The organism is Bacillus sp. FJAT-27001 (assembly GCF_019039175.1).
In the GTDB taxonomy this organism is placed as follows: domain Bacteria; phylum Bacillota; class Bacilli; order Bacillales; family Bacillaceae; genus Bacillus; species Bacillus velezensis.
On sequence record NZ_JAHOAA010000005.1, the window covers coordinates 92,585 to 148,898 of the forward strand.

The following is a 56,314-nucleotide window of genomic DNA, read 5'->3' on the forward strand; positions in this document are numbered from 1 at the left end:
TAATCAGACTTTCTTCATTATAAATGATGCGACATATTGTGTCAAGAAGCAACATTTATTTTTTTAAGAAAGTGTCGTTGTCTCTCAACGACTTTTATAATTTAACATAGAACATTAAAATGAGTCAAGCCTTTTTAAAAAATTCTTTTGATTTTTCCTCTGCACTTTCCGCAGGCATATCTTTCCGGATTCATTGCCCGCTTCTTTATATACTGTTGGCCGCAGGCCGCGCATCTATACATATATGTTTTCTTTTGTGTCTTTTTGGTTTGCAGCGGCGTGCAGAATCTCGGCGCTCCGACTTTCTGAAGCAGGTCTCTGAAATCTTTGTCTCTGTGCTTGTACCCTTTTCCTTCAAGGTGAAGATGGTAATGACACAGCTCGTGTTTAATGATTCCTTCCAGCTCGCTCTGCCCGTGTTCGAGAAGATATTTTCGGTTTAATTCGATGTTATGGGAAGACAGCATGTACCGGCCGCCTGTCGTTTTCAGCCGGTCATTGAAAAAGGCCCGGTGACGGAACGGCTTTCCGAAATCTTGTGCAGAGATGTCTTCCGTCAGCTTTTGAAGTTGTTCGTTATCCATAAGTGCACCCCGCTTTAAAAACATTGAACGGGACAATTCACCGTTCGCATACAATGAGTTAAAACCGACCTCTAACTAAAAGCTGAGGAGGAATGAGCCATGCCGAATTGGCTGATGAAACAAATGCAAAAAGCGTTTTTAGAAAAGGACAATTACCAAATCAAACTGCTGAATCAGTGCTGGTATTTCTACAGAAAAAAACACTGCTCGTAAGCAGTGCTTTTATTTTACCATAGACAGCGACACTCTGCCTTTTTGCACGTCCACCCCTTCGACCCATACGGTGACGATGTCTCCGACCGATACGACGTCGAGAGGATGTTTGACGAATTGATTGCTCAGTTTTGAAATGTGCACAAGCCCGTCCTGCTTGACGCCGATATCGACGAAAGCGCCGAAGTCTACAACGTTGCGGACGGTGCCCTGCAATTCCATTCCTTCCTTTAAATCCTCAAGCTGCAGAACGTCTTTTTTCAGCAAAGGCTTCGGCACTTCGTCACGAGGATCGCGCTCCGGCCTTGTCAGCTGCCCGCAAATATCCGCAAGCGTAATTTCCCCTATACCGAGCTCTTCAGCCGTTTCAGACAGCGGCAATACGCTTATTTTCTCTTTTACGTCCGCGCTTCCGATCTGATCCGCAGTGAGCTGCAGTTTTTTGAGCAGCGCCTTTGTCTCTTTATAGCTTTCCGGGTGTATCCCGGTGCGGTCGAGCGGTTCCTGTCCTCCGGGCACTCTCAAAAAGCCGATGCATTGTTCATATGTTTTTGCGCCGAGACGCGGGATTTCTTTCAGTTCTTTGCGATTTGTAAATTTTCCGAGCTCTTCCCTTTTTTTGACGATATTGCCGGCAACGGTTTTGGATAATCCGGCTACATATTGAAGCAGCGCAGCTGATGCTGTATTGACATTCACCCCGACTTGGTTGACGACGGTCTCTACGACAAAACGGAGAGATTCGTTTAATTGCTTTTGGCTGACATCGTGCTGGTATTGCCCGACGCCGACGGATTTAGGATCAATTTTTACAAGCTCGGCCAGCGGGTCCTGCAACCTCCGCGCGATGGAGACGGCGCTGCGCTCTTCGACCTGAAAATCCGGAAATTCTTCACGGGCGATTTCTGACGCGGAATACACGCTTGCTCCGGCCTCATTGACGATGACATAATAAATGTCACGCTCTGTTTCTTTCAGCACATCAACGACGAATTGCTCTGTCTCCCGTGATGCCGTGCCGTTTCCGATCGCCACAACCTCGACTTCGTACCGATCCAGCAATTCTTTGATTTTTTTCCGGGCTTCCGCTGTCTTTTTTACGGGAGCGTGCGGGTAAATGACGTCGATTTTCAGCACTTTTCCCGTCTCATCAACAACTGCCAGTTTGCACCCCGTACGGAAGGCCGGATCGACGCCGAGCACAACTTTCCCCTTCATCGGCGGCTGCAGCAGGAGCTTACGCAGGTTTTCAGCGAAAATATGAATCGCCTGCGCGTCTGCTTTTTCTGACAGCTCTTTGCGGATGTCGCGCTCAATAGCCGGCTGGATCAGACGTTTGTAACTGTCCTCAATGGCCTCTTTCAGCGTTTCTTTCACAGGCGTTTCACGGTGTTTGATAATTTGCTTTTCTAAATAAGCTTTTATCTGATCGGCGGGCGGTTCGATCGCAATCTTTAAAATGCCTTCTTTTTCACCGCGATTCATCGCAAGCACTCTGTGAGGAACGACCTTTTGGATCGGCTCTTCGTACTCGTAGTACATTTCATAGACGTTTTTCTCGTCATCTGCGGCTGACTTGCCTGCCGCGGAAGTGAGAATTCCTTTTTTATACGTTTCCTGGCGAATCCACTTTCTGAAATGAGGATCATCCGAGATTTGCTCGGCTATGATGTGCTTCGCGCCTTCAATGGCTTCCTCTCTTGAAGCGACTTCTTTTTCTGCACTGATATATTGATCAGCGATGTCGTGAAGGCGGTTTTCTTTCGGGAGAGAAAGAATATAGTCCGCAAGCGGTTCAAGACCTTTGCTTTTGGCGACGGTGGCTTTTGTTTTCCGTTTTTGTTTGAAGGGACGGTATAAATCCTCGACTTCCTGAAGCTTAACCGCTTGTTCGATTTTTTGCTTCAGCCCTTCCGTCAGCTTGTCCTGCTCAGAGATCAATCTGATGACTTCTTCTTTCCGCTGCGTCAGGTTTTGTATGTATTGCCACCGCTCGGAGATTGCCTGAATCTGCACCTCGTCCATTGAGCCGGTCTGCTCTTTTCGGTACCGCGCAATAAACGGGACGGTATTGCCGTCTTCCAGCAGGCGGATGACACTTTCGACATGTTTTTGGGATAACGCTGTTTCTTCAGCAATTTGTTTTTTCAAAAGGGCTAACGTTTCCATATCACAAAAGCCTCCATCTCTTCATTCTTTCTCTAGTGTATCAAAAAACGGCGGAACATAAAAAAAGCAGCCTTACGATAAAAGCTGCCCTAGAATATAGGTCAAATCATCACGTCTGGATGTTGTGTACGGATGAAGTGATTTTGATATATCTTCTATTGAGTGTCCCTGCTTTAAGCAGGTGCGGATATGCGGAACCTCAAGCCCATCCGTGTAGATGATGAACCTCGCCCCTTTTTCGTATGATGACGTATACGTTTTGTATCTTTGCGGTTTGCCTGAGAGGTAACCCGAAATCGGCAGCGGATGAAAGACTTCGCCTGATGGGGAGTGCAAGAAGAAACGGACGTTGCCGATCGAGCAGTATGTCAATTCCCTTTTGATGAAATTGATTTTTAAGATGGAGGCAGTCGCCCCTCTTTTGTTTTTCATCGCTTGATTGCAGCGCTCAATGATGCTTTCCACATCCTCATCCGCATACGTTTCCACGATGTCTTTAATGGCTGACGAGGATTCGTTGGCAAGAGATCCGCTGCCGAGACCGTCCGCTACCGCGCAAACTAATTCTTCTTCATTCGCCTTCATAAAAAAGCTGTCGCCGCATATGGACTTGCCTTCTTTATTTAATTGGTATACAAGAGTTTGAACATGTTCATTTTCTTCAACCTGAATCATTACATTAGCTCCATGGAGGGATCTCCAATCAAGGCCTCTCTCAGTTTTTTCACCGCTTTCCGCTGCAGGCGCGAGACGTGCATTTGAGATATTCCGAGAATGTCCCCTGTTTCTTTTTGGCTTTTATTTTGCACAAATGTTAGATCGATAATCTGTTTTTCGCGGTCGGACAGCACATGAAGCACGCTTTTGATCATCATCTGCTGGTTGACGCGTTCGTATCCTTCCTCCTGCGACCCGACGATATCTAAAATCGTGACGGTGCTTCCGTCCGCATCCGCTTCGATGCTGTGATCGACAGAAAGCGCCTGATAGCTTTTTCCCATCTCCATCGTTTCAAGCACTTCCTCTTCTGACACATCGAGAAAGGCTGCGATTTCTTCGACTTTCGGCGACCGCTGCGTCTCTGTCGTCAGCTGATCCACCGCCATTTTAATGCGCGGCCCGAGTTCTTTAATCCGTCTCGGGACGTGTACGCTCCATGTTTTATCTCTGAGGAAGCGTTTGATCTCGCCGATGATGGTCGGAATCGCAAATGCTTCAAAGGATTTGCCGACCTCGGGATCATACCGTTTAATGGCTCCGAGAAGTCCGATCATCCCGACCTGGCGGAGATCTTCGTGAAAGCTTTTTCCTTTCGAATATTTCTTTGCCAGCATTTCGACGAGATTGGTATACACCTCGACGAGTGTTTCCTGGGCTTCTTTATTATCATGTGTTTGAAAGTCGCGTATGAGCCGATCAACTTCATCTTTAGTTAGTTTCGTAGTTTTTGATGGTTGTGCCATGATCAACTCGCTCCCCATTTAAATACTTTGTCATCGCCACGGTTACGCCAGAGTTGCTTTGAACTTTGACTTCATCCATGAGCGTTTCCATTAAATACAGACCGAGCCCTCCTTCTGACAATTGATCGACTGTGTGTGAAGGTGTGTACGGCCCGAGATCCTGCTGCTTCTGATCAAAATCAAAGCTGTCTCCCTGATCGGCGACAATGACCTCCAGCCGATCCTCAAACACACCGAACCGCACGGATACTTCTCCCTTATTTTCATCTTTGTATGCATGCTGGACAGCGTTTGTACAAGCTTCGCTGACAGCGATTTTTAAATCTTCAATGTCATCATAGGTATAGCCCATTCTGCTTGCGACCCCTGATAACGTAAGCCTGACGATTCCTACATATTCCGGTTCGGCCGGAATTTTCATCTCTATATAATCAACTGATGTACTCATTGCACGCCACCTTCTGACTTTGCCGAAATGTCAATGATGTCCTTAAGCCCCGTAATTTCAAACAGACGGACGAGCCGGTCGGAAAGATTCTCAAGCTTGAGAGAGCCGCCTTCCTTGCTCACCGTTTTAAACACGCCTACAAAAACGCCTAAACCCGTACTGTCCATATAATTTACATCTTTTAAGCAGATTCTCATGTCCTTCCCCTCGTTTGCCAGGGGCATCAGCTTTTCACGAACCACCGGAGCTGAGTATACATCGATTTCTCCAGCGATATTGATTTGTATATCTGAAAGATTCTCCTTCATATCTACCGTTAAATTCATCGTATCACCTCTGAAAGTTATCCTTACTCGTGCTAATGGCTTTTTACCCGTGCTGCTGTTTTTTTAAACCTTTCTTTTCAAAACAATTAACGTAAAATCGTCATGAAGCTGAAAGTCCTGGAGTCTCAGCAGGCTGTCGTAAATGTTTTTGACCATATCCTGCGCGGAGCAGTCCATATGTTCTTCCAGCATGCGCTGAATGTCGCTGCGTTCTAAGAAACCGTTTTCGGTACGGCATTCGGTGACGCCGTCAGAAAAAAGAACGATCATGTCTCCTTCGTCCATGTGCTGTTCATATTGGCTGTAATCAAAATCCTGAGAAATTCCCAGCACCAATCCTTTTGCCTCCAGATCATAAAACTTTTTTTCTTTTTCAGAGTAGTAGAAGCCCGGTTCATGCCCCGCAGAGGCATATGTAAATTGGTGATTTTTCGTATTGTAGTTTGCGTAAAACATGGTGATAAACATGCTTGAGTCCACGTTCTGTTCTACAACGCGGTTAAGATTTTTCAGCACTTGGGAGGGGTGAATGCCGATCTCCGGAAGAGAGTCCATGGCATACTTGATCATCGACATGCACAATGCGGCGGGTATTCCTTTTCCGATGACATCGGCTATCGCGATGTTAATCGATTCCTTGTCTTTGACAAAGTGATAATAATCCCCGCTCATCTGTTTGGCGGGGACGCTGATCGCCCCGATATCCAGATCTTCTTCTTCAGGAATTTTTGTGCCAAGCAGCGTCTGCTGAACATTTGCGGCAATTTCAATTTCTGAACGAAGCTCCTGCTGGATATCTCTCAGACTTTGATGTTCCTGATAAGCCATCCCGTAGCCAATCATGACTTCTATTAAAAAATCCAGCGAATGAAAAACATCTTCCGGCAGATCCGGATACAGTTCCTTTACTACTTTTCGGTGGATACTGATAATCTCCTCCGGAGGAACCTGATGTTCAATCGTTTTTCGGCTGAATTTTTGGGCTTGATATAAAGATGTTTCTGTTAATTCGGCTATATATCGGCTAAGCAGCTGATGATACCGCTGCTCTATAACCTCCCTGAAATCCACGTTCTAACCTCCTACCGAAGCCATTTCACGGCTTGAATCTCTGTTCCTTCCTCTGCAACAGATTGCAGGCTGAATTCGTCCATCAGCCTTTTGACGCCCGGAAGTCCCGCTCCCAGTCCGCCTGACGTTGAAAAGCCGTCTTCCATCACTTTACGGATGTCGGGGATTCCGGGTCCTTTGTCTTCTGCTATAATTTTAAGGCCTTTTTTCCCTCTGTCGTTTACTTGTTCTATGCTGACCTGGCCTTTGCCTGCATATAAGTAAATGTTTCTGGCCAATTCTGAGATAGCCGTCGTGATTCTGGCCTGGTCCACCGTGCCGAAGCCTAATTCCTTCGCAACGTTGCGGCCAAGCTGTCTGGCGGCTACGATATCCCATTCTGTCATGATTTTCACACAGGATTGGTCGTTCATCGCTATTCCCCCAATTCCCGCTTCAATGTCTCAAGCCCTTGCTCTAAATCGAGCGCCGTTTCAATTTCCTCAAGTGAGATTCCGAGTTCAATCAATGTGACCGCCACAGCCGGCTGAATTCCCGTCAATACGACCTTTGCGCCCATCAATTTAGACATGGTGATGACATCGCCGAGCACTTTCGCGATAAATGAATCGATCATGTCAACGGATGTCAGGTCAATGACGACCCCGTTTGCGCCGGTTTCATAGATTTTGTTCAGCAGATCTTCTTGAAAATGCAAAGCTGTCTGGTCGTCAAGTTCCCATTGGATGGATACCAATAAGCAGTTATACAGTTTCAGGATCGGGATTTTTGGATGTCTCACAATGTTATTCCCCCAATGAAACGATTTTTCGATTTGTCATTTCAAGCGCTGTTTGAATTCCTTTTTGAAGGGTATTCTTCGTAATAACCTGCGACAAATCAATTCCCAGATTAACGATCGTCTGCGCGATTTCCGGACGGATTCCGACGAGCAGGCATTTCGCGCCGACAAGCCGCACCGCTTCTGATGCCTGAATAATATGGTGCGCCACCATCGTATCAACGACCGGCACGCCCGTGATATCAATTAATACAACCTGTGAACGGTGCTTCACGACGCCGTTTAACAGATTTTCCATAATGTGCTTTGCACGCTCCGTATCAATCGTCCCGACAAGCGGCATGACCGTTACATGCTCAAATACCGGGATCAGCGGAGCCGACAATTCCTGAAGCGCGATTTTTTGCAAAGTAACCGTCTTTTCCCAGGAGATAGAATACTGATTTAAAATTTCCGTATTGATCGGATTGAAAAAGCTGTCTATTTCCAAAATCAAATCTGCTCTGTCCTGATCGACCATATTAAGGTCGACCATCGTTTCGTAAAGCAGTTTCCAAAACTCTGACAGGGTGGCTGAAAGAAGTTTCAGTGACAGGCCGAGCTGAACGGCGCGCAGTGCGAGTTCACTGATCTGCTCTTCCGTAGCCTCGTCATTTTTAGTCGATAATAAAAGAATGTCTATATAGTCTTTACAAATATTTTCACATATGTGATTCGTAAGCTGATAGTCTTCCTGATTGCCTACTTCTTTTAGTTTGGCTGTCCAAGTATCAAGCAGTTCATCATGCTGATCAATGATGAACTGATACACTTTCTGATTCGACATGGGTTTCACTGACCTCCCGACACAAAACAACAAATTTTGTTTGATTATTATCTCTTTATTATAGCGCTTATGTTTTTCGAAAACAAAAAAAGTTGCTCTATATGAGCAACCAAAATATGACTAAAAATCAATGAGTGCCAAACTGATTTGCAGGGCTTCATCAACCTTATCCATCATTTCATCATCCAGATGAGTTATTTTATCCGTTAATCTTTGCTTGTCAATCGTCCGAATTTGCTCCAGCAAAATAACGGAATCTCTTTCAAAACCGTAGCGTTTTGCATCAATTTCGACGTGGGTTGGTAATTTCGCTTTCTGTATTTGGGCTGTTATGGCTGCAACAATAGCAGTCGGGCTAAAGCGATTTCCGATATCATTTTGGATCACTAAAACCGGGCGTACGCCGCCTTGCTCTGAGCCAACAACAGGAGATAAATCAGCAAAATAAACATCGCCGCGCTTTACAATCAAAATGATTATCCTCCGCTGACTAAGCGCTCAACGGTCGTTTCTGCTTCGCACTCAGCATAGTGAGCCTCAGAAGAGATATTCAAGTTGATTTTCGCCATTTCCATATACCCGCGTCTCATCAAATCACGGTTATGGCGAGTTGTCCGTTCGCTGACATACGCTCTCACTGCTTGTGATATCAGTTCGTTTCTGCTTCGTTTCTCCCGCATCGCTACACCATCCAATTCAGCTACTAAGTTTTCAGGCAAGCTGATTTTCATTTCGGTTCTTGCGCTGGATTCAGACAAAAAACATACACCTCCACCAAACTTACGGATACGACCAATACATCCATCCAGACATAATGATACCATTATTCAAACGTCAAGCAAAGCTGTTTTATAAATTCTCTTTTTCCGGATGACGGCTACTTGTTTGTATTATCTTGCAGTAAAGGATTTCTTACTTCCATTATACTCTCATTTTCCAAAAACATACGGGGAACGCGGGAACTAATGGTACAAGGGACCTCGTAATTAATCGTCTCAAGCCGCCCGGCGATTTCATCCATCGTGATCGTTTCTTCCTTCTGGCTGCCGATCAGGGTGACTTTGGTGCCCGGCGGATAAGATTGATCTAATTCGACCATCAATTGATCCATGCAGATTCTTCCCGCGATATTCATCCGTTTGCCGCCGATCAGCACAGACGTGCCGCTCAGCTTGCGGAGCCACCCGTCCGCATAGCCGATGGGAACCGTTCCGATCCATTGATCCTTCTCTGCCGTATATGTTGCGCCGTAGCTGACGCTTTCCCCTTTGCGGATCTTTTTCACATGGGATAAAACAGAGTGCAGCGCAAAAGCCGGCTTTAATTGAAACGGAATTTCGCTTTGGATGTCAGCAGAAGGACGAAGCCCGTACATACTGATGCCGAAACGAACCGCGTTAAAGAAGCCTTTTTTAAGACGAAGTCCGGCAGCGCTGTTCGCGCAGTGCACCATCAATTCTTTTAAAGGGAGCGGAGCGATCAATGTTTTAAAGCGGTCAAACTGGAAGAGGAAATAATCTCTGTTTTTCTCATCCGCGGTAGCAAAATGGGTGAATACGCCTTTACAGACTAAACCGGGATTTTGGCTGAGGATTTTTAACACGCTTTGGATTTCTTCCTCCGTTTTGACTCCGAGTCTGTTCATGCCGGTGTCGACTTTCAGATGAAACGGCACTGTCGCACTTCCGAGGTGGCGCGCAGCTTCCTGAAGCCATTCAACAGAATACCCCGTGAGTGTTACGTCATACTCGGCAGCTGCTTGTACATATTCGGGCGGCACGGCGCCAAGCACGAGAATCGGCGCTGTAATGCCCCGCTTTCTCAATGAAATCGCTTCATCCAGTATGGCTACGGCAAGACAAGAGGCACCCGCTTCAAGCGCGGCTTTCCCAACTTCCAAATCTCCGTGTCCGTAAGCGTTCGCCTTTACAACCGCCATGAGATGGACGTTTTGCCCGATGTGTTTTTTCATATGCGTGACATTTTCTTTAATCGCGGACAGATTGATTTCCGCCCACGTTTCTCTGTAAAAGGATGCTGTGGTCATTCGATACACTTCCTAGCATTATTTTCAATTCATATTGTTATTATCATACTAAAATTATTCTGCAAAGTGAAATGGAATCAAAAAAGAGACCGACAGCGGCGGCCTCTTTTTTGACGTTATTTTGACGACTGTCCCTGCATGCTTTTGGCGGCGGCCACCATTTCATCTTTTGTTAGATCCTGTGATGACAGAAGATAATCCACTCCGTCATATGTCCACGTTAAAGACGTATCAGATAATGCCGCAACCGTGAAGCCGAGATTAACCGGTTCGCCTTTCAGCGTGACGGCAGAGGCGGCTTTTGCGATATGAGCTTTTTCTTGAATAAGGGTGAATGATTTTTCTCCGCCGTAAGTCATGACGATCCGTTTGCCGTCCGCCGTTGAAATATCTTTCTCTTCAAGCTTTTTGACGCCGGCCGGCACTTGAAGCGGTGTTTTGACCGCAAATGAATCAGACGGCTTGGCGCTTGTGGCGACGTCCATCTGGGAAAGCGTCATATTTTTCTTCTCGTCAAAAGAGTCTTTATCAAACGGCTTGTTGAATTCAAAGCTTTTGAATTCGACTTTTACCATCACTTTCCGGTCTGTATCCATGACTTTGACGAGCGACGGGCTCATGTCCTTTTTGTTGAAAGTGATTTCCTGAGTCGGCAGCATTTTGTTGTGCTGATAGTTTGTTTTTGTTTCAAACGTGTACTTTTTATCTTTGGCGGAATAGACGGCGTCTTTGTCATGCTGCACGTCCTTTACAAGTGACTCAAACAAATATACTTGGCTGCTGTTATTCGGCCAGTCGCTTTGGAATCTGAAGCTCTTATTTAACGACGGCGTGAGGACAAAGACTCCGTTGGCGTTCCGTAAAATGACTTGGTTTTGGTCTTTTTTCGGATTTTCCAGATAGACCCGGTACAGGGAAGGTTTTTTATGCCAGATTTCCACATTGTATACTTGCGGATCACTCCCCGTTTCGATGGTCATTTTGGCTTTCGCTTTGTACGAGGTGTATTCTTTCGCCTTCTTATCTAAACCGTTCACGATATCTTCCTGTGATTTTTGGCCGCAGGCCGAAAGAATAAGGACGGCAAGCAGTCCCGTTAAAAGCAAAACAAAGCTTTTTCTCACCTTTTTTCAACCCCTTCTTCTCAATTGATGTAAAGGGAAGAAATCGCTTGTTTGACTTTAACGGTACGCCCTGAACGGACGGACGCGTACCATAAAAGCCTCAAACAACTTGTCTCCCTTAATGCACTATCAAATATATGAAGGGGTTCCGGCTAATATGCAGACTAGCGTGACAACCTTTCAATCACGACCTGTGCCGCGGCGTATTCTTTTGTATGGGTAATGGAGACGTGAACCGCCGCGCCGTCAAGCTTGGCGCAGGCCAGCACAGGCTTTCCCGCTTTGTCGTTTCCGGTTTCAATATCCTGAAAGCTGAGCTCTTTGCCGATACCTGTGCCGTATGCTTTCGAAAAGGCTTCTTTTGCCGCAAATCTTCCCGCGAGAAATTCAATTTTCCTTTTGTCCGACAGCAATGTAAAACGGGCGTATTCAGCCTCCGTCAATATTCTTTGCGGAAATCTTGCCTGCCGGCTGAGCATGTTTTCAATTCTGTGCAGTTCAACGATGTCGATTCCGATTCCGAAAATCATGTGAATTCCTCCTAAAAGTCCGTACTAAAAAACGGTTTATGTCATAAACGTGTTACTATATATGTAACAAATCAGATGCAAAGGGGCTTGCGATGTTTATACGAACGGAAAATTTCCAGACTTTTATCAGACGTTATCCGGCCGTCAGCTGTATCTTGGCACTGCAGGCGTTCTTGTGGCTGTTTTTCAGTATGCCGCTTCATTCCGTCATGATGTGGTCAGATGCTGTGACCGGCTATAATTACGGCGTTTCCTCGGGAGAATGGTGGCGGCTGGTGACACCGATGTTTTTACACGCGAATTTCACTCACCTTTTGTTTAACTCCATGTCTCTCTTTTTATTCGCGCCCCCGCTTGAGCAGATGCTCGGAAAAGTCCGTTTTCTGGTTGTGTACATCGCATCGGGCATCATCGGCAATATCGGCACGTATCTTGCCGAACCGCTTGATTATGTGCATGTCGGCGCATCCGGCGCGATCTTCGGACTTTTCGGCGTGTATGTGTTTTTGACTGTTTTCCGCAAGGAGCTGATCGGCCGGGATCAGTCGAAAATGATTATGACCCTGCTTATCATCGCGGTGCTGTCGACGTTTATCAACTCTAATATTAACATTATGGCGCATTTGTTCGGACTGGCAGGCGGATTTTTGCTTTCCTTTTTATGCGTGCAGCAAAAAAAGCGGCGGTATTAACCGTCCGCTTTTTCATATGAATACCAGCGCCCGATGCGTTCGGCATCTTCCTCGCTGACATCCTTCAGCATGACATGCTCCATGTGGTGAGCTGATTTCACTGCGGTAGCCACAGATGCGAGCCGCCTTCTTTTTTGCAGAAAGGAGCGGCTGACTTCAAACATCTGCATTCTTCTTCTCAGCATAATCGTGGTCGTCTTCCCGACCAGCCTCGTGGTGATCTGAAGCCTGCCGCCGTTTATGCACCATGACGCTGTCCTAAACGAGGCATATCCAAGCACCAGTTCGACGGGAAGCACAAGGAGCGATGCATATCCCCACGGTTTAAACAGAATACAAAGCGGGATGATCACGAAAACCGAGAAGATTATGGATCGGAATAAATACCGGCGCAGCGCCCTTTTCGGCAAATGATTTCGGTTTTCTTCCAGCACGTAATCCGGTGTGAAACCGTTCAGCATCACTCCGAGCTTTGATTTGCGGATGATCGGAAACAGAATCGTCTGAGCTCCTTCTTTCTCATTCCCCGCACTGCCGGCGCTGACAATCGCCACCGTCGCGTATCCGAATAATTGCCTGATCACATTTTCTTTCATTTTAATGGCTTGGATTTTACGGAGCGGGATTGTCACTTGATGTTTTTCAATAATTCCTCTGGTAATGACCAATTCGTGTTCATTTTTTTCTATCTTAAAGTTGGCATGCTTGATCATCATACCGGCGATGCTTAACAGCCAGGCGATGAACAATCCTATGAAAATGATCACGGCGTATATACCGATGCTCGCATGCTTGAGAAAAGAAAACCTGTCATAGAGCCAGTCCATCGGAAGTACTTCATCAATCTGAGAAAAGAGGGCGAATACCGCTGAGATGATGACACCGATTCCCCCGGATGTTGAGGCGGCCATAAGCAGCTCACCTACAGACAATCGGTAAACGGATTGCACATCTTCCCCGCGCATCGGCTCCTGCTCCGCTGCGGTCTCCCCTCGTTCTTCTTGCTCCGCTTTTTGCTGAAAAACAGCCGCTCTGATCCGTTCCGCCTCTTCCACAGTAATGGCGGATAAGACGGCTTCGGCGTTTTTCCCGTCGCCGGCCGTTTCGATTTGAAGCTTAACAAGCTTAAAAAGCTGCTGAATGATGCCGGCACTCGTATTCATTGATTGAATCCGGTCAATGGAGATGTATCTCTTTTTCGTAAAAAACAAGCCTTCTTCAATTCTGAATTCTCCGTCCTCAATCCGGTATGTGAATTTTCTCCACTCGATCACACTAGCCGTAACCAGCCAGATAAGCAGGACGGCGAGCGCAATGCCTCCGTAGAAGCGGATGAAGTGGTTGGAGTTTACAATATAGACGAGAAAAAATGGCAGAATAATGTTTTTAATGGTTTCGATAATAATATGGAATAAGTTCAAAATCACGGCCGCCGGGTGCAGACGTTTCGGCTCAGACATCATCTTCCGTCACCCTTGCCAGACGGGAAATGGAATCCCTCAGCCGGTCAGCTTCCTCCATATCAAGCGCCGGAATGGAATGAACGGTTGCCGCCGTGGAGATTTTGACTGAGGCCAGACGGTACCTTCTGAGGAGCGGGCCTTGTGAAGTATCTACGTGCTGCACCCTCACCATCGGCACAATGACCCGTTTGACAATAAAAATGCCGGATTGAATATCAATTTCATTTTCATGGACTTCATAGCGCCAGATCCTGTGCCTGATTTTCGGTATGGCATAGACGGATATCACTGAACCGAATATCCAAATGATGCCGAGGACTCCGGTGATCCAATACGGCCAATGGAAGAAATGGCTTAAAACAGCTGCTGCTATAACGGCCAGAAGACAGAAGGCGGACAGGATGATTTCCTGAAGACGCCAGACTTTTAAGCCGCTTGGACTGATTCGATTTTTTGGCTGTGCTCTCAACATACCTACCTCCCATTTTTTATCATACATACAAATACGGCTGATTTGCAAAAAAGATTCACTTTCCGGCATATCAAAAAAAAGCGGACCCCGTACAAGGGTCCGCTTCCTGTGTTTTAGTATGATTTTTTCTGGCGTCTGTCACCTGAAGAACGGCGGTCGCTTGAGCGTTTTTTATCGTAGGAAGAACGGTTGTTGTTTTTCCCTTTGCCGCCGCGGTAGCCGCCGCCTTGGCCGTCTCTGCGCTTAGAAGTACGCTGGTTTTTATAGCGTTTGCTGACCATCGGCGCTTCATCAGTGAGGCGTACAGGTGTGCTGTCCGGCTCTTTTGTCGCCATTTTAATGGCTGCAGCCACAACTGTCACTGCATCATGATCTTCTAACAATTCCGCAGCTGCCGTCATGTAGAAGTTCAGGTTGTTTTCGCTGATCGCCGTGCGCAGACGGTCAACCGTCACCTGCTGCTGTCCTTCTAATGCTTCGTCAAGCGTCGGCTCTTTCATGCGGTCCATTTTGCGTTTTGTCGTTTGTTCAATCGCGCGAAGCATGCTTTTCTCACGCGGTGTGATAAACGTCATCGCCATACCCGTTTTTCCTGCACGGCCCGTTCTTCCGATACGGTGAACGTAGCTTTCAGGATCTTGAGGCACGTCAAAGTTGTAAACGTGGGTAACGCCTGAGATATCAAGTCCGCGGGCGGCAACGTCAGTCGCTACAAGCACTTCGATCGCACCTTCTTTAAACTTGCGAAGCGCAACCATACGTTTCGCCTGCGTTAAGTCGCCGTGAATTCCTTCAGCCGCATATCCGCGAAGGTTCAGGGCTTCAGCAAGCTCATCGACACGGCGTTTCGTACGTCCGAATACGATCGCAAGTTCCGGAGACTGAATGTCAAGAAGACGAGTCAGCGTATCGAATTTTTTGCGTTCCTGCACTTCCAAGTAGAACTGCTGAATGTTTGATACAGTCATTTCTTTCGCTTTTACTTTTACGTGTTCCGGCTCAGTCATGAAACGCTCTGCGATCCGTTTGATCGGCGCAGGCATTGTTGCTGAGAATAAGAGCGTTTGGTGCTCGCTCGGCACGTTTGAGAGAATGGATTCAATATCATCAATGAATCCCATGTTCAGCATTTCATCAGCCTCATCCATAACAACCGTATTCACGTTGTTTAAACGGATCGTGCGGCGGTTGATATGGTCAAGAAGACGCCCCGGCGTACCTACGATGATATGCGGGTTTTTCTTTAATGCGCGGATCTGACGTCCGATATCCTGTCCACCATAAATAGGCAGTACTTTCGCACGCTTATCTTGTCCGATTTTATATAACTCTTCAGATACTTGAATGGCTAATTCACGGGTTGGCGCGATTACGATTGCTTGAATATTAGGAGACTCGGGGTTCATTTTTTCAACAAGGGGTATACCAAACGCAGCTGTTTTACCTGTACCTGTTTGCGCTTGTCCAATGACGTCTTTATTTGAAAGTCCGAGCGGAATCGTTTGTGCCTGAATCGGCGTTGCTTCTTCAAATCCCATACGATTAATTGCCTTCATGAGATCAGAACTTAATTGAAAATCTTGAAACGTTATAGTCAAATTATTCAAACTCCTTCTAATTGCTGTTTCAGTAATGTCGTGATTTACCACTAAAAACTGTCCTTTCATTCAAAAGACAGGATCGTACGTATACAAAGCCCGAATTACTTTACGTTTAATCTTACCATTACAGTATGTGTTTTTCAATAAGGCGAGATGGTCAGGCGGCCGGAAGCGGCCTGACCGGATTCTTCCCGCGAATGATGCCGGCCCCCGCACCGTGCGGGTTTTCCCAGCCGGCGGGATTTCTTTTTCATACGGACAGAATTATTTCACCCTGAATTAGTTTCTTCATTTTTGATAATTTTATAATGCTGATCGGTATTTTTTCAGTTCTTCTCTAATAAATCTTTAACGATTTCTTCGAGCTTCATACCTCTTGATGCTTTAAACAGCAGGAGATCGCCGGAAGCGGCACTTTTCTGTATCGCGTGAAGCAGTTCTTTTTTGTCAAGATAATGGCTGACGCGCCCTTCTTCAAAATGCCGGCGCGCTCCGTCAGCGATGAATGCGCCGAGTGTGCCGTAAGTAAATACATGATCGATTTCCGCCGGATTGATCGCGGCCCCGCATTCTTCGTGGAATGCTTTTTCATTATCCCCGAGTTCAAGCATATCACCGAGCACGAGCATTTTCTTCCGATAGCCTTTCATCGTTTCGATTAATTCGACCGCCGCTTTCATTGACGTCGGGCTCGCATTATACGCGTCGTTTACGATTGAGATGCCGTTTTCCGTTTTGACCAGTTCCAATCTCATACCCGTCACCTTCAGGCGGCTCAGTCCCAGAGCGGCATTTTCCGGCGTAATGCCGAAATAGATGCCGGCGGCGTATGCGGCCATGGCATTCATCACATTATGTCTGCCGAGAACGGGAATAAAGAAAGAACGGTCGATTCCGTCGATATTGAAGTACGTGCCTTCTTCCGCCTGTTTTATTTCTTTCAGGCGGAGATCATTGTCCGCGCCTGCGCCGTATGTCGTTGTCCGGCAAGTGTACGTCTTTTCGCGAAGCAGCGGCTCATCCCCGAAATAAAACAGAACGCCGTCTTCCCGAAGTCCGTTTATAATTTCAAGTTTCGCCTCCGCAATTCCTTCTCTTGAGCCTAAATCCTGCATGTGGGATTCGCCGATATTGGTAATGACGGCAGCTTCCGGTTCAGCAAGACGGCTCAGAAAATCAATTTCGCCCCTCGCGCTCATTCCCATTTCTAAAACGGCGATTTCTGTATCTTCAGGCATGGCAAGCACAGTCAGCGGCAGGCCGATATGATTGTTGAAATTGCCGGCGGTTTTGTGAACGCGGTACTGCGTGCCGAGAACGGCGTGAAGCATGTCTTTCGTTGTCGTTTTTCCGTTGCTCCCGGTCACCCCGATAACCCGTGTGCCGAGCTCTTCCAAATAAGCTTTTGCCAATGTCTGCAGCGCCTCCAGCGTGTCATCGACCAAGATGACAGCACGCTCCTCCGGCGGATTCGATTCGGAGCGTTCCCACAACACCGCGGAAACGCCTTTTTCGAATGCTTGCGGCACAAAGGTGTGGCCGTTAAAATGCTCGCCTTTTAAAGGAATGAACAGCTGATTTTTTTCCAAAGTCCGCGTATCCGTTGCGGCGCCCTCAATCATTGTTTGTTCAAATACGGGATTTGTCAGTGTGCCTTTGACCATGTCTGCGATTCGTTTTACAGTTCGCTTTATCAAAGGTGGCACCTCGCTTTCTGAAAATGTTGTCTGTTACGGGAAAAGACACTGCCCCTTCAGGCAGTGTCCGTCTTCATTAAAATGTATGTTTAATCAGCTGTTTTTCGGCATGGCGTTCTTTTGCCAGCTCAACCAGCTGTTCGATCAGATCACTGTACTCTACGCCTGCTTCTTTCCAAAGCAGCGGGAACATGCTGAATGGCGTAAAGCCCGGCATTGTGTTCACTTCGTTAATGAGCACTTGACCGTCATTGGTCAGGAAGAAATCGGCGCGGACAAGGCCTGATCCGTCAATCGCTTTGAAGGCTTTAATCGCCATCTCGCTGATTTCCGCATATTGTTCATCCGTCACTTGCGCGGGAATCATTAAATCCGTGTCGCCGTCTTCATATTTCGCTTTGTAATCGTAAAAGTCGGTTTTCGGCGCGATTTCACCGACGGCGGAGCATTTCGGTTCGTCATTTCCGAGTACGCCGATTTCAATTTCTCTTCCGGCGATTCCTTCTTCCACCACAATTTTCCGGTCATACTCAAAAGCCAGTTCGAAGGCTTTTTCAAGCTCTTCACGGTTTCGGCATTTGCTGATTCCGACGCTTGATCCGAGGTTCGCCGGTTTGACGAAGCACGGATATCCCAGCTCCTCTTCAACCTGCTGTAAGCAGCTGTCCGGCGTCTGTTTCCAGTCCTTTTTTAAGAAAGCGGCGTACTTCGCCTGCGGAAGCCCCGCTTGAGCGAACAAATGCTTCATGATGACTTTATCCATGCCGGCTGATGATGCAAGCACGCCGTTGCCGACATAAGGAACGTTCAGCAATTCCAGCAGACCCTGAATGGTGCCGTCTTCACCGTTCGGTCCGTGCAGAAGCGGAAATACGACATCGATCGGCGCCTTTTCGTCAGTCGACGCTTCAGGAAACATTTCCCGGTTCAATGCTGATAGAGCGAAATTTTCACCGTTTTGTTCCAGCTGAAGCATTTTCACGTTGGAAACCGGCTCAGTCAGCAGCGGGCCTCTTTGCCATTCTCCTTTTTCAGTGATGTAAATCGGATGTATATCAAACTTCTCAGTATTAAGCGCTTTTGTTACAGCTAATGCTGTCTGCAGCGATACATTGTGTTCGGCTGACTTTCCGCCGTACACCAATCCTAGACTTGTTTTCAATGGATATTCCCCCCACAACAATTCATCTTTACTATCTTATCACTTTCCTCAGAAAATGATCTAATTATTTTTGGGCATTCTGAATATGAAAGCATTTGTATGTAATTCCTTTTTATTTTATATTAAAATGGCATGGAAAAGGAGATGTGTCATATGAAAAAAATCAGTACAACAGAACAATTTAATGAACTTATTCAATCCGACAAGGAAATCATCGTGAAATTTTTCGCTGACTGGTGCCCTGACTGCACGCGCATGAATATGTTCATCGGCGATATTTTGGAAGAATATAATCAAAATGATTGGTATGAACTGAACAGAGACGAGCTCCCTGAGCTTGCCGACAAATATCAGGTTATGGGCATTCCGAGCCTTCTGATCTTTAAAAACGGGGAAAAGAAAGCGCATCTTCACAGCGCAAACGCGAAAACGCCCGAAGAAGTCACAGAGTTTTTATCACAGCATATTTAATTCGTTTCACGATCTTTGTTTATGACTTCAGGCTCTACATGAACATGGACATGAGTCACATCATGTTCATGTTTTATTGCATATTCGACCTCATCGGCTACTTCATGGCCTTCTTTCACAGACAGTCCCGGATCTACCGTAATGACCATTTCCACATGAACCGTGCTCCCTAAGTACCTTGCTTTCACATCCTTCAGCCTGCTGACCTCTTTTATTTCTTTTACCGTGTGTTTATACGGCTCCAAATCTTTCAGATCAAACCCGTCCGTCAATGAGTGGGAAGCATCTTTGAAGATGTCCCATGCCGTCTTACAGATGATGATTCCGATCAGAAAAGCAATGACCGGATCAATCCACGGCAGATGAAGCCGGGCGGTTAAGACGCCTATAAACGCCCCAATACTGACATAGGCGTCAGAACGGCTGTCTTTCGCCGCCGCATGAAGCGCAGAACTTTTAACCCGATCCGCAAGTCGGCTGTTATATACATACATGCCGTACATTACAATCGCGCTTCCGAGCGCCGTCCATGCCGCAATGAAGCTCGGCTCGGCCTCCGTTCCGCTGACAATCGCCTTTGCTCCCCCGATCAGCACTTCAATACCGACCGCCATCATAATAAAAGACGCAATTAATGAAGAAATTGTTTCAGCCCGATAATGTCCGTAGGCATGATCACTGTCCGCGGGGCGCTGGGAAATCCGGAGCCCGATCAGCACAGCCAGTGATGCGACAATATCCGTGGCATTATTTAACCCGTCCGCTCTGAGCGCTTCGGAATGATAAATAAGACCGATCACCAGTTTGACGGCGGCAAGGATGAGGTACGCGGCGATATTAAGAATCGCGCCTTTCTCACCCCGTTTTAAGTTTGCCGTTTGATCATTCATGTAAGGACTCCTCCATTCTCATTCATAGTATGGATGGAAAAGCGGAAAAATAGCAGCTTTGATCTGAGCAAATGCAATATTCGACAGCATTATTCCCCGGGAAACTTTTTGTCGAAAAATTGGCGGTATTTTCCCTTTACATATGAATATGCCCATTGTATACTTTCATTAACTGATAATGATTCTCAATATCATTTGATTAGGAGGGTAATCATGAGGTCTTCTCCTCAGCTCATATCATCAGTTGAAGGACGAAAAAAACATCTGATCCATTTGCTGATCAATAACGGAATATACAAAAAGTCGGAACGGCATTTATATGAATTATCGCTCGGAGAATTAGAAAGCGAATACAAATATGTAAGGAAGGTGCGGGCTCATGGCGAAACGTAAAATAAAAACATACGAACAGCTGATAAAAGAAAACAAGGCGGCCATTATGAATAATCAAAAGCTGATGAATGTGATCTATGACAGAATTGACCGCAAGCATCAAAAACTGCTCCGGCACAACAGCCATACATAAAAAGAGCCTTTTTCAGGCTCTTTTTTTTATTGCTCAAAGGCTTCCGCCGCTAATTTGCCGATGACCGCATCGTCCATCGGCGGATTGTGAAGGCCGGCCCGGGCATCCCGATAATACCGCTGAAGCGGATTGTTTCGCTCCAGGCTTTTTGCGCCGGTGATTCTCATTGCTTTATCAACAACAGAAAGGACCGCATTTGTCACAATATGTTTTGCGGCGCCAAGCTCGCTTTTGATGAAAGGACGGCGTTTCGGGTCATCATACATTTGCGCCGCCGTGAAGAGAAACTGTCTCGCTTTTAACAATTCAAGCTCCATTTCCCCGACACGCTGCCCAACGGCCGGCACGTCTTTAATCGGTCCGTTCAGGCTGTTCGGCGAATATTCGGATGCAAACCGGACGGCATAGTCCCTTGCCGCTTGAGCGATGCCCAGATAAGCAGCGGGAATGTGAAGCAGCCAGCCATTCACTTTCGCCGCTCTCGGCCCGCTGATAAGCTCCACAAGCCGCTCGTCACTGACCGTGACATGATCTAAAAGGAGATCATGGCTTCCGGTCGCCTTCATGGCAATCATATCCCATGTTTCTTCGACTGAAACGCCTGACTGATCTTTATGAATGAGAAAAACACCGGTCGTTTGTTTTTCTTCAATCCATGCCGTCACAAGCATATAATCCAAAGTCAGTGAAAGGGTTGTAAAGGTTTTTCGGCCGTTCAGCACCCATTTTCCGTCTTTTTTGACAGCGGAGGTGCCGGGTCTTCCTCCCCTCGTCGGACTGCCGGTCTGCCGTTCCGTCGCTGCCCTGTTCAGGACAGCTCCCTTTTTCACCTCTTCTGTGATAAATGAAAAGACATCTTCATCCCAGCTGTTTCCTTCTCCGAGCTCACCCATGACGGATAAATGCCAGCCGATTCCGAGAGCAACGGCCGCGTCTCCCCGCGCCAGCCGTTCCTGAAACAGCACCATATCATAAACGGAAATGCCTGCACCGCCGAATACCTCAGGTACCGTTAACGCCGTATATCCCGCGTCGCGCAGTCTTTGAATTTTCTCCGCGGGAAAACGGCCCGCCTCATCATCAAGCGCGGCTGTTTTTTGAAATTCGTCTGCAAGCAGGCCGATTTTTTCCATCCATTCCCTCTGCCGTTCATTCTGTATCCATAAAGACACTGGAATCCCCCCATTATAATTCCGATAAAGTTAATAAGTATTATAGAGATTCAAGTCTCGTTTCGCAACTGTGAGGCTGTACAAAAAAACACGCTATTCCATGGAATAGCGCGTTCAGACTGCTTCCGGGCCGCGGTCCTGCTTAAGCCCGAGATAAATCAGCATATATGTGAGATAACCCATCGTCATCACAAGCCCGCCAAAGAAAAAGCTAGAAAAAATCGGCTCTTCAAACGCGGTAACTGCCGCAAGCACGATCCAGCTTGCATACAGGTAGATGATGAAATAACGGAATCCCGACTTCATTTTATATAAGAGAAACAGCCCCACTGTAGAAAACAAACCCAGCGCAAGCCTGAAATAAACAAGATGTTCGAATTGGAACATGAATGACACAAAGGAAAAACCAAGCAATAACACAATCGGTAATGCGGTAATAAAATTTCTCAAGTGAGCACCTCCGTCATTACCTTTATTATAAATCAAAATAGCTTAAATTATTGATTTATCGTGATCTTTTTCACAAAAATGTCATTCCTTTACTTTATACCCGAACATCGCGTTTGCAAAAGCTCCACCAAGCGACGGCTAAGAAGAATACAATATGGATAATGATAATGCCTGCGGAAAATAACGGCGTCATTCCCGCAAACAGCGGTTTCGCCCCGCTCATATATTGCGTCAGGTCAGTATTTGCGAACAGCAGAAAACTTCCCCATTTGTTTTGGAAGAGCGACATAATCGTCACGAGTGATTTTGCGCCGTACAGCACGATAAATGACAAAATGACGGCCGTTGCGCTGTTTCGGAATACAGAAGAACACAGCAAGCCAAAGCATGCCATCGCAAACGCCTCGACCCAGTTCGTGCCGATTACTTTCAAGGTGTTCATAAGAAGCGTCCCTGATTCAGATGTCACCGACACGCCGAAGAAAGCCATGCCGAACAGCAGAGACAGAATATAGTACGCCGCATACAGGTACAAGCTGACCAAAAATACGGTAATGAGTTTAGATACAAAAATCCGCTCCCGCTTTACCGGGCGGATTAACAAAAATTTGATCGTTTTCTTATCAAATTCAGCGGAAATGATCGTTGCCGCGATCACGATCGTTAATGCCTCAAGCAGAATATTCAGCCCGGGCGCGTACGCCATATAGCCGATGAAATTCTCATCCGTTCCGGAACTGATGACAAGCCGTTTAATGACAAGCGCCATAATAAATTGGAGAACGGCCATCAGAATCAGCGCCACTAATGAGACTTTTCGGTTAAAGAGTTTCATATGCTCATTCGCTGTCAATTTAAACATTCGTCTCCTCCTCCTCTTGAAGCGCCGTCGTCACTTTCATGAATTCATCCTCCAGCGATTCCGCATACGGCATGATGGAATACACGAGAAAGTCTTGTCCGACGAGCGCACGGTTTAATGCCGGGATGTCCTTCTTCGCTACGGTGACGGTAATGCCCCCGCCGTTTTTCTCCGGAGCAAATTGCTGTTGGGACAGCCATTCGAATGCTTCGTCAGCCGGCTGAATGTCGAGGACGGCTTTTTCTTCTTTTTCCTCAGCGCCGCGCAGAACAACCTCTGTTTTGATCTCACCTTTTTGAATGATGATGACACGGTCGCAAAGGTCCTCCACTTCACGCAATAAATGCGTCGCAAAAAGGATGCTCGTCCCTTCAAGCTCCGCGAGTTCCTTTAAGTGATCGCGGAAATCCTTCATTCCGCCGGGATCAAGCCCGTTTGTCGGTTCATCTAAAATGAGCAGATTCGGACGGTGAAGAATGGCCTGCGCAATCCCGAGACGCTGACGCATGCCAAGGGAATACGTTTTAACTTTGTCATGAACGGCATTGGTGAGCCCGACCCGCTCGATGACTTCCTGAAGCCTGTCCTCTTTGATGTTTTTGTGCATGTTGGCAAAGTGCTTCAGATTTTCCCACCCCGTCAGGTACGGGTAGAATTCAGGATTTTCCACGATCGCTCCGACGGATTCAAGCGCTTTTTCGAAATCAGCATCGTGCTGAAAGCCGTTAATTGTAATCGTGCCGCTGTTTTTCTTTAAAAGACCGACGATGATTCGGATAAGTGTGGTTTTTCCCGACCCGTTCGGACCGAGCAAACCGATGATCTCGCCCTGCCTGACATCCATGCTGATGTTTTTTAAAATGTGCTTTTTGCCTATTGTTTTGTCAAGGCCTTCAATATGTAAAATCGGCTCAGTCATACAGCCTTCCTCCTTTTTCACAAAAAATAAACAGTGCCCGTACATAGGCACTGTCTGCATTATAACATTAGTCATATATTCGTGAAGAGCCGGAGCCGACGTTATGTCTTATCCGGGACCGGTCCATTTTTTTCCTTCTCTTCATTATTGACGACATCCAGAATATCGAGCAGGAACACAAAAATCGGAATTCCGATAATCAAGCCCCAAATGCCGAAGAAATGTTCCGAGAAAATCAGAACTGTAAAGGTAAAAAAGATCGGCAGTTCCGTTTTCGCTGACATCAGTTTCGGATTAAGGAAGTACGTCTCAATCGCATGGATGACGAAAATGACCAGCACGATGTAGATGACATACGCTGCGCCGCCCGTCGTATACGCGATGATGCTGAGCGGAATGAGCGAAATCACCACACCCGCAACGGGAATGAGCCCGAGGAAAAAGACCATGATGGACAGGCCGAACAGCTGCGGAAAATGCAGAATCGCCAATGCGATCAAGGTGAGGATACAGTTCACCAGCGCGATAATAAATTGGGCTTCAAGCACTTTGCCGAATGTTCTCGCAAACTTGCTGCCGAAATAAGCAAGTTCGTAGTAAAAAACAGACAGCTTGCTGTGCTGAAATTTTTTCATAAACTCCGTGAGCCGCTTTTTCTCGAACAGGAAAAACATGCTGAGAATCAGTGACATCACGACCTGCAAACCGAAAGTGCTGATATCGGCCAAGTATGTATACAGTACATTAAAGCCTTCTTTTACATAGGAACCGATATTGATATCGCCGAACACGCTCGATATCTCATCATAAAACGGAATGACATCGGGATGATACGCGATGTGCTTGATCTGCTTAATCAGCTGTTCAATCTGCTTGGCAACAATCGGGTAAAAGACAAAGCCACCGACAGTCGCCCCGACAGCCAGCGCAATATATAAAACGGTGATGACCACCCTCTGGCTGATCCGGAAAAAATGGTTCAACACGTGCCGGATGACAGTCTCCAGCCGATCCATCAGAAAAGTAAAAATAAACGTAAGCAAAATCAAATTAATCATACTTCGGAATACAACTAACACCCCAGTCAAAACAAGAAAAACGGAAAAACGTCTGACACCCGGATGCTGAAAAAATTTAAAAATAGCCGCCATTTATACACTCCTGCTAGGACAAAAAGCCCTTAGATTTCATCTTTCACTCTCTAATTGTAAATTATATAACAAAATGACGCTAAGGTCTTTGTCCACCTCCTAATAAATTTAAACAAATTTATCTTTTTTACTCATGGCGGCCGAAAAAAAGAACGGCATGCCCGATGCATGCCGTTCCTTTCCTTTTATACCGCCGTTTTCATTTCTTTAACGGCCTGTGTGCTTTTCACTTCGTCAAACTCATTTTCGCTCTTGGCTACGATGATGGTGGCGATTCCGTTTCCGATCAGGTTGACGATCGCCCTTCCTTCACTCATAAAGCGGTCGACGCCGAGGAGCAGCGCCAGCCCCTCCAGCGGAATAACCTGAAGCGCCGATAAAGTGGAGGCGAGCACGATAAATCCGCTTCCGGTTACGCCCGCCGCGCCTTTTGATGTCAGCATCAGCACGAGAATGATCGTAACCTGCTGGCCGATGGTAAGGTCAACGCCGAACACCTGCGCCAGAAAAACCGTCGCCATGGACAGATAAATCGAGGTGCCGTCCAGGTTAAAAGAATATCCCGTCGGAATGACAAGGCCGACAACCGATTTGGAACAGCCGTAGCGCTCCATTTTATCCATCATCCGCGGAAGGACGGACTCAGAAGAGCTTGTGCCGAGAACGATGAGCAGTTCATCTTTAATAAAACGGAGATAGTTCCACAAGCTGAAACCGAATAGTTTGCAAATGATATTCAAAGCGACAAATACAAACAGGAACATCGTAACGTATACAGACAGCATCAGACTCGCCAGCGGCTTGATGGAATCAAGGCCGAAGTGTCCGATCGTATAGGCCATGGCCCCGAATGCGCCGATCGGCGCCGCGCGCATGATGTAGCCGATGATTTTGAAAAAAACATGCGACAGTTTATCAAAGAAATCAATAATGCTTTTGCCTCTTTCACCGAGCGCCGCCAGGCCGACACCGAATAAAACAGAAAAGAATAAGACCTGAAGAATGTCGCCTTTTGCGAAAGCGTCAACCATATTTGACGGAACGATGTGAGTGATAAATTCAATCCAGTCAATCCCCTGTCCCCCGTTTTGCGTGTACTGAGAGACATCCCCTTTTTCAAGCTTGCTGTAATCAAGCCCCTCACCGGGTTTCATGATATTGACGACCAGAAGTCCGATAATAAGGGCGATGGTGGTCACGACTTCAAAATAAATAAATGCTTTTCCCCCGACTTTGCCGACTTTTTTCATGTCTCCCATCTTGGCGATGCCAAGCACGATCGTCAGGAATATGATCGGTGCGATAATCATTTTTACCGCATTGATAAATGTATCGCCGAGCGGCTTCATCTGCTTCCCGGCCTCAGGCCATACGAGTCCGACAATGACGCCGATGATAACCGCCGTGATGACCTGCACCGTAAGATTTTTGAAAATTTTCATCCCTACTCCCCCTTGCCTCTCGCTGCGTCTATACAAAAATGATAGCGTTTTCAAACGAAGAGGGGAAGCTTATGATCATAACGGACATTTTGGTCTTTTTGGTCTCGGCTAGCGGACGAATTTGTAGCGGTTAACCGGCCGGCCCACTCCCCCGTATTGAATGTCGAGCTTAATCTGGCCGTCTTTTTCAAGAAAATCAAGATAACGCCGCGCTGTCACCCTGGCGATTCCGAGCGCTTTGGCGGCTTCTTCAGCTGAAAGCGGCTCCGTCTGCTGTTTCATATAGGTCAAAATTTCATTCATCGTAAAATGATTTAACCCCTTCGGCAGATCGCGGGACGGATTTTGCGGAATTTTAAGCAGCATGTCAAGCTGCTCTTGCGACATGGTGTCATGCTCTTCAATTTTCCGTTTATATTGTTTATAGTTTTCGAGCGCCTGTCTCATCCGCTCCAGCTTAAACGGCTTCAAAATATAGTCGGCCGCACCGTTTTGCAGCATAAGCTGGATTGTTTCTTTGTCTTTTGCAGCCGAGACGATGATGACGTCTACTTCGAGCTTTTGTTTTCTGATTTCCTGGAGCGTTTTAATTCCGTCTTTTTTCGGCATGTATACGTCTAATACCACGAGCCCGGGCCGCAGATCTTTTATAAGCCTGATTCCCTCGTCTCCGTCAGCGGCTGTGGCGATGACGCTGAACCCTGAAACACCGGTGATAAATTCTTTATTCACCTCCTGCACCATCGGATCATCTTCAATAAGCAGCACCTTGATGTCCATCGAATGATTCCTCCCCCTTCATCGGAAATAAAATAGAAAATGCCGTTCCCTGTCCCTGCCGTGTGTCGACTTCAATAACGCCCATCCCTTTGTCGACGATTTGTTTGACGAGGTACAAGCCGTATCCCGTTCCTCCCGTTTTATTGACGGTAAACCCTTTGTCATAAAGGTGCGGGATGTGCTGATCGGAAATCCCGCTTCCGTTGTCTTCTATTAATATAGCAAGCACTTCATCATTTTGCTCGATACTGATGTCAATATGTTTGTCCTCCGTGTCCGCTGTTTCGAATGCGCCGAACGCATTTTCAATTAAATTGCCGAGCAGGACGACGATGTCATGCTGGTCGACATGCTCCGGAAATGCCGAGAAACTGCTGTTTTCATCAATTTTCACAGAAATGCCAAGCTCTTTTCCTCTTTTGATTTTGCTTAACAGCAGCCCCGCCGCAGCGTCATTCTGAATGGCCTGATGAAGAAAATCGGTGACACTTTCTTGTTCTGATGATTCCTTAAAAGCAAGCTGGAGCGCTTTTTCTGATTTTCCGAGCTGAATCAGTCCCGCGATGGTGTGAAGCTTGTTCATATGTTCATGATTTTGAACTCTGAGCGCATCGACAAAATTTTTCACACCTGTCAGTTCTTCCGCCATTTTCGCCGCTTCCGTCCTGTCCTGAAAAATGGCGACGGCTCCGATGACCTTCTTTTTCATGACGATCGGAATTCTGCTGCTCATAATCACCTTTCCGCTGACTTGGATTTCTTCATTATATACCGCTCGGTTCCGCTCGACGATTTCAGGGAGGCGGGAATCTTTTAACACGTCCCAGATCAGCCTGCCGTCTGTTTCTTGTCTGACATTGAATATCTGCTTCGCTTTTTCATTAAAAATGGTGATGTGATGCTGATTATCAATCGCGATGACGCCCTCATTCATTGAATGAAACGTAGCGGTCCGTTCCTCATACATTCTCACGATCTCATGGGGCTCCAGCCAAAACATTTGTTTTTTGATGTGGCGGGCCAGCAAAAAGGAGCCGGCCAGTCCGAACCCGAGCGCCAGCAGAACGATAAACAGTATTTCATGTTTCAGCTGAAGAAGAATTTCACCGAATCCGGGCAGCGTTTTACCGGCCAGAACGACGCCGATCTGATTCAAATCCCGGTCTTTGATGGGATAAAAAGCGCGGACGGCGGTGCCGATTTCTCCCTTTGCTTCGGAAAAATAAATGTGCTCGGCGAACGCCGCGGCTTCGTCCTCACCCCTTGAACGCTTTCCGATCATTGTGCTGACGGGATGTGAATAGCGGATATGATCCATATCCATGACGACGATGTAGTCCGCTTCATTGATGATCCTTATTTCTTCGACCGCATGGCGCACGTCTTCCCTTTGTTTTTTCTGCTCGAGGGCGCGTTTGACATCGGTCATCTCAGATACCGTCCGCGCGGTATTCATCAGCCGTTTTTTCAGCTCGCGCTCCTCTGTATGCTGAATATTGCCGATCAGCACGATGCCGACGATCAAAAAGGTAAAAAGCACGACGATATACGAAAGTATGGTGATTTTCCAGCGGATGGTGAGCTTTTTTTTCGTCATTGGCCTCTTCCTTTCCGTCTCTTTACGAAAACGGCCCGCCCGATTATGCTTGTTATAGAAAATGGCGGAGGGGGTTTTCGATGAAAAGCTTGCTGACTTGTCTCAGCCTGATGGTACTCGGTATCGGAACCGCTTTATTCATCGGCTTTCATGATCGTTTCTCAACGGAAGAACCGTATTATGATGACGAACAGGAAGGCCTGAAAGATCAAATCGTTTTCAAATTCAGCCATGTCGTTGCTGAAAACACGCCAAAAGGGCGGGCGGCGAATAAGTTTGCCGACCTGGTCTATCAAAAGTCCGGCGGCACCATTAAAGTAGAGGTGTTTCCAAACGGGAGCCTCTATTCAGATAATGAAGAAATAAACGCCCTCCAAAACGGGGACGTGCAATTCATCGCTCCCTCCACCTCAAAGCTCGGATCACTGTCTCCCGAATGGGGTGTTTTGGATCTGCCGTACGCGTTTACAAACCATAAAGCCGTGCAAGAAGGCCTGAACGGCAAAATCGGCACACGCCTGTTCGCTTCATTAGAAAAGCATCATTTGAAAGGACTGGCGTACTGGACGAACGGGTTTAAGCAGCTTACGTCAAATAAAGGGCCGATCTTCACTCCGGACGATTTGAAAGGACAGGCGCTCAGGATCATGCCGAGCAGCGTGATCGAAGACCAGTACCGTCTGCTCGGCGCGCGCCCGCGGCAGGATTCCTTTAATTCCACGTTTCAGCTATTGGAAAGCAATCTCGTAGACGGAGAAGAAAATACGATTTCAAATATCTATTCTAAAAAATTTTATAATGTTCAAGATTATTTGACAATCAGCAATCACGGGTACCTCGGTTATGCCGTGATGACCGACGAGCATTTCTGGAATTCGCAGACAGAAAAAACGAGAACCATCTTAACGGAGGCGATGAGAGAAACGACGGAATGGAACGAAGCCTCCGCTGAGAAAATGAATAAAGACCAGCTTGAAGAGATAAAGAAGAATTCATCCATTCATATTCATGTGCTGAGCAAAACGGAAAAGAACACATGGATGAAACGCCTCGACCCGATTTACGGACAATATGAACAGGTGATCGGCCGCGGGCTTGTGCAGGATTTGTTATCCTTGCGCCGCGAGCCTTAGCAGGACCAATACGCCCATCTCCGTTTCATCCCTTTTCCCGCCGGGGAAGTAAATAGGGACAGAGCAAAAAAAGGAGATGGAGACATGTTTACACATACGAAAAAACTGCAGCATCCGGCTAAACCGGATCGTCCTGACCCGCTGTTCGCCAAAAAGATGCAGGAAATTTTAGGGGGACAATACGGGGAAATATCCGTCGCCATGCAATATTTGTTCCAAGGATGGAATACACGGGGCAATGAAAAATATAAGGATCTTCTGATGGATACCGCGACGGAAGAAATCGGCCATGTCGAAATGATCGCGACGATGATTGCGAGATTGTTAGAAGATGCCCCGCTGGCAGAGCAGGAACAAGCGGCTGATGATCCGGTCATCGGGTCCATTTTAGGCGGGATGAATCCGCATCATGCAATTGTCTCAGGACTCGGCGCAATGCCGGAGAGCAGCACGGGCGTTCCGTGGAGCGCAGGCTATATCGTCGCAAGCGGAAACCTTCTGGCAGACTTCCGCGCCAATCTGAACGCCGAATCACAAGGAAGGCTTCAAGTCGCACGCCTGTATGAAATGACCGATGATAAAGGCGTGAAAGATATGCTCAGCTTTTTATTGGCCCGCGATACCATGCATCAAAACCAATGGCTTGCGGCCATTAAAGAATTAGAAGAACAGGAAGGTCCGATCGTTCCTTCCACATTCCCGAAGGCGCTGGAAAAACAGTCATTCTCCCATAAGCTTATTCATTTCTCAGATGGCGGAGAAAGCGCTGAACAAAATTGGCTGAAGGAAACAGCGCCGGACGGAGAACCATTTGAATACGAAAAGGAACCGAAAGCGCACGGCGAAATAGCTAAGCTGGATCCTGTCCCGCCGTATGTCCACAACACGCTTCCCGGACGCGAGTAAAGACACAAGCCCAAAACAAACTGTTTTGGGCTTTCATTATGCCTTCTGAACCGTCCAGTCCGGTTCGTATCGGATGTCCGGGTGATGTAACAGCTCGTGAATGACAGGTTCATCCTCCTCGTACAGCATCACTTCTATTGAAAGAATCGCAGCCTTCTGCTCGTTTTCTTCGTATATGCGGTCATGTTCGTTCTCCATAAAATCACCATAGGCCTGTCTGTTCTCCCAAACGCTGATGATCTCTGCGATGAACAGGCCGTCTGCGTTTTTCCGCCACCCGCCGGTCTGTTTGACGAAGCCATTTACACATGATAATGCTCCCCACCTTGACTGTGCTTGCGCAAATGCTTCAGCGTTTGCAGCCTCTGTTTCACATACAATTTTTTTGATCAGCATGACGTTCCTCTGTGATGACTGTTTTCGCACGCGTATGCTCAACACACAGATTCACGGTTCTGACGTAAGAGCGGGTGCGGTGAATCGTGCCTTTCGGGATGAGCAGGCTGTCATTTGCTTTGAGCACTGCGGTTTCTTTGTCCTTAAAATCGATCAGCAGCTCCCCTTCCAGAACGATGAACCATTCATCTGAGTCAGGGTGATGGTGCCAGTCATATTCTCCCGTAAACACTGCGAGGCGCACACAGTGGTCATTGATCTCCGCGATTGAAAAATTGTCGTGTTTTTCTTTGACTTTATTGGCGATAGCGAGCAAATTCAGCATGTCAGACACGAGTGAAAAACCCCTTTTTCATTTATTGTATCGCAACGGCGGCTCAGATCAAGATTTTCCCAAAATAAAAAGCGATCCAGCTGATACGCCGGATCGCTTTTGATCTGCAGGTTGTCTGCCTTTTATGCTTTTATTAGCTGCTTCGTCTGTTTCCGCCTTTTTGGCCGATTTCCTTATAAAAATCTTTGTCATGATTTTTGCTAGTGGCTTCTCCGCCTTTTTGGCCGATTTCTTGATAGAATTCCTTGTCATGGTTATTGCTAGTGGCTTCTCCGCCTTTTTCACCGATTTCCTGATAGAATTCTTTGTCGTGATTTTTGCTTGTGGCTTCTCCGCCTTTTTCACCGATTTCCTGATAGAATTCTTTGTCGTGATTTTTGCTAGTGGCTTCTCCGCCTTTTTGACCAATTTCCTGATAGAATTCTTTGTCATGGTTATTACTTGTCGCTTCTCCGCCTTTTTTACCTGCTTCTTCTCTGCTCATTTTGTTATTATCTTGTGCCATTTTTGAATTCCTCCTTTAATTGGTGTTGGTTGTTGGTTTCCCGATTTCAGAACTGCTAAACAAAGAAAACACATTGAATGTGTTTTCGGGTGGTTTTTTATCATTCTGTATCCTTCATGCGTTTTAGAATCCGGCGTTTTTTATAAAGCATGATGCCTGTTTCCGCGATGCTTTCTAAAGCTGAACGGTTGGCGGACGCGCCGAAGATGATGCCTGCGGCCGGAACCATTTGCAGCAGTTTTTTCGCGGCGAACGTATCGCGATAGCTGTAAACGACTTCCCGCCAGCCTTGGATTTGCGAGGCGACGCGCTGATAGGCGCGGTCGTTTTGATCATATTGCCGTAAATCTTGCAGGATCGCTTTTTTTCCGATGACGTCACTGGATGCAAGCTGTAGCAATTTGACGATAAACACGCGTTCTTTTTTGTCTTTCGGATCAAAGCCGTAAGCAACCGCGATATCCTGCAGCGTCTTTAAGGACAGGCCGAGCATCGCCGGAATGTCTGCCGCCAGCGTGAATACGCCGCCGACTCCCGTTGCGGCTCCCTGCACCGTCGCGGCCTTTACGCTTGTACGCGCTATGGCTTCTGCGATTTCGTCCATGACGGCAAGCGGCGCAATGCGGATGTCGTGTAGCGTTTGACATGTACCGTGCGGCAGCCGTTTTTGAAACTTTTTCATGATGCGCTTTTCAGATGTCAGGTACTGTCCGCCTGACTGAATAAACGTTCCCGTTTCATCGAGAATGAGTCCGATTTTCCTCTGAATAAATTGCGGTGTCAGCTTGTCCAAAAGCTGAAACGGCAAGCGGGTGAATGTTTGCCAGAACATCACCCTCTGCTGCGCCTTTTCCCATTTTTGAATGTCTCTCAGTTGTCTTTCCAGGTCTGTCCGCTCTTCTGTCACCCGTCCTGCACGTCCTTTCTGATTTCTTTCTTCATAGTATACCTTTATGGCGTTTTCTTTTTACACCCGGACGGATTTTTTATCCGGAAAACATCCCATTGTTTAATTTTCTTCAAATTCTGTATATTGTATAATTTTGAATAATACGATTGAAGGAGAATGTTGAATGCAATGGATTTATTTAAGTTTAGCGATCATTTTTGAAGTATTGGGTACGGTCAGCATGAAATTATCAAATGGATTTACAAAACTTGTCCCAAGTATTTTATTGTTATTGTTTTATATCGGCAGCCTTTGTTTTCTTACTTTGACTTTGAAATATATAAGTGTCTCCATCGCATATGCGGTCTGGTCCGGAATGGGGATCGTGCTGATTTCCGTGATCGGAATTTTTTTCTTTCATGAACAGTTCTCTGTCATAAAAGCTGTCTCTGTTCTTCTGATCATCATCGGTGTCGTTTCCTTAAACTTTATTTCTGAAAGTGAAACGTCATCAAACGGCATCAGCGTTCATACGGACAGAAACAGATGATGAAAGGGTTAAAGGTTCTCTTCCTCATTACAGATATTGGATTTATCGTTTATTGGATTGTTACTTTTTTTGAGTGGATTCCAAAAAACATGGTGTTTAAAGATTATGATAACGCCATGATCATGGCCTGGAACTGGTCATTCTTTCCCTTAGATATTTTCATTTCGATAACCGGGCTGTACAGCTTGTTTCTTTATAAACGGAAACATGCGTTATGGCGCTCTTTCGCATTAATATCACTTGTGCTGACCTTTTGTTCAGGCCTGCAAGCGATAGCCTTTTGGGTATTTATCGGTGATTTTGATCTTATGTGGTGGGCATTCAATCTGTACTTGCTTCTTTATCCTTTATATTTTATTCAGAAATTGCTGGTCTCTCGTAAAAATAGCTGTCATTCTTTTTGATGAGGCGGTTTTCTTTTTCTTCAGGCGGGAAACACTTTTCATAAAGGAGTGATAGAGATGCCTTGGTCTATGAAGGATTATCCGCAATCATTGAAGAATCTCGAGGAACCTGTGAAGAAAAAAGCGATCGAAATCGCGAATGCGATGGTAGATGAGGGTTATGAAGAAGGACGGGCCATTCCCATTGCGACAAGTCAGGCGAAAGAGTGGAAAAAAAACGCTTCTAAGGAAGAAATCGATCAGCTGATGAAACACGATGATGAAACGAAACGCGGAAATTGAATCGGAATAAAGGAAAAACCCCGCTCTCAAGAGAACGAGGTTTTTCTGATTATAAACCGTAATAATAAGATAGCGTGGTGACTGAAACGTAGCCTGTCGCTCCTGCATACGTGACTTTCAGCCATTTATTAGAATTGGTGTAGTGGCCTTGAACATATTCTCCGGTTACCCAAGAACCAGTAATTTTTTTACCGCTTGAGAATGTTGTGATCGTTGAACAGCTGACCTTAGAGCATGAGCGCATATTAGCACCGTAAATACCGACTGTGCCCCCGCTGGCTAAAATGGAAACGTCCGGTTCAGCTTTAGGTTTGAAAGCTGCTGCTGATGCAGAGCCGCCAAAAGCGAATAAAGAAACAGCAAAAATCATGGCTAAAGAAATGATCGACAAACGACGTACCAAGAAAATTCCCCCTCTTTTATCATATGGCCGGAAAGCTTTCCTGACGTTATTATACTTTTTCGCCCGGGAGACTGAAATAAGTCTAATGCTCCAACTTCTTTTCTTCGCAAGTGACCATGCCGATTCTTTTTTTGATAGATAACAGCGGTTTATTAGACTGGAATCACTGAAATATCGTTGATTCAAACGTTTATTCAGAGCGGCCGGAGTTTTTCCGGAGGTCATTTGAATGGTACAGAAAGGTTTTATCTTCCAATGGAAAGAAACATTATTATTCTATTTACCCGGGAAAACGGAGGAAATACAGCGTCTTTTTCTCAAATCAGTTGGGCGGACAGAAAGTTGTGAAGTTATATAGGCAAGTGTCCTCTTTTCACCTTTTTAAAAGAACGCTCAACGCATCCGCGCATGATCCGACGCGGAAACACGCTTTGCGAACGGCATCGCTTCTTTCCCGGAACGATGCCGTTCTCATTTTCGGACCTTTCTTCGGCGGGATACATATCATAGATAAAACAGGGCATCAATGTGCCGGTTTATTGAACATAAAGAACTTGACATCTTATAATAGCGGATTTATGATGTAGATAAAATAATTTGCGTCTAGGAAACTTTTTGTTATTTAGCTAAAAATCTATCGGAATTTAGGTGAGACATAATGAGCAAAGACATCTCAGCACAATCACTGCAAGCAAAAGCCGTGCAGGATGCACTTGACGGCAAAAGCAAGGGATTCAAGCGGCTTCTGCCTTTTTTAGGCCCCGCCTTTATCGCGGCGATTGCCTACATTGATCCGGGAAACTTCGCTACGAATATCTCAGCTGGTTCGAAGTATGGGTATATGCTGCTGTGGGTCATCCTCTTTTCAAACTTGATGGCTTTTTTAATCCAAGTTCTTTCCGCGAAGCTCGGCATTGCCACGGGTAAAAACCTTCCGGAAATCGCCAGAGACCGGTATCCGAAATGGGTATCAGCCGGGCTGTGGATACAGGGTGAACTGGTGATTATGGCAACTGATCTGGCAGAATTTATCGGGGCGGCGCTCGGACTCAACCTGCTGTTCGGCATACCGATGGTTGAAGCGGCCATTATCGCGGCGATCGGATCATTCGCGATTTTAGAGCTGCAGCGCCGGGGTTACCGGGCGCTGGAAGCGGGCATCGCCGGACTTCTGTTCGTCGTGGTGATCGCCTTCGCTCTGCAAACCTTCTTTGCCAAACCTGACGCCGCCTCCGTTCTCGAGGGGCTGTTTATCCCGAAAATTGACGGAATGGACAGTGTGCTCTTGGCAACCGGGATACTCGGCGCAACCGTGATGCCGCATGCCATTTACTTACATTCCGCACTGACACAGCGCCGTGTCGTCGGAAAAACGGATAGTGAGCGGAAAAAGATTTTTAGATTCGAGACGATTGACATTCTCATCGCGATGGTGATCGCCGGGGCGATTAACGCAAGCATGCTCATCGTCGCTGCCGCGCTTTTCTTCAAGAACGGGCTGTATGTAGAAGATTTAGACGTGGCTTATCAGCAATTCGGCCACTATATCGGACCGGCTTCAGCCATTCTCTTCGGGATCGGGCTGCTGGCCGCAGGACTTTCAAGCTCTTCTGTCGGCACATTGTCAGGCGATATTATCATGCAGGGCTTCATCCGTTACCGTATCCCGCTTTATTTGCGGCGTTTCATTACCATCATTCCGCCGATGATCATCATTATCTCGGGGGTCAACGCCACAGAAGCGCTCGTATGGAGCCAGGTCGTTCTTTCATTCGGCATCTCCTTTGCGCTCGTGCCGCTGATTATGTTTACAAGCAACAAACGCCTGATGGGCGCCCTGACGAACCGAAAATGGGTGACGGCTCTCGCCTGGCTGATTGCGGTTTTGGTGATCGCGCTTAATCTGTTTGTGATCTACGATTCATTCCGTTAGAAAAAAACCGGCCATTGCGGCCGGTTTTTCTTTTGACGCCGGGTGCCGTTCGTATCTTTTTCCGGGCGTTTTTGGTATGATAGAAGAAAAATCGGAGTTTTGCTTATGTCAGTATTTATCCTTTTTTATCTGTGGATTGTGCCGATTGTCATCGGCATCTTCTGTTCTCTTTTTGCTTATCGGACAACGGGTAAGAAACGTCTGATTCCCGGCTTTTTGATGATCGCATTAAGCATCGTTTCCTTAATCACGGGGCTTTGGATCGGCGGGGTGAACTATCATGTGTTCATCGGGGGCATGTTTTTATTCGGTACGTTATTGGCCGGCTCCGCCTTCCCGTTTTTCTTCGCTCTTTCACGCAAACGAAAATAAACAGGCATGCCGCCTGTTTATTTTTATTCATTAACCCTAAATTATAAACCGCTCCGATAATGTGATTCCGCCTCAATCAGCCTGTACATGTGTTATATAAGCTCCAGCCCATGTCCCATCTCATCGAAACTGCAGCCAAAATGAATCCTACTAAAGAAGATTTTGAATTATAAGAAAAATACTGTATTAAAATCCTATTTACCCCAAAAATACCTATTGATAGAATGGTATCTGAGAGGGGAAAATGTTCAAAGCGGATCATATCGGTCCCGCCTAAATACATAGTCTTTCATTTCTCTCTACACTACATTTCTAAAGGAGGATTTCCCATTAGACACGCAGCTAAAGGCATTCTGTTTGCCGCATCTTTAGCCCTTGTAACTACTGCTTTTGTCCCCGCATCCTTAGCTAAAGAAAATCATAATAATACTGCCAATGCCACTGGAACGACCAAATCATTTTTTTATCAGACTGATACGCAATTTTCCTACGGACTTAAAGCACAAAGCGATGCATCTGTGTCAAAACCAGTCAAAGATGTAATCAGAGAAGTGCTGAAAAATAAAACAAAATTATTCAATCTTGTTGAAAAATTAGCAGGAAAGAAAATAAGAAATGAACTCGAATCCGTTTTCAATGAACACATCGAACCGGTTTTAAAGAAAATGCTGAACGAGTATGTCGCCTTAAGCTGGGCTGACGTGGAAAAGAATCTTTATCTTTCACTTAAAAAGTCCGGACTTTCTGACAGCCAGGCTAAAAACCTCGCTCAATTGACAACTTTAGCAATGAAAGCATTTTAAAATCATTCATAAATGATCGTCAGGAAAATACGTATGAAGTAATGCAAAGTGCTGTTAGATTCACTCTAATAGCACTTTTTCATTGGAGATGTCACATGACTGTCTTTTTTACTGTTCTGCTCACTTTCTTATGCTGCCTTGTGATTTCATCTCTTATTTTTATGATTCTATTAAAAAAAGAGATCGTGGATACACCGCCCAACCGCTTAGCTCATGCAGCATTCATCGTACTTATTGGATTCTCCCTGTTCTTGGCTATAACTGTACCCAGCCTAGTTATGTATTTTGCAGCTATAACTGTAAATCATTTTTTCGGAGAATATATCATCTATGGTTCACTTTCAGACTTATACATATTTTCTGTCGTCGTAAGTATCTTAGCTTTAGTTTATATGCTTATCCTTACGGCAATTGTAAAAGGAATGACTCATGTTTTGACATTGCCTGCTTGGTCAGCCTATATCCTTGAATTCATTTTTGCATGGGCTGCTGTTTACTTCTCAATCCAATACGTTTCCAATCATATCATTGAGAACATATCTATATTTCAAGGTGGAGAAATTCTTCTTTCATTGTTCATCACTTTCTTATTTTCGGGATTGGATATCCTTTTCACTAATTTGGATAAGATCACAAAAGAGAAATTAGGCTAAGGGGGTAACAAATATGAGAATCATGACATATATATCCTATTTTTCTATTTCTTTAGTTTTGCAGGTGGTATGGCTGCTATTAATAAAAAGAACCTCTAATATATTTCTGATAGATATGATTACGGTGTCCTTCTTATTCACCCTCTTTATGTTCATCTTAGATCAAATGTTCAAAAAAAAGCGGACAAATTAGGGATTGTTTTTTAATAATCCTCGGGCTTCTCTTTCGTTTTGAAATGATTCCGGATCACACGAGCTCCAGCACTGTATCAAGCCAAATATATGACTTTGCGAGCTCAGCGGCCGCAGGCGCGAGCGCATTGTAAATGACGCTGCCTTCTCTTGTATCAATATCCGCAGAAATACGGGACAGCATACGATCCATAATCTCCTCAAACGTTTGATCTTCAAACATCCTCGCCAAGCATCTCCTTGATCTCCACAGTGCCCTCGTCTGTCTCTACGATAAAAGAAACTATGAACCTATTACCTGATTTATCAATCTCAAAATCAGTGACTGAAGAAATTCGATCATCATAAATTAAAGCTTCTTCGATCAGTCTCGGGATCTCCATTTTTTTATATGCGTCTGTTGTCTCGTTGTCAGAAAAAACCTCTTGAAGCTCATTTCCAATGTCATGACTGAAAATAGAATAGGAATACCGCTCTGTATACAGGGCCATATAAACAAATTGCTTAATTCCTCAAGCCCTGCGATCAGCTCGTTAGTAATTCGCCCATTTTCAAAGTCAATTCTATATGTGCGCGATGTCTCTATTACTTCACTGTCATCTTCAATATCATCAAATTCAATTTCTGGGGAAAGGTTCAAGAAAAAATCACTCCTATAACGTCCTCCATTTATTGATTGAATGAACCATAATAAAAACCGCTCTAAAGAGCGGTTTTAAAATATAAGAAGTAATCATTCTAAGAAGAAATCGAAAGGGATTTATTTACTGCTTTTTGAGCATGGATTAAAGTCGTATCAAATAATGGCACCTCTGAATCCTCTACCTTTACTAATAGTCCAATTTCAGTGCATCCAAGAATGATTCCTTCTGCTCCTCTACCCACCAAATTATTTATGATCTTCTTATAAATGTTTTTGGAAGACTGTTTAATTTCACCCAGACACAGTTCTTGATAAATAATATTATTTATCAATTCTCTTTCATCATCATCAGGAACAATGACATTAATATCATGAGACGCGATACGTGATTTATAAAAATCTTGTTCCATCGTATATTTAGTACCTAGCAATCCTACTGAGCGAATGTCTTGTCTAATAATTTGTTCTGCAGTTGCATCGGCAATATGCAAAATAGGTATAGTGATCATTTCTTGGATATATCCAAGAACTTTATGCATAGTATTTGTACATATTACAATAAAATCTGCACCTGCTTTTTCTAATGATCTTGCAACTTGACCTAAAGCTTCACCTGCTTTATCCCAAGCTCCTATGGATTGATAATGTTCAATTTCCTTAAAATCAACACTGTATAAAAGGCATTTTGCCGAGTGAAGCCCTCCTAACTTCTTTTTTATTTCTTCATTGATAATTCGATAATACTCAGCTGAAGATTCCCAACTCATTCCGCCAATAAGACCAATAGTTTTCATAACCCACCTCGGATAAAATTTTCAAAATATTATAGTTATTTTAAGGCATAGATTAGGCCTTTACAATTATTTATTTTTTCAGGATTACTATCATTAAATTTTATCGAGAATAAAAAATGATTGCCCGCCTTTTAAGGAGACAACCATCACACGTTCACCAGTATTCAACGCTTCTTCTTCACCGACCCGCAGACGCTTTGGAACAATAATCAAATCAGAGGGTATTATTAATTTGTCATTTTCATTAAACCTTATTTCAATAGGTGAAACGGAAACCACTTCAGCCGGCATAATATCCACCGGCGACTCAGAGCCAACAGCACCGACAGCCAGATGTTTAATTGCTTCGCTTAACCTCATGATGAAGCCCCGTCCGGAATTGTGTTTTTCTCAACCACATCAATTGTCATCGTGTGGGGGCTGCCTTTGAATTCGTGCTTGTCGGAATCAATCCAATATGTTTTCTTTACGCCCACTTCCGGAATAGAAATATACACCGGAAGCCCGCTCTGCAAATCAGGAATACCAATTGCTTGAATACTCTTTAATTCCTTTTTCACACCTTCTTTCTGTGATTGGAGTACGTTCGCTCGCTGCTGAAGCTGCGCCTGATTAATATTATCCGAGACAGTTTCCACATACTGCAGAACCCCGTATTTATTAATTCCTGAATTATCTTTTGCAGTGGCAGTGTACGTCTTATTGTCTTTCTGGCGCCGGAGTTTGACCTTCGTAGCTGTCTCATTAATTGAGGTGCTATACTGAAATCCTGTGATGTTTACGCCCGTCTCTAATACCCAAACTTCCGACGGGTCAGGCCAAGCCCTGAGACAAAGCTTACCCTTTGAAGCATATAACTGATAATTATGACCGGTCTGTTTTTTTTGTTTGCTTCAATGCCTTTAATATCATGTCATAAAGGCTTGTATCATCTTTAAAGACCAATGATTTAATAGTATAGGCTGTTTTTGCAATGGACCCGGCAGGAATCTGAAAATCTCGGGCCAACCGTTTTACTATTTGATCAGGGGGATCAGGGATTTTTTGTTAAAAACTTTTGAACATGAAATTCAAAAAAATAAATAGCACGATTATCGTCACAACAATAAAGGCTTCTCTTGTGAAGTTTTTATCATCTTCTTTTTGCTGTTTCTTTCTCTTAATCTCTTCTCTATATTTTCTTTGAACCTCTTTCTTTTTTTCATCCATTATCTAAACTCCTCTGAGTCCTTTTTCTTTTTATCACTTGCACCCCTCCTTTCAGTTATTGCAATTTTATCGTGCAACACATAAGTACACCAGTGAAAAAAGCCTTGACTATAAAGCCTTCTCGCACAGCTGAGACTCTAAAAGTTGAATTTAATTTAACGGATTAAAAAACAGCCCGATACTTCCGGATTGAATGAAAATTGTTTGACTGCTTGCATTCTGTTTCCTCCTTAAAGTAATAGAGCGGGCGTTAAATACATATCCTCATGCTGAATGCCGGAAGCGGCGGCTCGTCGCCGATGACGGCGTCGATGACGACCGGCTCATTTGAGTTAAGCGCTTCATGAGAATGATTCCGCCTTCTTATTTTTTCTTAAACAACAAACCGATTCAAAACCAATATAAAATATTTAATTATTCAGAATATTTTCGTAAGTTTTGTATAACAAAAATTTAAAAAGAGTGAGGAGGGAAACATATGATAATCAGAAGCGCAGAACACTATGATGTAAAACAATTGACCGATTTAATGTATTTATATATCGTGGATTTTTATAAAAGACCTAAGCCACCGATTGAAAAGATACATCATTTAATTGAAATGTTATTTGAGAAGAACAGGGGTATTCAATTCGTTGCTGAACAAGATGGGAAACTTATTGGCTTTGCAACATTATATTTTAGTTTTACGACGAAAGCAGATAAAATCGTGATAGAAAAAGCAAGAGGTACAGGAGCAGCCAAAGAACTGTTTAAAAGATGCGAAACATTTACAAAAGAAAACGGGTATGCGCATATGTCGTGGATAACTGCATCCGATAATTACCGTGCACAAAAATTCTATGAAAAGATGGGTGGCTCTCTTGGAACTTGGCTGACCTATTCCATTTAACCCGGGATGACCTTATTGAAGAAAAGCCTAAAATAAAAAGCAGGACTTTTACTATGGCTTATCTGGGTAAATAACTAAAAAATAAACAGGCATGCTGCCTGTTTATTTTTATTTTTTAAAACAGCCGTTTTAAGCTTTTCTTGAGTGACGGCATTTCGATTTTTTGGTTTTCAAAGAAGTTTTTCAGCATGTATTTGCTGAAGCCCTTCGCTTGACCGTAAGTGATTTTTCCCGGAAGCGGCGGCTCGTCGCCGATGACGGCGTCGATGACGACCGGCTCATTTGAGTTGAGCGCTTCATGAAAAGCGGGAGCCAATTCCTCGTGTTTCGTCACTTTGATCCCTTTTGCCCCGCAGCTTTCTGCAAAAGCGGTGTAATCCATATTTTGCAGCTGGGTGACGTAGTCAATGTTGCCTTTGACCCGCTGTTCATATTCAATCATGCCTAAATTTTCGTTGTTTAATATGACAACCGTAATCGGCAGTTTATATTTAACAGCTGTCGGCAGATCCTGCATCACCATTGAAAATCCGCCGTCTCCGCAAATGGCGATGGACTGCCGCTCAGGTTCGGCAAGGCTTGCGGCAATCGCTCCCGGAAGCCCGCACCCCATCGTGGCGAGCCAGCTTGAGACGATAAAGTCCTGCTTCTTCATTTTAAAATGGCGGGCCATCCACACCGTAACCGTTCCGACATCCACTGATAGGACGGCGTCCTCTGCGGCCGCATCCTGAAGCCGGGCAATGACCTGCTGCGGCTTGAGCGGATGAGTCGCTTCGGTTTCATCCTTTTCGATTTCCTTCCACCAATGCTTCATGTGCTCGGTGCAGGCGTCCAAAAATCTTCTGTCTTCTTTATATTCAATGTATTCCGTCAGCTCTTTCAGCCCCAGAGCCGCATCACTGACGATTCCCGCATTGACGGGATAGCGCTTGCCGATTTTCGCCGGATCCGAATCAAGCTGAATGGCGGGCGTATCATCCGGGAGATAATCCCTGTATGGGAACGATGTGCCGAGCATGATCAGCAGATCGCATTCCTCCATTGCTTCGTAGGCGGGCTTTGTGCCGATTTGCCCGAGATTCCCGAGAAAGTGGGGATGGCTGTCAGGCACGACGCCTTTTGCCGGAAGGGTAATGACAATCGGAGCGGCCGCTTTATCGGCGAATGCGAGCAGCTCCTCTTTTGCTGATTTTAACCCTTGGCCGGCGAGAATGACCGGTTTTTTTGCGTTGTTAATATATTGCGCGCATGTCACGAGATGTTCTTTTTTCGGCTCTATATCAGCTTTGAGGTATATCGGCGATGTGTAAACCGGCTCCCGTTTGATTTTTTGCGCGAATAAATCATCAGAAACAGTTAAAACGGCAACGCCTTTTTTGCTGTAAGCCGTGCGGATCGCCTGATTCAGAAGATCGGGCAGCGCTTCTGCCGTATGTACTTGCTGGTTGAATACCGCCACGTCCTCAAACATTTGCTCTAATTTGATTTCCTGAAAGCTGTCACGGCCGATTTCATCGGAAGCCACCTGTCCCGCAATCGCCAGCACCGGAACGCCGTCCGCTTTGGCGTCGTATAAACCGTTCAGCAGATGAACGGCCCCCGGTCCTGCGATTGAAAGGCAGACACCGATCTGGCCGGTCAGTTTTGCCTCAGCCGCGGCTGCCAGGGCTGCGACTTCTTCGTGCCGGGTTTGGATGAATGTCAGGTTATTCCGTTCATGTCTCAGTTCTTCGATAAATTCATTAATGCTGTCTCCGGGAATGCCGTATATATGACCGACTCCCCATTGTTCAAGCAGCTCCGTCATTACGTGTCCTGCTGTTTTACTTGGCATACTGCATCCTCCTTTTACCTGTATTCATCCCCTTTTTCATACAGGTTGAAACACGAGCTATACTCTCAGCTTTTTTCTTAGCAGATCAAGGATGGATAACAGATTTCGGTCTTTAAGGACTGCCTTTTGATTTGCCGCCCCATTGAGTCCGTCTTTTATTTGCCGTTTTCTGTTCGGCACCATGAACAGCGGCAGCCGGTTTGGGGAAAACCAGCGTAAAGCGGCGGTTTCCGGCCCGTTCATCAGCGGAGTTCCCCCATTAATGGCTCCGATGAATACATGTTGTGTATCTTCAAATGCCGGCCTTTCATACTCACCGGCTTTTTGCAGGATGGTCACGTTATAACCGGTTTCTTCGAAGGCCTCTCTGACGGCTGCGGCTTCAGATGTTTCACCTTCTTCAATCCTGCCCCCGGGCAAATCCCATAAGGGAATGTCTTTTCGTTTTACGAGCAATATGTCCCGCCCGTCATTTTGTATGATGACAAAAGCGCCTTGTGCCATGTCGTCCTCCTTTACAAAAAAGACCGCAGCATTTTAGCCTGCGGTCTTTGCCGTTACTTTTTAAAATGATACGGCAGGGTGGCGACGATGATGTCCTTCTTCCAAAACAGCCGGACGCGGAGCAAGAAGGCTGATTGGTTGTGAAGGATGGTCTGCCAGCGTTTTTTCGTAATGAATTGCGGAAACAGCACCATCACGGAGAACTGTTCTTTTTTCGCTTTCTGTTCGACCGTTTCCAAAAATTTATCAAACGGGTGAACCAGACTGCGGTATGAGGAATGCAGGGTGACGAGGCGGACACCGTTATGAAGCTCTTCCCAGCGCTTTTCCACCTTTTTTTCGTTTTCTCTGTCAAAGGAAACATGAACCGCAATGACCTGATCCGATAATGATTTCGCATACTGAATCGATTTTTGGACGACGGTGGTGACACCGGCGACAGGCACGATGACGACGGTTCCCCTGATTTCCTCAGGCTGCTGATCAACGACCCGCAGCTGTTCGCCGACCGCGGTGTAGTGATTTTTAATGACGAAAAACAGCATGACGACAGCAGGCATGAATAACAGCACCGGCCAGACAAGATTGAACTTCGTCGCGAATAAAATACACAGCACCATAAATGAAATGGCGGCGCCGCATGAGTTGATCAGCATTTTTACCGCCCAGCCCTTCGGCTTCTGCCTGATCCACTTGATGCACATTCCCGTCTGCGACAGCGTAAACGGAATGAACACGCCGACGGCATAAAGCGGAATTAAATGTTCCGTGCGGCCGCCGAATAAAAGAATGAGCAGGATGGACGCGATACCGAGAAAGATGATTCCGTTTGAAAATCCTAACCGGTCGCCTCGTACCGTAAACATTCTCGGCATATACTGATCGCGCGCTAAATTAAACGCCAGCTGCGGAAATGCGGAAAAGCCCGTATTCGCCGCAAGCACGAGAATCAATGATGTAACGCCTTGAATGAAATAATACACCGTATGGCGTCCGAAGGTTTCCGCGGCGATTTGCGAAATAACGGTCTCGTTAGGCTTCGGACCCGTGCCGTAGCCGTACGCCAGCACCGTAATCCCCGTAAATAAGATCGCCAGCAGAATCCCCATCATGGCCAAAGTGCGGGCCGCGTTTTTTGCCGGAGGATTTTTAAAGGCCGGGATCGCGTTTGAAATGGCTTCAACACCGGTCAGTGCCGAACAGCCCGAAGAAAAGGCCTTCAGCAATAAAAACAGCGTGATGCCCGCCACAGGTGTGCCGATCGGCGTGTGTTCGGCCGGATGAACCTGGCCCGTCATGAGTTTAAACAGCCCGACGACGATCAAAAGGACAAGCGCCGCCACAAACAGATAGACGGGATACGCCAAAATGGACGCCGACTCTGACAGTCCTCTCAAATTTAAAATCATAATCAGAATCACAAGCAAAACAGCAATGAGCAAATGATGCGGGTGCAAAGCCGGAAATGCCGATGTAATCGCGTCAGTTCCGGCAGAAATGCTTACCGCCACCGTCAGAATATAATCAACAAGCAATGAGCCGCCCGCAATCAGGCCCGGCTTCTCACCAAGGTTTTCTTTTGACACCATATAAGCGCCCCCGCCTTGCGGATAAGCGTAAATAATCTGTCTGTAGGACAGAATCAAAGCAAGCAGCAAAATGAGAACACCCGCTGCGATCGGAATGGAATACCAAAACGCGGCCGCGCTTACCGCAGCCAAAATGATCAGAATCTGTTCCGTTCCGTAAGCAACTGATGACAGCGCGTCTGAAGAAAGCATGGCGAGCGCCTTGAGTTTCGTGAGTTTCTGCTCTCCGGCAGCCTGTGATTTCAGCGGTTTCCCAATCAAAAATCTTTTGATTGAATGGTACATTTGTTGTCTTCCCCTTTTTTTCATTTTCCGTTTGATTTACAAACCCTTACTGCTATGATGTCTCCGAATGCTGATTGCATGCCATATTTCAGCACAGCAAAAAGACACAGAGGCAAACGGATGCCCCTGCGCCATAATCGTGCACAGGTTTCATTCATCTCCTCTCATGAACGCTTACGAGGTTAGCTGTCGGATTCGGGCTGATGAGAGTTGGCCCTACCTGAAAAAGGATTCACCCCAAGCGGCATCACGCGCCGCAAATTGGTTCCCCCGCTCTGATTACAGATTAAGCGATATAGATTATAAAAGAGATCATACTCCCGTCCCGTTCAGTTGTAAAGGGGCTTTTATGCTGTTTCAAAAATAAAAAAATCACCGCCAAAAATGGAAATAAAAATACAAAAAAAGAGGCCTGTTAACGGCCTCTTTTTCCTTCATTACTCTTCGCTTTTTTCATGATCCGCTTTTCTTTTTTTCCTTCTTGCCGTCAGCCAGATCAGACCGGCCGCAATGATCATAAGCGCCGCGAAAACAGCAATATACGTAACGTTCAGTGCTGCGGACCGGCTCTTCGTATCAGCCGCCGGACTGCTGTCATCGGACTTGATTTGCTGATGATTCGAAAACAGCTGCCGGCCGGCTGTTTCGTTAATGACGGTTGCGGCATCGCTTGTGCTGTCTAAAAAGCTGATCAGCTCTTTTGTGACAGACGCGCCGCTTCCTGATAACGGAGCAAAAACAGCGATGCTCCGGCCGGAGTCCCAAGGTGATTCCTGGGTAAACGCGACTTGTTTCGTTGTCTCATTCAGCATCTGAAACGAAGAAACATCGTACGCGCCGCTGCGGTCTGACGGCACGAGAAGCTTAGAGGCGTTTGATTTCAAAAGCTTAATTTGCGGCAGACCTCCGATAAACACAACATTCCGGCCTTTGGCATCCGCTTCCTTCATGTCTGATGCCGTCTTTACGGTAAAGCCGTTTCCGAATGAATCCGCCACCAGAGAAAGTTCTTTCAGTGTCTGTATGTTTACGTCATCCGGGATGACGATCACTGTTTTCTCTTTCACGCCGCCCGCAAACGGGAGCGGCCATTGCCCGAAATCAGCTTTCTGCGCCGCATCGCTTACCGGATACGTCAGCGTGCTGCTTTTATCAATATAGACCCATTTGTTTTCGTCACGGTCGATACACGGATTGTTATGTTTCAAACCTGATGTGACAAATTGCAGATCAATGTACCTGCTGCTTCGCAAAAGCTTCGGATCAATCGGGATTGAGACGTGGTAAAAGCCGTCTTTATCTTTATTGCCGAGATCATCAAGACGCACCGCATTCGGCTGTCCGTTGACCATGACGTTAAGTTCCGCTCTCTCAGCGTCATCATCTGAATCCGCCTTCGTCCGGATCGATTCCGACGTTTTTAATGTAAGTGAAAGCTTGACCTTACCGTCTTTATCAACAGCGGCCGCCGCAGGGTAAAAGAAGTGCTCTGACGCCGTTTTGTTTGATCCGACCGTTACATTTCCCGCGCCGAAGTCCTCTAGTGTCAGTTTATTGCCTGTCTTTTCCGCAGCGGGCTGAAGGCGGCCGATTGTCAAAGTATCTCCGCCCAGCTGGCTTGAATAAGCGCTGTCTGTGATGACGCGGATTTTATCCGCCAGCGTTTTGTCTGATTGCGCCGTGACAAACAGGACGGGCTGACGTTTGTTCCCTGATGTCAGAACCCGTTCAGCGAGAAGAAGTTTGTTGTCTTCCGCTTTGATGTTCCCCCGTTCGAAAAGCTCGTTTATTTTCCCGTTCCAATGCTGATCAGCGCCGATGACAATTGACGGATTGCTGATTTTGCCGGCGTCGGATTCTTTTACATAGGATACCTTCAGCCTGCTGTCTGCCGTTTTCAGAAATGCTTCTGTTTTGACTGCGGCTTCAGCTTCCGCCGAGGTCGGTTTGTCAGGAAGGATAATATCGGTTTCTTCACCCGTATTGCCTGATTGGGCAAACGGATACGGGAAATGGCCGAGATCCGCTCCCTTTGACTTGCTTGCTTCTGAAAGCACAAGGCGGCTGTCCGGATAAATTTTTATCCAGTTGCCTGACGTATCCTGCCTGACGCAGACGCCCTCTTTTAATACGCCGTAAAATCGTAATGATACATTGTGATAGCCTTGGGCGGATTGGCTTTTGCTGAGATTGAGCTTCACCGTTTTCCGCTTGGAACTGCCGTCAAGCTTTATGGATTTGACGGGTTCATCATCAATGGCGATGGTTAAAGAAGACGGGGCAATTAATAAGTTTGACGCCTCGTAATCAATCAGAAGCGACTGATCCGCATTCGAAGCTCCCGCAGGAATCTGATAGGTCAGCTCTGCGCTGTCTTTCGCCCCGTACAGTGTCATCAGATCGCCAGTCAGCGCCTGCTGCTCTTTTGCGCCGGCGCTTGTTCCGAGGGCGGAACCGTCCGTTTTCAGTTCCCGGGCCGCGGCCGCCTGCCCGTTATACATCAATAGCAAAAGGCCAGTTATCAATATGATCGCTTTTTTCAAAAAGGTCACCCGCTTTTATTTTGATTGTATCGCTCCGTTTTGTACCACTTGACTTCCTGCTTGAACAAGCGGTGCTTGATCTCTGTGAATAATGACCAGATGACGAGCACGATCCAAGCCTGGGAGTATGTAAAGTACATCAGAAATACGATAAAGAAGTTTTGTTTGTTCATTTCTGTTTTTTCAATGCTTAAAGTAATCATGACCTCAGTCATAAACAGGAAAAAGGCCAGTATCCACAAAATCATCGCCAAAAACCCGACAGCCAGATGCAGGTCGTAAAAAAGATTGATGATAAAAATCGTGTTTGACATGATCACACCGAAGAAAAATAAAAAATACGTAAAAAAGAAATAAAACAGATCGAAGATGATCCGCTTGCGTTTCAGCTTAAAAAATTGGGATAAAAACTTGAGAACCACGTATTGGTTGCCGCGTGCCCATCTTGTCCGCTGACGCCACCACACCTTCCATGTCTCAGGCTCCTGCTCCCATGTCACAGCCGCCGGGAAAAAGCGGATATGATAGCCGAGATTATACACGCGGATGGTCAGCTCGGTATCCTCCGCCAGCGCCTTATCATCCCAGCCGCCGAGCCGTTCGATAATGCTCCGCCTGATCGCGAAGTTCGTTCCCGGGATGGTGGCGATTTTGAACCATTTCCATCTGCCGCCCTGCGCCATCCACTGAAAGCAGATGGTTTCAATATTGATAAACTTCGTCAGGATCGTTTTGGCCGCGTTGATGACACGGAATTTCCCGACAACCGCTCCCGCTTTCTCATCATTCATCAGACCGAGAACCAGGTAGTACACCGCCATTTTTTCCGGCGTGTTGTCCGCATCATACACGCAGATCACGTCTCCGTTCGATTCCGCGAACCCTGAGTTCAGCGCCGAAGATTTTCCTTTTCCGGCGTTCGGGGGCTTTGTAATGACCATTTTAATGAAGTCATACTGACGGGAAAATTCATTGACGATGTCTCCCGTCCGGTCGGAGGAATTATCATTAACGACGATGATCTCAAGCCTGTCTTTCGGATAATACAGGTTCACCATCGCCTTCAGCGTCTGCCTGATGACGACCTCTTCGTTATGCGCGGGAATGAGCACGCTGACCTTCGGGAGCTCCCCCATCTTTGCGCGCCATTTCGGAATGTTCCGTTCGAAGGTCATATAATGCCTGAATCCGCCCTGCATCAGAAACATGTGATAGAGAAGCATCACCCATATTAAACTTAATGAGATAAAAAACAGAATGTTACTCAAGGCTTCTTCTCTCCTTAAAGATTCGTTTTTTTAATGTGGCGCGCAAATAAAGAACGTAGCAGGCGAACATGATGATAAACAATAACACCACGCCGGAGAGAATCCAAAGCGCTTTTTCCAGAGGCGTCTGCTGATGGTGATTGAAAAAGGCCGTTATCGGATGAATCTTGTTTTCCACATGAATGGTTCCGTCTCCGTCCGTTTTGATCCTGACGCTGTCCGACGTTACCGTTTGCTTCGTTTTCTTCAGATCGAGCCACTCGCCGCCGGGAATCCGCTCCATCTGATTGACGAGCTCGGGGAGGTATTTCATGCCGAGATACGGATGGTAGAAACCGCCCGCCGTTCCGCCGCCGAAATCAATCATCTGCAAAATATGATTCTCCATATCTCCGAGCGGATTTTCCTTTGAGTTATCGGCATAACCGATTGTTTCAGGGTACAGCGTCATCCCGTCCAGCATAGCCGGCTTTGAGACGAACGGAGGGGCGCCCGAGGTTTTCCACGTCGTGCCGCTGAGCTGTACTTGTCCGAAAATGCTGGAGAAATAAGAAGATGCGATTTTGTAGCCTTCTTCAGACATCGTATAGTGCGGCGCTTCGAATGACAGCGGGTAAAGGCCGAGCTCTGTCAGATCGTCAATCGCCTGCTCCAGCTTCGTTCTCGTGTAGATTTTTTCTTTTTCACGGAAAGGCTTCACATACGCCCGGTACGCTTTTTCATTCGGAAAATCCTGTTCCTTTTCAAGCTTGACCGGAGTATCATCCGCATTTTCTGACGTAATCGGCTGATCCGCTTTGGCATCCCAAAATTCAAAGCCTTCTCCCGTTTCGCTGTATCGGTATGCGTGCGTGTAGCCGTGAATAATGATGCTGCCGCCCATTTGCTGAAGTTTTTTCAGGACGCTGACCATTTTCGGTTTGTCCGCCAAGTATACTTTTTCTCCGTTTTCCGGATTGAGATAGACCGGAATGACCGCCAGAATAAACGGAATGTGTCTTTTATGCAGGTAAGCGCCCGCTTCGTAAAGCAATGTTTCATCTGACATCGGACTGATGTCTTCAAGCCGTAAATAAAGGAGGGTGCCGCCCGCTGATTCTCCGAATGCGTTGCGCAGCGCTTTCGCCGTCAGAAACGAATCATTTAACAGGCTCGTCACACCGAAATAATAGTCAGAGCGCGCCGTTTTCCACATAAAAGGGCGGGTGCTGCCGTCACCGGACCGGTATGTATAAAGGGACTTTCCTTTTACTCCCGATACGCCGAGCACGGACATCCCTTTTTCAAGCGGCATGTCTGTTTTTTCTTCTTTGCCGTAAATGCGGTATACCGTTTCTTTCTCTGTCAGGGACAAACCCGCAAATTGGCGGAACTGTCCGGCGTTATAGCCGATGCTGATAAGCTGCTGCGGCATACTGCTGATCAGAGACACAAATGATGTGCTGAGCTTTTTTTTCGTGACGCCGTAATAGATGACGCGCCGATTCTTTTTGAGGTCCGCGGCTGTGATGTCTCCGTCGCTTTTCACGGTGACGGCGGATGAGAAATGGCCCGCGGTCAGATCAAGCATTTTGACCTCAGCGGTTTCTTTGCCGTCCGTGCTTGTATAAATAATGAGAATGCCGTCCTTTTTGTCTTTTGCTTCCGCCGTAAGGGGAACATAAACCGCCGAAATCATGAAGAGCGCCGAGAGTAAGAGACGTATCCATTTAGAGTTCATTCATCATCATCTCGTTTTCCAGTTCATTTAAAAATTGCTCAGCCGTTTGTAAATCCTTTCGGTACGCCAAGTAACATACACGGAAGGTGATGGAGACGTATTTACCGTTTTGCAGCCGGTACGTATCCAATTCCTTTTTCAGCTTCGCCAGAACGGCCGGCATGTTTTCTTCAGGCGTATGGGTCAGCACGATGCCGAACCGTTCGGCGGACGGCCTGAATTTTTTGTCTGTTTCCCGAACGCTTGACCGGATTTGGCGGCTGATAAATGCCAGCAGGCGGTCGGTCTCTTTTTCTCCGTAGAGGGATTTGAATTCCTTGAAATAATGCATGTGCAGCAGCAAAAAGACGAAGGAATTGCCGTAGCGTTCCGCCCGCTTGATCTCCTCGGAAAGCTCCAGCTTCATCCGCAGATGGTTGTCAAAGCCGGTCACCCTGTCGACGGCGACAAAGCTCGTAATCTCTTCACGCAGCTGTTTCACTGAGCGCTCAAGCCCCTTCGCCAACTCGTGAATCCTTCCCGCTATGTAAGAAAAGACGAGCAGCGCAATCCCCCAAATGACCAGCACCTGCAGACTTTCGGCACCGGCAGACGCCATAAAGCTCCCGGTCTGAAACCACAGGAGCAGGCTGCCGAGAACAAATAAGACGAGTAAGGTGATGACGAGCGCGTAGATTGCCCCGAACCATATGCCGGCTCCCGTGACAAGCAATGTGATGCAGGTTATCAGAAGCCCTGCGGATTGCTGAGACGCATAGTAAATAAAAAAAGACAGCAGCACCAGCATAACTGCTGTGTAGCTGCACAGTTTTTGTGATTCATTGAATGATATTTTCATTAAACAATTTCCTTTCAGCCAGAAGCGGCAGCAGGTTATCGAAAGAATGTGTATCGCCCCCGCTCATATAGCCGCCGTAATCAGGTTTCAGCGTGTCCAGTGTTTCAAATGAAGTCATTCTTTCATAAAGCGGCTTGATGACAGCCGGATCAGCTTTTTGTTCTGCTAAAAAAAGAACGGCCAGGGCGTAAACGGACGGTGATTCGTATTGAACCGCCGGCTCCTTCGTGTCTGCGCTGTATCGTCCGTACAGCTGTCCGCGCGACTTAAATTCCTTTATAATCCATTTCGACAGCACAGCGGCTGTGCCATCGCCCCGCTTCAGATTCACGGCGGCATACAGCTGGTCGATAACATTGACTTCGCTGTCATATTTGTATTCCTTAGTTTCGGTATTGAACGATTTCGGCAAAAAACCATTTTTCAGGGGCGCAAGATTGAGAACATCGAGGTTCCGGTTTTCCGTTTTCTCATCGATAATCCCCTTTTCTCTGAGCATCTGTAAGGCGCCGGGATCGACATAGGACAACGTCACGGTCTTTGACGCGGCATTTGAAGCGGCATCATAATAATCCGTAAAATACCCGTCATTCGTATTGTATTTTTCCAGCGCTTTCCCGATCTGCACCGCTGTTTTCCCGTATTCACTGTTTCCCCACAGGGTTCCGGCCTCATTCAGACAGTTCATGATTCTGAAATCATCAATTAAGGCATTGGTGCCGCTCGCTTTATTCCCGTCAATCTTCCACGACACGAGCCCGTTTTTCGTCAGAAACGAATCGGTGAGAAGCTGATATTGCGCTTGAAACTGCCGTTCATCTTTCCTGTTCAGCAAAAATGCCATCCATAGTCCGAGAGACTCTGATAAATATTCCGGCTCACCGGATATGTTCGTCCGGATCATCCCCCGCCCGTTCATCAATTTATGATAAATAAAATGCTCTGCGGGCTGAAGCGGTCCGGACGGTTCGGCCGCCGCCTGTTTTTCAATGCCGGCCTCCGAGCACCCCGCCGTCAGAACGATCGAAATCAAAAGGATCATCAGACGAAAAACGAATTGCTTCACAGTCCATCCTCCTATTTTATAAATCCTTTTTTAGACCCATATCTTATTTTTTCACAAAGTATTTTTACTATATAGGAAACGACAAAAGAATACTAGCATTTTTTCACATTGGGAAATTTTAAATGGGAGCGCCGCCTGCTCACCCTTTCCCTCTTCGTCTGGATCGTATTCCCATTACAATTAAAAACACAACAAAAGGCAGCATTTCTTTACAAATGCTGCCTTTCTCTGATCTATTTATCCAGGCCGAGTTTTTTCAGCTGTTCTGCCAGCGCGTTGTTCATCGGCTCCTCTTTGTTTTGGCTTTTCATATAAGAGTTGATGTCCCGCTTGGATGCGCGTCCGGATTTATCTTTCGCCTTGCGCTTTTCAAAGACGGACAGTTTCTCCCGGTGGCCGCATACACATGCGAAGGTTTGGCCTTCGCCCTGGCCGCGAAGCTCCATTTTCTTATGACAGTTCGGACAGCGGGCGTTTGTTTTTCTCGCCACCGTTTTTCGGCTGCCGCATTCCCGATCCTGACACACGAGCATCGTGCCGCGTTTGCCGTTGACTTTAAGCATCATCTTGCCGCAATCAGGGCAGGCGGTGCCTGAAATGTTGTCATGTCTGAAGGTTTGGCTGCTGTTTTTGATTTCCTTCACCGTTTTGCCCGCATATGTTTTCATGTCTTTAATGAACACGGCGGATTTCAGTTTGCCCGCTGCGATGGCGGAGAGCTTTTGCTCCCACTCAGCGGTTAAGGCCGGCGATTTTAAATCTTCCGGGACGAGCTGTAAGAGCTGCTTCCCTTTTGACGTGATGAAAATATCTTTTTCTTTTTTCTCGATTAAGAAACTGTTGAACAGTTTTTCAATGATATCAGCGCGGGTGGCGACTGTTCCGAGTCCTCCGGTTTCACCCAATGTTTTCACAAGGTTCTTCTCTTCTCCCTGCATAAAGGCGCTTGGGTTCTCCATTGCGGATAACAGCGTGCCTTCATTAAAACGCGCCGGCGGTTTCGTCTGTCCGCTCGTTTCTTTCAATGATGAGACAGTGAGGCGCTGACCCTGCTGAAGATCCGGGAGCGTCTGGTCTTTGTCTTCCTCATGATCGTCGTCATCCTCGTACATATCATACACGGCTTTCCAGCCAGGCGATTGAACCGTTTTCCCTTTTGCGGTAAATGTTTCGCCGCCGATATCGGCTGTGACCTTTGTTTCTTCGTATTCGAACGCCGGCATTAACACGGCGAGAAAACGTTTGGCAATCAGGTCGTAAAGCTTTCGTTCTTTGTCGCTGAGGCTTGAAAGGATCAGCGGCTCCTCTGTCGGAATGATGGCATGGTGATCCGATACTTTCGCATCATTGACGAATCCTTTATGCGCTTTGACGCCCCGCTTCAGTATTTGATTGACGTACTGTGCGTACGGCTTAACTTCCATGCCGTTTAAACGGTCTTTTAAAGTCGGCACGATGTCTGCGGAAAGGAATCTGGAATCCGTCCGCGGGTAAGTGACAAGCTTATGCTGTTCATACAGCTTTTGAAGCACGGACAGCGTCTCTTTTGCGGAGAAACCGAAGCGCTTATGAGCGTCCCGCTGCAATTCCGTCAAGTCATAAAGACCGGGAGCGAAGCTTTTCTTCGCCGTTTTTTTCAATTCTGAAATGACCGCCGGCTTTCCTTGGAGATCTTTTGCCAAACGGCCGGTCACCGTCTGATCGAATGTTCTTGTCTGCTTTGTTTTTTTATCCTGCCATGTCAGCGTCATCTGATCAGCAGCCGCACGGAGACCGTAATAAGGAACGGGTTTGAACGCCTGAATGTCCGCTTCACGCTTGGCGATCATCGCCAATGTCGGAGTCTGGACGCGTCCGCATGACAGCTGCGCGTTAAATTTTGTGGTCAGCGCGCGGGTCGCGTTGATGCCGACGATCCAATCCGCTTCCGCTCTGGCAACGGCGGAATGATACAGGTTTTCGTACTCTTTTCCGCTGCGGAGCTTTTGGAATCCTTCTTTAATCGCCTTATCTGTCACAGAGGAAATCCACAGCCGCTTAATCGGTTTGCGGACGTTTGCCTTTTCGATAATCCAGCGGGCCACAAGCTCCCCTTCCCGTCCTGCGTCTGTAGCGATTACGATCTGGCTGACGTCTTTCCGGACAAGCTGAGCTTTGACCGCATTGAACTGTTTTCCTGTTTTTTTAATGACGACGAGCTTCAAAGGCTCCGGAATAATCGGCAGATCCTCAAGCCGCCATGATTGAAATTCTTTGCCGTATCCTTCAGGGTCAGCGAGCGTTACCAGATGCCCGAGCGCCCATGTGACGATGTAGCGGTCGCCTTCAAGATATCCGTTTCCTTTTTTATGACACTTCAGAACGCGGGCCAAGTCCCGGCCGACTGAAGGTTTTTCAGCTAATACAACTGTTTTTGACATGCTTTTCACTTCTCTTTCTTTC

General features: G+C 46.4%; 60 protein-coding genes, 4 pseudogenes and 1 riboswitch. Of the genes and pseudogenes, 15 read left to right on the forward strand and 49 right to left on the reverse strand.

Annotated elements, in window-relative coordinates:
• Positions 1-134: 134 nt before the first annotated feature.
• Complete coding sequence (locus BGM27_RS15920; RefSeq protein WP_020953898.1) at positions 135-584, reverse strand: SprT family protein; 450 nt, start codon at positions 582-584, stop codon at positions 135-137.
• Between the two features lie 99 nt (positions 585-683).
• Here BGM27_RS15920 and cmpA point away from each other — a divergent pair, with 99 nt between their 5' ends.
• Complete coding sequence (gene cmpA / locus BGM27_RS15925) at positions 684-797, forward strand: cortex morphogenetic protein CmpA (protein ID WP_003156164.1); 114 nt, start codon at positions 684-686, stop codon at positions 795-797.
• A 9-nt stretch (positions 798-806) separates the two neighbouring features.
• Here the strand turns inward: cmpA and BGM27_RS15930 are convergent, their stop codons facing one another.
• The 14 genes from BGM27_RS15930 to acpS all read right to left on the reverse strand — a co-directional run bounded on the left by BGM27_RS15930 (position 807) and on the right by acpS (position 11,582).
• Entirely contained in the window at positions 807-2,966 is a 2,160-nt protein-coding gene (locus tag BGM27_RS15930) for a Tex family protein (protein ID WP_007410235.1), read from the reverse strand.
• 72 nt (positions 2,967-3,038) lie between these two features.
• Positions 3,039-3,641, reverse strand: a complete 603-nt coding sequence (rsbX, locus tag BGM27_RS15935) for a phosphoserine phosphatase RsbX (RefSeq protein ID WP_007410234.1) — start codon at positions 3,639-3,641, stop codon at positions 3,039-3,041.
• Positions 3,641-4,429: an RNA polymerase sigma factor SigB gene (gene sigB, locus BGM27_RS15940; RefSeq protein WP_003156171.1), complete on the reverse strand. Its 789-nt coding sequence runs from the start codon at positions 4,427-4,429 to the stop codon at positions 3,641-3,643. Before sigB ends, rsbX begins: the two co-directional genes overlap by 1 nt.
• The gene (gene rsbW, locus BGM27_RS15945; protein WP_003156173.1) at positions 4,395-4,877 is read right to left on the reverse strand and encodes an anti-sigma B factor RsbW; all 483 of its coding nucleotides are present in this window, start codon (positions 4,875-4,877) and stop codon (positions 4,395-4,397) included. The genes sigB and rsbW overlap by 35 nt, the downstream gene beginning before the upstream one ends.
• A complete protein-coding gene (rsbV, locus tag BGM27_RS15950; protein WP_003156176.1) occupies positions 4,874-5,203 on the reverse strand; it encodes an anti-sigma factor antagonist RsbV in 330 nt (109 codons plus the stop codon). Before rsbV ends, rsbW begins: the two co-directional genes overlap by 4 nt.
• Before the next feature lie 63 nt (positions 5,204-5,266).
• Positions 5,267-6,274 carry a PP2C family protein-serine/threonine phosphatase gene (locus BGM27_RS15955; protein ID WP_007410233.1) on the reverse strand — a complete coding sequence of 336 codons (1,008 nt, stop codon included), beginning with the start codon at positions 6,272-6,274 and terminating at the stop codon, positions 5,267-5,269.
• Between the two features lie 11 nt (positions 6,275-6,285).
• Positions 6,286-6,687, reverse strand: coding sequence for an anti-sigma regulatory factor (locus BGM27_RS15960; protein WP_003156178.1), 402 nt, complete (start codon positions 6,685-6,687; stop codon positions 6,286-6,288).
• A 2-nt stretch (positions 6,688-6,689) separates the two neighbouring features.
• Positions 6,690-7,055, reverse strand: coding sequence for an RsbT antagonist protein RsbS (rsbS, locus tag BGM27_RS15965; protein WP_003156180.1), 366 nt, complete (start codon positions 7,053-7,055; stop codon positions 6,690-6,692).
• A gap of 4 nt (positions 7,056-7,059) precedes the next feature.
• Positions 7,060-7,881, reverse strand: a complete 822-nt coding sequence (locus BGM27_RS15970; RefSeq protein WP_007410232.1) for an STAS domain-containing protein — start codon at positions 7,879-7,881, stop codon at positions 7,060-7,062.
• A 120-nt stretch (positions 7,882-8,001) separates the two neighbouring features.
• Positions 8,002-8,352: a type II toxin-antitoxin system endoribonuclease NdoA gene (gene ndoA, locus BGM27_RS15975; RefSeq protein WP_003156187.1), complete on the reverse strand. Its 351-nt coding sequence runs from the start codon at positions 8,350-8,352 to the stop codon at positions 8,002-8,004.
• 5 nt (positions 8,353-8,357) lie between these two features.
• Positions 8,358-8,639 (reverse strand): type II toxin-antitoxin system antitoxin EndoAI, encoded by a 282-nt coding sequence (gene endB / locus BGM27_RS15980; protein ID WP_003156188.1) that lies wholly within the window; start codon positions 8,637-8,639, stop codon positions 8,358-8,360.
• 119 nt (positions 8,640-8,758) lie between these two features.
• Complete coding sequence (gene alr / locus BGM27_RS15985) at positions 8,759-9,928, reverse strand: alanine racemase (protein WP_007410231.1); 1,170 nt, start codon at positions 9,926-9,928, stop codon at positions 8,759-8,761.
• Between the two features lie 116 nt (positions 9,929-10,044).
• Positions 10,045-11,052, reverse strand: a complete 1,008-nt coding sequence (locus BGM27_RS15990; protein WP_007410230.1) for a LolA family protein — start codon at positions 11,050-11,052, stop codon at positions 10,045-10,047.
• Positions 11,053-11,216: 164 nt separating this feature from the next.
• Positions 11,217-11,582 carry a holo-ACP synthase gene (gene acpS / locus BGM27_RS15995; protein ID WP_007410229.1) on the reverse strand — a complete coding sequence of 122 codons (366 nt, stop codon included), beginning with the start codon at positions 11,580-11,582 and terminating at the stop codon, positions 11,217-11,219.
• A gap of 92 nt (positions 11,583-11,674) precedes the next feature.
• On the opposite strand from acpS, the gene BGM27_RS16000 reads away from it, so the two are divergent.
• Complete coding sequence (locus tag BGM27_RS16000; protein ID WP_020953896.1) at positions 11,675-12,274, forward strand: rhomboid family intramembrane serine protease; 600 nt, start codon at positions 11,675-11,677, stop codon at positions 12,272-12,274.
• On the opposite strand, the gene BGM27_RS16005 is transcribed toward BGM27_RS16000, so the two are convergent.
• The 5 genes from BGM27_RS16005 to BGM27_RS16025 form a co-directional block, all read right to left on the reverse strand.
• Positions 12,271-13,737 carry a PH domain-containing protein gene (locus tag BGM27_RS16005; protein WP_007410227.1) on the reverse strand — a complete coding sequence of 489 codons (1,467 nt, stop codon included), beginning with the start codon at positions 13,735-13,737 and terminating at the stop codon, positions 12,271-12,273. The genes BGM27_RS16000 and BGM27_RS16005 overlap by 4 nt on opposite strands.
• Positions 13,727-14,206 (reverse strand): PH domain-containing protein, encoded by a 480-nt coding sequence (locus BGM27_RS16010; protein WP_007410226.1) that lies wholly within the window; start codon positions 14,204-14,206, stop codon positions 13,727-13,729. The genes BGM27_RS16005 and BGM27_RS16010 overlap by 11 nt, the downstream gene beginning before the upstream one ends.
• A gap of 116 nt (positions 14,207-14,322) precedes the next feature.
• Complete coding sequence (gene cshA, locus BGM27_RS16015) at positions 14,323-15,807, reverse strand: degradosome RNA helicase CshA (protein ID WP_020953895.1); 1,485 nt, start codon at positions 15,805-15,807, stop codon at positions 14,323-14,325.
• Between the two features lie 329 nt (positions 15,808-16,136).
• Positions 16,137-17,507: a UDP-N-acetylmuramoyl-tripeptide--D-alanyl-D-alanine ligase gene (locus BGM27_RS16020; RefSeq protein WP_007410223.1), complete on the reverse strand. Its 1,371-nt coding sequence runs from the start codon at positions 17,505-17,507 to the stop codon at positions 16,137-16,139.
• A gap of 76 nt (positions 17,508-17,583) precedes the next feature.
• Positions 17,584-18,669 (reverse strand): D-alanine--D-alanine ligase, encoded by a 1,086-nt coding sequence (locus BGM27_RS16025; protein WP_007410222.1) that lies wholly within the window; start codon positions 18,667-18,669, stop codon positions 17,584-17,586.
• A gap of 153 nt (positions 18,670-18,822) precedes the next feature.
• Between BGM27_RS16025 and BGM27_RS16030 the strand changes: the two genes are divergently transcribed.
• The gene (locus tag BGM27_RS16030; RefSeq protein WP_003156200.1) at positions 18,823-19,140 is read left to right on the forward strand and encodes a thioredoxin family protein; all 318 of its coding nucleotides are present in this window, start codon (positions 18,823-18,825) and stop codon (positions 19,138-19,140) included.
• On the opposite strand, the gene BGM27_RS16035 is transcribed toward BGM27_RS16030, so the two are convergent.
• The gene (locus tag BGM27_RS16035; RefSeq protein ID WP_007410221.1) at positions 19,137-20,030 is read right to left on the reverse strand and encodes a cation diffusion facilitator family transporter; all 894 of its coding nucleotides are present in this window, start codon (positions 20,028-20,030) and stop codon (positions 19,137-19,139) included. The genes BGM27_RS16030 and BGM27_RS16035 overlap by 4 nt on opposite strands.
• A gap of 213 nt (positions 20,031-20,243) precedes the next feature.
• On the opposite strand from BGM27_RS16035, the gene BGM27_RS16040 reads away from it, so the two are divergent.
• Together BGM27_RS16040 and fbpB are read left to right on the forward strand one after the other, a co-directional pair.
• A complete protein-coding gene (locus BGM27_RS16040) occupies positions 20,244-20,423 on the forward strand; it encodes a Fur-regulated basic protein FbpA (RefSeq protein WP_007410220.1) in 180 nt (59 codons plus the stop codon).
• Positions 20,410-20,556, forward strand: a complete 147-nt coding sequence (fbpB, locus tag BGM27_RS16045; RefSeq protein WP_003156206.1) for a Fur-regulated basic protein FbpB — start codon at positions 20,410-20,412, stop codon at positions 20,554-20,556. The genes BGM27_RS16040 and fbpB overlap by 14 nt, the downstream gene beginning before the upstream one ends.
• Positions 20,557-20,582: 26 nt before the next feature.
• On the opposite strand, the gene BGM27_RS16050 is transcribed toward fbpB, so the two are convergent.
• The 8 genes from BGM27_RS16050 to BGM27_RS16085 form a co-directional block, all read right to left on the reverse strand.
• Entirely contained in the window at positions 20,583-21,728 is a 1,146-nt protein-coding gene (locus BGM27_RS16050; RefSeq protein WP_020953894.1) for an acyl-CoA dehydrogenase family protein, read from the reverse strand.
• Between the two features lie 114 nt (positions 21,729-21,842).
• Positions 21,843-22,178: a hypothetical protein gene (locus tag BGM27_RS16055; RefSeq protein WP_007410218.1), complete on the reverse strand. Its 336-nt coding sequence runs from the start codon at positions 22,176-22,178 to the stop codon at positions 21,843-21,845.
• Between the two features lie 94 nt (positions 22,179-22,272).
• On the reverse strand, positions 22,273-23,040 hold the full coding sequence (locus tag BGM27_RS16060) for an ABC transporter permease (RefSeq protein ID WP_007410217.1): 768 nt from the start codon (positions 23,038-23,040) through the stop codon (positions 22,273-22,275).
• Entirely contained in the window at positions 23,033-23,959 is a 927-nt protein-coding gene (locus BGM27_RS16065; protein ID WP_007410216.1) for an ABC transporter ATP-binding protein, read from the reverse strand. Before BGM27_RS16065 ends, BGM27_RS16060 begins: the two co-directional genes overlap by 8 nt.
• Before the next feature lie 101 nt (positions 23,960-24,060).
• Entirely contained in the window at positions 24,061-25,110 is a 1,050-nt protein-coding gene (locus tag BGM27_RS16070) for an AI-2E family transporter (RefSeq protein WP_007410215.1), read from the reverse strand.
• A 185-nt stretch (positions 25,111-25,295) separates the two neighbouring features.
• Entirely contained in the window at positions 25,296-26,552 is a 1,257-nt protein-coding gene (gene dctP / locus BGM27_RS16075; protein WP_007410214.1) for a C4-dicarboxylate transporter DctP, read from the reverse strand.
• Positions 26,553-26,660: 108 nt separating this feature from the next.
• Positions 26,661-27,332 (reverse strand): two-component system response regulator DctR, encoded by a 672-nt coding sequence (locus BGM27_RS16080; protein WP_003156219.1) that lies wholly within the window; start codon positions 27,330-27,332, stop codon positions 26,661-26,663.
• Positions 27,307-28,929 carry a two-component system sensor histidine kinase DctS gene (locus BGM27_RS16085; protein WP_007410213.1) on the reverse strand — a complete coding sequence of 541 codons (1,623 nt, stop codon included), beginning with the start codon at positions 28,927-28,929 and terminating at the stop codon, positions 27,307-27,309. Before BGM27_RS16085 ends, BGM27_RS16080 begins: the two co-directional genes overlap by 26 nt.
• 80 nt (positions 28,930-29,009) lie before the next feature.
• Here BGM27_RS16085 and BGM27_RS16090 point away from each other — a divergent pair, with 80 nt between their 5' ends.
• Both BGM27_RS16090 and BGM27_RS16095 read left to right on the forward strand, forming a co-directional pair.
• Positions 29,010-30,062, forward strand: a complete 1,053-nt coding sequence (locus BGM27_RS16090; protein ID WP_007410212.1) for a TRAP transporter substrate-binding protein — start codon at positions 29,010-29,012, stop codon at positions 30,060-30,062.
• Between the two features lie 84 nt (positions 30,063-30,146).
• Positions 30,147-30,968, forward strand: a complete 822-nt coding sequence (locus BGM27_RS16095; RefSeq protein WP_007410211.1) for a manganese catalase — start codon at positions 30,147-30,149, stop codon at positions 30,966-30,968.
• Positions 30,969-31,004: 36 nt separating this feature from the next.
• Here BGM27_RS16095 and BGM27_RS16100 read toward each other — a convergent pair whose 3' ends face one another.
• The 4 genes from BGM27_RS16100 to BGM27_RS16115 all read right to left on the reverse strand — a co-directional run bounded on the left by BGM27_RS16100 (position 31,005) and on the right by BGM27_RS16115 (position 33,110).
• Entirely contained in the window at positions 31,005-31,364 is a 360-nt protein-coding gene (locus BGM27_RS16100) for a DUF4937 domain-containing protein (RefSeq protein WP_007410210.1), read from the reverse strand.
• On the reverse strand, positions 31,339-31,698 hold the full coding sequence (locus tag BGM27_RS16105) for a cupin domain-containing protein (RefSeq protein WP_007410209.1): 360 nt from the start codon (positions 31,696-31,698) through the stop codon (positions 31,339-31,341). The genes BGM27_RS16100 and BGM27_RS16105 overlap by 26 nt, the downstream gene beginning before the upstream one ends.
• A 133-nt stretch (positions 31,699-31,831) precedes the next feature.
• Positions 31,832-32,203: a glucose starvation-inducible protein GsiB gene (gene gsiB, locus BGM27_RS16110; RefSeq protein ID WP_012116853.1), complete on the reverse strand. Its 372-nt coding sequence runs from the start codon at positions 32,201-32,203 to the stop codon at positions 31,832-31,834.
• 100 nt (positions 32,204-32,303) lie between these two features.
• Positions 32,304-33,110 (reverse strand): EcsC family protein, encoded by an 807-nt coding sequence (locus tag BGM27_RS16115; RefSeq protein WP_007410207.1) that lies wholly within the window; start codon positions 33,108-33,110, stop codon positions 32,304-32,306.
• A 166-nt stretch (positions 33,111-33,276) separates the two neighbouring features.
• On the opposite strand from BGM27_RS16115, the gene BGM27_RS16120 reads away from it, so the two are divergent.
• The 3 genes and pseudogenes from BGM27_RS16120 to BGM27_RS16130 all read left to right on the forward strand — a co-directional run.
• Positions 33,277-33,642: a DMT family transporter gene (locus BGM27_RS16120; RefSeq protein ID WP_007410206.1), complete on the forward strand. Its 366-nt coding sequence runs from the start codon at positions 33,277-33,279 to the stop codon at positions 33,640-33,642.
• Positions 33,639-34,046: a DUF5360 family protein gene (locus tag BGM27_RS16125; RefSeq protein WP_007410205.1), complete on the forward strand. Its 408-nt coding sequence runs from the start codon at positions 33,639-33,641 to the stop codon at positions 34,044-34,046. Before BGM27_RS16120 ends, BGM27_RS16125 begins: the two co-directional genes overlap by 4 nt.
• Positions 34,047-34,103: 57 nt before the next feature.
• A pseudogene (locus tag BGM27_RS16130) lies at positions 34,104-34,319 on the forward strand (DUF2188 domain-containing protein); the annotation flags it as partial.
• 58 nt (positions 34,320-34,377) lie between these two features.
• On the opposite strand, the gene BGM27_RS16135 reads toward BGM27_RS16130, so the two are convergent.
• Complete coding sequence (locus BGM27_RS16135; RefSeq protein WP_007410203.1) at positions 34,378-34,731, reverse strand: hypothetical protein; 354 nt, start codon at positions 34,729-34,731, stop codon at positions 34,378-34,380.
• Positions 34,732-35,386: 655 nt separating this feature from the next.
• Here BGM27_RS16135 and BGM27_RS16140 point away from each other — a divergent pair.
• The 4 genes from BGM27_RS16140 to BGM27_RS16155 all read left to right on the forward strand — a co-directional run bounded on the left by BGM27_RS16140 (position 35,387) and on the right by BGM27_RS16155 (position 38,492).
• Positions 35,387-36,664 carry an Nramp family divalent metal transporter gene (locus tag BGM27_RS16140; RefSeq protein ID WP_094032124.1) on the forward strand — a complete coding sequence of 426 codons (1,278 nt, stop codon included), beginning with the start codon at positions 35,387-35,389 and terminating at the stop codon, positions 36,662-36,664.
• 105 nt (positions 36,665-36,769) lie between these two features.
• The gene (locus BGM27_RS16145; protein WP_014416946.1) at positions 36,770-37,036 is read left to right on the forward strand and encodes a hypothetical protein; all 267 of its coding nucleotides are present in this window, start codon (positions 36,770-36,772) and stop codon (positions 37,034-37,036) included.
• A 224-nt stretch (positions 37,037-37,260) separates the two neighbouring features.
• Positions 37,261-37,839 carry a hypothetical protein gene (locus BGM27_RS16150; RefSeq protein ID WP_020953893.1) on the forward strand — a complete coding sequence of 193 codons (579 nt, stop codon included), beginning with the start codon at positions 37,261-37,263 and terminating at the stop codon, positions 37,837-37,839.
• 95 nt (positions 37,840-37,934) lie between these two features.
• Complete coding sequence (locus BGM27_RS16155; RefSeq protein ID WP_007410197.1) at positions 37,935-38,492, forward strand: hypothetical protein; 558 nt, start codon at positions 37,935-37,937, stop codon at positions 38,490-38,492.
• Positions 38,493-38,742: 250 nt separating this feature from the next.
• Here the strand turns inward: BGM27_RS16155 and BGM27_RS16160 are convergent.
• From BGM27_RS16160 to BGM27_RS16185, 6 genes and pseudogenes are all read right to left on the reverse strand, one after another.
• Positions 38,743-38,907: pseudogene (locus BGM27_RS16160) on the reverse strand (baseplate J/gp47 family protein); the annotation flags it as partial.
• Positions 38,900-39,324, reverse strand: a pseudogene (locus tag BGM27_RS16165) (DUF2634 domain-containing protein). The pseudogenes BGM27_RS16160 and BGM27_RS16165, both read right to left, overlap by 8 nt.
• 98 nt (positions 39,325-39,422) lie before the next feature.
• Positions 39,423-40,121 carry an aspartate/glutamate racemase family protein gene (locus tag BGM27_RS16170; protein WP_007410193.1) on the reverse strand — a complete coding sequence of 233 codons (699 nt, stop codon included), beginning with the start codon at positions 40,119-40,121 and terminating at the stop codon, positions 39,423-39,425.
• Between the two features lie 93 nt (positions 40,122-40,214).
• On the reverse strand, positions 40,215-40,481 hold the full coding sequence (locus BGM27_RS16175) for a DUF2577 family protein (RefSeq protein WP_007410192.1): 267 nt from the start codon (positions 40,479-40,481) through the stop codon (positions 40,215-40,217).
• Positions 40,478-41,147 (reverse strand): annotated as a pseudogene (locus BGM27_RS16180) (XkdQ/YqbQ family protein); the annotation flags it as partial. The gene BGM27_RS16175 and the pseudogene BGM27_RS16180, both read right to left, overlap by 4 nt.
• Positions 41,148-41,168: 21 nt before the next feature.
• Entirely contained in the window at positions 41,169-41,330 is a 162-nt protein-coding gene (locus BGM27_RS16185) for a hypothetical protein (RefSeq protein WP_007410191.1), read from the reverse strand.
• A 478-nt stretch (positions 41,331-41,808) separates the two neighbouring features.
• On the opposite strand from BGM27_RS16185, the gene BGM27_RS16190 reads away from it, so the two are divergent.
• A complete protein-coding gene (locus BGM27_RS16190) occupies positions 41,809-42,222 on the forward strand; it encodes a GNAT family N-acetyltransferase (RefSeq protein WP_007410190.1) in 414 nt (137 codons plus the stop codon).
• Between the two features lie 115 nt (positions 42,223-42,337).
• On the opposite strand, the gene BGM27_RS16195 is transcribed toward BGM27_RS16190, so the two are convergent.
• The 9 genes from BGM27_RS16195 to BGM27_RS16235 all read right to left on the reverse strand — a co-directional run bounded on the left by BGM27_RS16195 (position 42,338) and on the right by BGM27_RS16235 (position 56,292).
• Positions 42,338-44,059, reverse strand: coding sequence for a pyruvate oxidase (locus tag BGM27_RS16195; protein ID WP_007410189.1), 1,722 nt, complete (start codon positions 44,057-44,059; stop codon positions 42,338-42,340).
• A 57-nt stretch (positions 44,060-44,116) separates the two neighbouring features.
• Entirely contained in the window at positions 44,117-44,563 is a 447-nt protein-coding gene (locus BGM27_RS16200) for an NUDIX hydrolase (RefSeq protein WP_007410188.1), read from the reverse strand.
• A gap of 53 nt (positions 44,564-44,616) precedes the next feature.
• On the reverse strand, positions 44,617-46,437 hold the full coding sequence (locus BGM27_RS16205) for an APC family permease (protein WP_007410187.1): 1,821 nt from the start codon (positions 46,435-46,437) through the stop codon (positions 44,617-44,619).
• Between the two features lie 156 nt (positions 46,438-46,593).
• Positions 46,594-46,740, reverse strand: a riboswitch (cyclic di-AMP (ydaO/yuaA leader).
• Between the two features lie 134 nt (positions 46,741-46,874).
• Positions 46,875-48,980, reverse strand: a complete 2,106-nt coding sequence (locus BGM27_RS16210; RefSeq protein WP_007410186.1) for a cellulose biosynthesis cyclic di-GMP-binding regulatory protein BcsB — start codon at positions 48,978-48,980, stop codon at positions 46,875-46,877.
• Positions 48,981-48,985: 5 nt separating this feature from the next.
• Positions 48,986-50,248, reverse strand: a complete 1,263-nt coding sequence (locus BGM27_RS16215; RefSeq protein ID WP_007410185.1) for a glycosyltransferase family 2 protein — start codon at positions 50,246-50,248, stop codon at positions 48,986-48,988.
• Positions 50,241-51,968 carry a DUF2334 domain-containing protein gene (locus tag BGM27_RS16220; protein ID WP_007410184.1) on the reverse strand — a complete coding sequence of 576 codons (1,728 nt, stop codon included), beginning with the start codon at positions 51,966-51,968 and terminating at the stop codon, positions 50,241-50,243. Before BGM27_RS16220 ends, BGM27_RS16215 begins: the two co-directional genes overlap by 8 nt.
• Entirely contained in the window at positions 51,958-52,806 is an 849-nt protein-coding gene (locus BGM27_RS16225; protein ID WP_007410183.1) for a diguanylate cyclase domain-containing protein, read from the reverse strand. Before BGM27_RS16225 ends, BGM27_RS16220 begins: the two co-directional genes overlap by 11 nt.
• Positions 52,787-53,872 carry a hypothetical protein gene (locus BGM27_RS16230; protein WP_007410182.1) on the reverse strand — a complete coding sequence of 362 codons (1,086 nt, stop codon included), beginning with the start codon at positions 53,870-53,872 and terminating at the stop codon, positions 52,787-52,789. Before BGM27_RS16230 ends, BGM27_RS16225 begins: the two co-directional genes overlap by 20 nt.
• Positions 53,873-54,105: 233 nt before the next feature.
• Positions 54,106-56,292, reverse strand: a complete 2,187-nt coding sequence (locus BGM27_RS16235; RefSeq protein WP_038462366.1) for a DNA topoisomerase III — start codon at positions 56,290-56,292, stop codon at positions 54,106-54,108.
• Positions 56,293-56,314: the final 22 nt, after the last annotated feature.

What these genes read in the sequence shown, in the direction of transcription:
- alr (WP_007410231.1), bottom strand. Translation starts at nt 9,928, where the DNA reads ATGACCACAGCATCCTTTTACAGAGAAACGTGGGCGGAAATCAATCTG.
- BGM27_RS16070 (WP_007410215.1), bottom strand. Translation starts at nt 25,110, where the DNA reads ATGGCGGCTATTTTTAAATTTTTTCAGCATCCGGGTGTCAGACGTTTT.
- BGM27_RS16145 (WP_014416946.1), top strand. Translation starts at nt 36,770, where the DNA reads ATGTCAGTATTTATCCTTTTTTATCTGTGGATTGTGCCGATTGTCATC.
- BGM27_RS16175 (WP_007410192.1), bottom strand. Translation starts at nt 40,481, where the DNA reads ATGAGGTTAAGCGAAGCAATTAAACATCTGGCTGTCGGTGCTGTTGGC.
- fbpB (WP_003156206.1), top strand. Translation starts at nt 20,410, where the DNA reads ATGGCGAAACGTAAAATAAAAACATACGAACAGCTGATAAAAGAAAAC.
- BGM27_RS16205 (WP_007410187.1), bottom strand. Translation starts at nt 46,437, where the DNA reads ATGTACCATTCAATCAAAAGATTTTTGATTGGGAAACCGCTGAAATCA.
- gsiB (WP_012116853.1), bottom strand. Translation starts at nt 32,203, where the DNA reads ATGGCACAAGATAATAACAAAATGAGCAGAGAAGAAGCAGGTAAAAAA.
- BGM27_RS15930 (WP_007410235.1), bottom strand. Translation starts at nt 2,966, where the DNA reads ATGGAAACGTTAGCCCTTTTGAAAAAACAAATTGCTGAAGAAACAGCG.
- BGM27_RS16040 (WP_007410220.1), top strand. Translation starts at nt 20,244, where the DNA reads ATGAGGTCTTCTCCTCAGCTCATATCATCAGTTGAAGGACGAAAAAAA.
- BGM27_RS16030 (WP_003156200.1), top strand. Translation starts at nt 18,823, where the DNA reads ATGAAAAAAATCAGTACAACAGAACAATTTAATGAACTTATTCAATCC.
- rsbX (WP_007410234.1), bottom strand. Translation starts at nt 3,641, where the DNA reads ATGATTCAGGTTGAAGAAAATGAACATGTTCAAACTCTTGTATACCAA.
- BGM27_RS16060 (WP_007410217.1), bottom strand. Translation starts at nt 23,040, where the DNA reads ATGTTTAAATTGACAGCGAATGAGCATATGAAACTCTTTAACCGAAAA.
- rsbV (WP_003156176.1), bottom strand. Translation starts at nt 5,203, where the DNA reads ATGAATTTAACGGTAGATATGAAGGAGAATCTTTCAGATATACAAATC.
- BGM27_RS15970 (WP_007410232.1), bottom strand. Translation starts at nt 7,881, where the DNA reads ATGTCGAATCAGAAAGTGTATCAGTTCATCATTGATCAGCATGATGAA.
- BGM27_RS16195 (WP_007410189.1), bottom strand. Translation starts at nt 44,059, where the DNA reads ATGCCAAGTAAAACAGCAGGACACGTAATGACGGAGCTGCTTGAACAA.
- BGM27_RS16000 (WP_020953896.1), top strand. Translation starts at nt 11,675, where the DNA reads ATGTTTATACGAACGGAAAATTTCCAGACTTTTATCAGACGTTATCCG.
- BGM27_RS16090 (WP_007410212.1), top strand. Translation starts at nt 29,010, where the DNA reads ATGAAAAGCTTGCTGACTTGTCTCAGCCTGATGGTACTCGGTATCGGA.
- BGM27_RS16200 (WP_007410188.1), bottom strand. Translation starts at nt 44,563, where the DNA reads ATGGCACAAGGCGCTTTTGTCATCATACAAAATGACGGGCGGGACATA.
- BGM27_RS16035 (WP_007410221.1), bottom strand. Translation starts at nt 20,030, where the DNA reads ATGAATGATCAAACGGCAAACTTAAAACGGGGTGAGAAAGGCGCGATT.
- rsbW (WP_003156173.1), bottom strand. Translation starts at nt 4,877, where the DNA reads ATGAGTACATCAGTTGATTATATAGAGATGAAAATTCCGGCCGAACCG.
- BGM27_RS16170 (WP_007410193.1), bottom strand. Translation starts at nt 40,121, where the DNA reads ATGAAAACTATTGGTCTTATTGGCGGAATGAGTTGGGAATCTTCAGCT.
- BGM27_RS16125 (WP_007410205.1), top strand. Translation starts at nt 33,639, where the DNA reads ATGATGAAAGGGTTAAAGGTTCTCTTCCTCATTACAGATATTGGATTT.
- BGM27_RS16225 (WP_007410183.1), bottom strand. Translation starts at nt 52,806, where the DNA reads ATGAAAATATCATTCAATGAATCACAAAAACTGTGCAGCTACACAGCA.
- acpS (WP_007410229.1), bottom strand. Translation starts at nt 11,582, where the DNA reads ATGATTTTCGGAATCGGAATCGACATCGTTGAACTGCACAGAATTGAA.
- BGM27_RS16085 (WP_007410213.1), bottom strand. Translation starts at nt 28,929, where the DNA reads ATGACGAAAAAAAAGCTCACCATCCGCTGGAAAATCACCATACTTTCG.
- sigB (WP_003156171.1), bottom strand. Translation starts at nt 4,429, where the DNA reads ATGGCACAACCATCAAAAACTACGAAACTAACTAAAGATGAAGTTGAT.
- BGM27_RS16155 (WP_007410197.1), top strand. Translation starts at nt 37,935, where the DNA reads ATGACTGTCTTTTTTACTGTTCTGCTCACTTTCTTATGCTGCCTTGTG.
- dctP (WP_007410214.1), bottom strand. Translation starts at nt 26,552, where the DNA reads ATGAAAATTTTCAAAAATCTTACGGTGCAGGTCATCACGGCGGTTATC.
- BGM27_RS16100 (WP_007410210.1), bottom strand. Translation starts at nt 31,364, where the DNA reads ATGCTGATCAAAAAAATTGTATGTGAAACAGAGGCTGCAAACGCTGAA.
- BGM27_RS16185 (WP_007410191.1), bottom strand. Translation starts at nt 41,330, where the DNA reads ATGGATGAAAAAAAGAAAGAGGTTCAAAGAAAATATAGAGAAGAGATT.
- BGM27_RS16220 (WP_007410184.1), bottom strand. Translation starts at nt 51,968, where the DNA reads ATGAACTCTAAATGGATACGTCTCTTACTCTCGGCGCTCTTCATGATT.
- BGM27_RS16235 (WP_038462366.1), bottom strand. Translation starts at nt 56,292, where the DNA reads ATGTCAAAAACAGTTGTATTAGCTGAAAAACCTTCAGTCGGCCGGGAC.
- BGM27_RS16095 (WP_007410211.1), top strand. Translation starts at nt 30,147, where the DNA reads ATGTTTACACATACGAAAAAACTGCAGCATCCGGCTAAACCGGATCGT.
- BGM27_RS16150 (WP_020953893.1), top strand. Translation starts at nt 37,261, where the DNA reads ATGGTATCTGAGAGGGGAAAATGTTCAAAGCGGATCATATCGGTCCCG.
- BGM27_RS16005 (WP_007410227.1), bottom strand. Translation starts at nt 13,737, where the DNA reads ATGATGTCTGAGCCGAAACGTCTGCACCCGGCGGCCGTGATTTTGAAC.
- cmpA (WP_003156164.1), top strand. Translation starts at nt 684, where the DNA reads ATGCCGAATTGGCTGATGAAACAAATGCAAAAAGCGTTTTTAGAAAAG.
- BGM27_RS16080 (WP_003156219.1), bottom strand. Translation starts at nt 27,332, where the DNA reads ATGGACATCAAGGTGCTGCTTATTGAAGATGATCCGATGGTGCAGGAG.
- BGM27_RS15920 (WP_020953898.1), bottom strand. Translation starts at nt 584, where the DNA reads ATGGATAACGAACAACTTCAAAAGCTGACGGAAGACATCTCTGCACAA.
- BGM27_RS16120 (WP_007410206.1), top strand. Translation starts at nt 33,277, where the DNA reads ATGCAATGGATTTATTTAAGTTTAGCGATCATTTTTGAAGTATTGGGT.
- BGM27_RS16190 (WP_007410190.1), top strand. Translation starts at nt 41,809, where the DNA reads ATGATAATCAGAAGCGCAGAACACTATGATGTAAAACAATTGACCGAT.
- BGM27_RS16065 (WP_007410216.1), bottom strand. Translation starts at nt 23,959, where the DNA reads ATGACTGAGCCGATTTTACATATTGAAGGCCTTGACAAAACAATAGGC.
- BGM27_RS15960 (WP_003156178.1), bottom strand. Translation starts at nt 6,687, where the DNA reads ATGAACGACCAATCCTGTGTGAAAATCATGACAGAATGGGATATCGTA.